Annotated in this window: 52 protein-coding genes and 2 rRNA genes; 23 read left to right on the top strand and 31 right to left on the bottom strand. The window is 64.0% G+C overall.

What is annotated here, in order from left to right:
* Positions 1-112: 112 nt before the first annotated feature.
* Entirely contained in the window at positions 113-562 is a 450-nt protein-coding gene (locus ABWW33_RS04385; protein WP_353399351.1) for a hypothetical protein, read from the bottom strand.
* A gap of 260 nt (positions 563-822) precedes the next feature.
* Here ABWW33_RS04385 and argS point away from each other — a divergent pair, with 260 nt between their 5' ends.
* The 7 genes from argS to ABWW33_RS04350 are packed head-to-tail and all read left to right on the top strand — an operon-like array spanning position 823 to position 7,049.
* Entirely contained in the window at positions 823-2,532 is a 1,710-nt protein-coding gene (argS, locus tag ABWW33_RS04380) for an arginine--tRNA ligase (protein WP_353399349.1), read from the top strand.
* 21 nt (positions 2,533-2,553) lie between these two features.
* Positions 2,554-3,246: an SPOR domain-containing protein gene (locus ABWW33_RS04375; protein ID WP_353399346.1), complete on the top strand. Its 693-nt coding sequence runs from the start codon at positions 2,554-2,556 to the stop codon at positions 3,244-3,246.
* 15 nt (positions 3,247-3,261) lie between these two features.
* Positions 3,262-3,933 (top strand): thiol:disulfide interchange protein DsbA/DsbL, encoded by a 672-nt coding sequence (locus tag ABWW33_RS04370; protein ID WP_353399343.1) that lies wholly within the window; start codon positions 3,262-3,264, stop codon positions 3,931-3,933.
* Positions 3,934-3,935: 2 nt separating this feature from the next.
* The gene (locus ABWW33_RS04365; protein ID WP_353399341.1) at positions 3,936-4,769 is read left to right on the top strand and encodes an SDR family oxidoreductase; all 834 of its coding nucleotides are present in this window, start codon (positions 3,936-3,938) and stop codon (positions 4,767-4,769) included.
* Positions 4,766-5,569 carry a biotin--[acetyl-CoA-carboxylase] ligase gene (locus ABWW33_RS04360; RefSeq protein WP_353399339.1) on the top strand — a complete coding sequence of 268 codons (804 nt, stop codon included), beginning with the start codon at positions 4,766-4,768 and terminating at the stop codon, positions 5,567-5,569. Before ABWW33_RS04365 ends, ABWW33_RS04360 begins: the two co-directional genes overlap by 4 nt.
* Entirely contained in the window at positions 5,566-6,333 is a 768-nt protein-coding gene (locus ABWW33_RS04355; RefSeq protein WP_176654849.1) for a type III pantothenate kinase, read from the top strand. Before ABWW33_RS04360 ends, ABWW33_RS04355 begins: the two co-directional genes overlap by 4 nt.
* Before the next feature lie 17 nt (positions 6,334-6,350).
* Positions 6,351-7,049 (top strand): SPOR domain-containing protein, encoded by a 699-nt coding sequence (locus ABWW33_RS04350; RefSeq protein ID WP_353399337.1) that lies wholly within the window; start codon positions 6,351-6,353, stop codon positions 7,047-7,049.
* 3 nt (positions 7,050-7,052) lie between these two features.
* Here the strand turns inward: ABWW33_RS04350 and ABWW33_RS04345 are convergent, their stop codons facing one another.
* The 8 genes from ABWW33_RS04345 to ABWW33_RS04310 all read right to left on the bottom strand — a co-directional run bounded on the left by ABWW33_RS04345 (position 7,053) and on the right by ABWW33_RS04310 (position 17,380).
* The gene (locus tag ABWW33_RS04345; RefSeq protein WP_353399335.1) at positions 7,053-8,258 is read right to left on the bottom strand and encodes a septal ring lytic transglycosylase RlpA family protein; all 1,206 of its coding nucleotides are present in this window, start codon (positions 8,256-8,258) and stop codon (positions 7,053-7,055) included.
* Positions 8,259-8,268: 10 nt separating this feature from the next.
* On the bottom strand, positions 8,269-10,326 hold the full coding sequence (mrdA, locus tag ABWW33_RS04340) for a penicillin-binding protein 2 (protein WP_353399333.1): 2,058 nt from the start codon (positions 10,324-10,326) through the stop codon (positions 8,269-8,271).
* Positions 10,323-11,468 carry a rod shape-determining protein RodA gene (rodA, locus tag ABWW33_RS04335; RefSeq protein ID WP_353399331.1) on the bottom strand — a complete coding sequence of 382 codons (1,146 nt, stop codon included), beginning with the start codon at positions 11,466-11,468 and terminating at the stop codon, positions 10,323-10,325. The genes mrdA (ABWW33_RS04340) and rodA (ABWW33_RS04335) overlap by 4 nt, the downstream gene beginning before the upstream one ends.
* Positions 11,468-12,580 carry a rod shape-determining protein RodA gene (gene rodA / locus ABWW33_RS04330; RefSeq protein ID WP_176654854.1) on the bottom strand — a complete coding sequence of 371 codons (1,113 nt, stop codon included), beginning with the start codon at positions 12,578-12,580 and terminating at the stop codon, positions 11,468-11,470. The genes rodA (ABWW33_RS04335) and rodA (ABWW33_RS04330) overlap by 1 nt, the downstream gene beginning before the upstream one ends.
* A gap of 9 nt (positions 12,581-12,589) precedes the next feature.
* Positions 12,590-14,572, bottom strand: a complete 1,983-nt coding sequence (gene mrdA, locus ABWW33_RS04325; RefSeq protein WP_176654855.1) for a penicillin-binding protein 2 — start codon at positions 14,570-14,572, stop codon at positions 12,590-12,592.
* A gap of 15 nt (positions 14,573-14,587) precedes the next feature.
* Entirely contained in the window at positions 14,588-15,100 is a 513-nt protein-coding gene (gene mreD, locus ABWW33_RS04320; RefSeq protein ID WP_353399328.1) for a rod shape-determining protein MreD, read from the bottom strand.
* Positions 15,097-16,245, bottom strand: coding sequence for a rod shape-determining protein MreC (mreC, locus tag ABWW33_RS04315; RefSeq protein ID WP_353399327.1), 1,149 nt, complete (start codon positions 16,243-16,245; stop codon positions 15,097-15,099). The genes mreD and mreC overlap by 4 nt, the downstream gene beginning before the upstream one ends.
* Positions 16,246-16,336: 91 nt before the next feature.
* Positions 16,337-17,380, bottom strand: a complete 1,044-nt coding sequence (locus ABWW33_RS04310; RefSeq protein ID WP_008445008.1) for a rod shape-determining protein — start codon at positions 17,378-17,380, stop codon at positions 16,337-16,339.
* A gap of 274 nt (positions 17,381-17,654) precedes the next feature.
* On the opposite strand from ABWW33_RS04310, the gene gatC reads away from it, so the two are divergent.
* The 5 genes from gatC to ABWW33_RS04285 all read left to right on the top strand — a co-directional run bounded on the left by gatC (position 17,655) and on the right by ABWW33_RS04285 (position 22,368).
* Complete coding sequence (gene gatC, locus ABWW33_RS04305; RefSeq protein WP_176654858.1) at positions 17,655-17,957, top strand: Asp-tRNA(Asn)/Glu-tRNA(Gln) amidotransferase subunit GatC; 303 nt, start codon at positions 17,655-17,657, stop codon at positions 17,955-17,957.
* A gap of 106 nt (positions 17,958-18,063) precedes the next feature.
* Positions 18,064-19,536 carry an Asp-tRNA(Asn)/Glu-tRNA(Gln) amidotransferase subunit GatA gene (gatA, locus tag ABWW33_RS04300; protein ID WP_353399324.1) on the top strand — a complete coding sequence of 491 codons (1,473 nt, stop codon included), beginning with the start codon at positions 18,064-18,066 and terminating at the stop codon, positions 19,534-19,536.
* A 26-nt stretch (positions 19,537-19,562) separates the two neighbouring features.
* Positions 19,563-21,023, top strand: coding sequence for an Asp-tRNA(Asn)/Glu-tRNA(Gln) amidotransferase subunit GatB (gene gatB / locus ABWW33_RS04295; RefSeq protein WP_353399321.1), 1,461 nt, complete (start codon positions 19,563-19,565; stop codon positions 21,021-21,023).
* Between the two features lie 128 nt (positions 21,024-21,151).
* The gene (locus tag ABWW33_RS04290; protein ID WP_353399318.1) at positions 21,152-21,319 is read left to right on the top strand and encodes a hypothetical protein; all 168 of its coding nucleotides are present in this window, start codon (positions 21,152-21,154) and stop codon (positions 21,317-21,319) included.
* Between the two features lie 563 nt (positions 21,320-21,882).
* Positions 21,883-22,368 carry a GNAT family N-acetyltransferase gene (locus tag ABWW33_RS04285; RefSeq protein WP_176654862.1) on the top strand — a complete coding sequence of 162 codons (486 nt, stop codon included), beginning with the start codon at positions 21,883-21,885 and terminating at the stop codon, positions 22,366-22,368.
* A gap of 48 nt (positions 22,369-22,416) precedes the next feature.
* Here ABWW33_RS04285 and ABWW33_RS04280 read toward each other — a convergent pair whose 3' ends face one another.
* Genes ABWW33_RS04280 through ABWW33_RS04270 form a run of 3 tightly spaced genes read right to left on the bottom strand, consistent with a single transcriptional unit; the run spans position 22,417 to position 24,455 of the window.
* Complete coding sequence (locus ABWW33_RS04280; RefSeq protein ID WP_353399315.1) at positions 22,417-23,097, bottom strand: hypothetical protein; 681 nt, start codon at positions 23,095-23,097, stop codon at positions 22,417-22,419.
* Between the two features lie 7 nt (positions 23,098-23,104).
* On the bottom strand, positions 23,105-23,869 hold the full coding sequence (locus tag ABWW33_RS04275; RefSeq protein ID WP_353399312.1) for a MipA/OmpV family protein: 765 nt from the start codon (positions 23,867-23,869) through the stop codon (positions 23,105-23,107).
* 7 nt (positions 23,870-23,876) lie between these two features.
* Positions 23,877-24,455, bottom strand: coding sequence for an outer membrane beta-barrel protein (locus tag ABWW33_RS04270; protein WP_353399309.1), 579 nt, complete (start codon positions 24,453-24,455; stop codon positions 23,877-23,879).
* Between the two features lie 194 nt (positions 24,456-24,649).
* On the opposite strand from ABWW33_RS04270, the gene ABWW33_RS04265 reads away from it, so the two are divergent.
* From ABWW33_RS04265 to ABWW33_RS04250, 4 genes are all read left to right on the top strand, one after another.
* Positions 24,650-25,327 carry a response regulator gene (locus ABWW33_RS04265; protein ID WP_176654867.1) on the top strand — a complete coding sequence of 226 codons (678 nt, stop codon included), beginning with the start codon at positions 24,650-24,652 and terminating at the stop codon, positions 25,325-25,327.
* Positions 25,324-26,622, top strand: a complete 1,299-nt coding sequence (locus ABWW33_RS04260) for an ATP-binding protein (RefSeq protein WP_353399306.1) — start codon at positions 25,324-25,326, stop codon at positions 26,620-26,622. Before ABWW33_RS04265 ends, ABWW33_RS04260 begins: the two co-directional genes overlap by 4 nt.
* Before the next feature lie 113 nt (positions 26,623-26,735).
* Positions 26,736-27,107: a BlaI/MecI/CopY family transcriptional regulator gene (locus tag ABWW33_RS04255; RefSeq protein ID WP_176654869.1), complete on the top strand. Its 372-nt coding sequence runs from the start codon at positions 26,736-26,738 to the stop codon at positions 27,105-27,107.
* Entirely contained in the window at positions 27,104-28,369 is a 1,266-nt protein-coding gene (locus ABWW33_RS04250) for a TonB family protein (RefSeq protein ID WP_353399303.1), read from the top strand. The genes ABWW33_RS04255 and ABWW33_RS04250 overlap by 4 nt, the downstream gene beginning before the upstream one ends.
* Positions 28,370-28,399: 30 nt before the next feature.
* Here ABWW33_RS04250 and ABWW33_RS04245 read toward each other — a convergent pair whose 3' ends face one another.
* The 3 genes from ABWW33_RS04245 to pyrE all read right to left on the bottom strand — a co-directional run bounded on the left by ABWW33_RS04245 (position 28,400) and on the right by pyrE (position 30,386).
* A complete protein-coding gene (locus ABWW33_RS04245) occupies positions 28,400-29,260 on the bottom strand; it encodes an alpha/beta fold hydrolase (RefSeq protein ID WP_353399300.1) in 861 nt (286 codons plus the stop codon).
* Positions 29,260-29,631, bottom strand: coding sequence for a DUF4279 domain-containing protein (locus tag ABWW33_RS04240; RefSeq protein ID WP_176654872.1), 372 nt, complete (start codon positions 29,629-29,631; stop codon positions 29,260-29,262). Before ABWW33_RS04240 ends, ABWW33_RS04245 begins: the two co-directional genes overlap by 1 nt.
* Positions 29,632-29,708: 77 nt before the next feature.
* Positions 29,709-30,386, bottom strand: a complete 678-nt coding sequence (gene pyrE, locus ABWW33_RS04235; RefSeq protein WP_176654873.1) for an orotate phosphoribosyltransferase — start codon at positions 30,384-30,386, stop codon at positions 29,709-29,711.
* Between the two features lie 73 nt (positions 30,387-30,459).
* On the opposite strand from pyrE, the gene ABWW33_RS04230 reads away from it, so the two are divergent.
* Both ABWW33_RS04230 and ABWW33_RS04225 read left to right on the top strand, forming a co-directional pair.
* The gene (locus ABWW33_RS04230) at positions 30,460-31,227 is read left to right on the top strand and encodes an exodeoxyribonuclease III (protein ID WP_176654874.1); all 768 of its coding nucleotides are present in this window, start codon (positions 30,460-30,462) and stop codon (positions 31,225-31,227) included.
* A gap of 107 nt (positions 31,228-31,334) precedes the next feature.
* Positions 31,335-34,316: an Ig-like domain-containing protein gene (locus tag ABWW33_RS04225; protein WP_353399297.1), complete on the top strand. Its 2,982-nt coding sequence runs from the start codon at positions 31,335-31,337 to the stop codon at positions 34,314-34,316.
* A gap of 4 nt (positions 34,317-34,320) precedes the next feature.
* Here the strand turns inward: ABWW33_RS04225 and ABWW33_RS04220 are convergent, their stop codons facing one another.
* From ABWW33_RS04220 to ABWW33_RS04160, 13 genes are all read right to left on the bottom strand, one after another.
* Positions 34,321-35,208 (bottom strand): pseudouridine synthase, encoded by an 888-nt coding sequence (locus ABWW33_RS04220; protein WP_353399294.1) that lies wholly within the window; start codon positions 35,206-35,208, stop codon positions 34,321-34,323.
* On the bottom strand, positions 35,208-36,098 hold the full coding sequence (locus tag ABWW33_RS04215; RefSeq protein WP_176654877.1) for a M48 family metallopeptidase: 891 nt from the start codon (positions 36,096-36,098) through the stop codon (positions 35,208-35,210). The genes ABWW33_RS04220 and ABWW33_RS04215 overlap by 1 nt, the downstream gene beginning before the upstream one ends.
* Positions 36,085-37,344, bottom strand: a complete 1,260-nt coding sequence (locus tag ABWW33_RS04210) for an AmpG family muropeptide MFS transporter (protein ID WP_176654878.1) — start codon at positions 37,342-37,344, stop codon at positions 36,085-36,087. The genes ABWW33_RS04215 and ABWW33_RS04210 overlap by 14 nt, the downstream gene beginning before the upstream one ends.
* A complete protein-coding gene (metW, locus tag ABWW33_RS04205; protein ID WP_176654879.1) occupies positions 37,344-37,955 on the bottom strand; it encodes a methionine biosynthesis protein MetW in 612 nt (203 codons plus the stop codon). Before metW ends, ABWW33_RS04210 begins: the two co-directional genes overlap by 1 nt.
* Entirely contained in the window at positions 37,952-39,100 is a 1,149-nt protein-coding gene (metX, locus tag ABWW33_RS04200; protein ID WP_176654880.1) for a homoserine O-succinyltransferase MetX, read from the bottom strand. The genes metW and metX overlap by 4 nt, the downstream gene beginning before the upstream one ends.
* Positions 39,101-39,281: 181 nt before the next feature.
* Positions 39,282-41,024 carry a phosphoenolpyruvate--protein phosphotransferase gene (gene ptsP / locus ABWW33_RS04195; protein WP_353399288.1) on the bottom strand — a complete coding sequence of 581 codons (1,743 nt, stop codon included), beginning with the start codon at positions 41,022-41,024 and terminating at the stop codon, positions 39,282-39,284.
* Between the two features lie 44 nt (positions 41,025-41,068).
* Complete coding sequence (locus tag ABWW33_RS04190; RefSeq protein WP_353399285.1) at positions 41,069-41,338, bottom strand: HPr family phosphocarrier protein; 270 nt, start codon at positions 41,336-41,338, stop codon at positions 41,069-41,071.
* A gap of 50 nt (positions 41,339-41,388) precedes the next feature.
* Positions 41,389-41,796, bottom strand: a complete 408-nt coding sequence (locus ABWW33_RS04185; protein ID WP_176654882.1) for a PTS sugar transporter subunit IIA — start codon at positions 41,794-41,796, stop codon at positions 41,389-41,391.
* 62 nt (positions 41,797-41,858) lie between these two features.
* The gene (gshB, locus tag ABWW33_RS04180; protein ID WP_176654883.1) at positions 41,859-42,806 is read right to left on the bottom strand and encodes a glutathione synthase; all 948 of its coding nucleotides are present in this window, start codon (positions 42,804-42,806) and stop codon (positions 41,859-41,861) included.
* Positions 42,807-42,897: 91 nt separating this feature from the next.
* Complete coding sequence (gene gshA, locus ABWW33_RS04175; protein WP_176654884.1) at positions 42,898-44,199, bottom strand: glutamate--cysteine ligase; 1,302 nt, start codon at positions 44,197-44,199, stop codon at positions 42,898-42,900.
* Between the two features lie 152 nt (positions 44,200-44,351).
* Positions 44,352-45,920, bottom strand: a complete 1,569-nt coding sequence (locus ABWW33_RS04170) for an ammonium transporter (protein WP_353399281.1) — start codon at positions 45,918-45,920, stop codon at positions 44,352-44,354.
* A gap of 11 nt (positions 45,921-45,931) precedes the next feature.
* On the bottom strand, positions 45,932-46,270 hold the full coding sequence (locus ABWW33_RS04165; RefSeq protein ID WP_008444920.1) for a P-II family nitrogen regulator: 339 nt from the start codon (positions 46,268-46,270) through the stop codon (positions 45,932-45,934).
* Positions 46,271-46,281: 11 nt separating this feature from the next.
* A complete protein-coding gene (locus ABWW33_RS04160) occupies positions 46,282-47,055 on the bottom strand; it encodes a TorF family putative porin (RefSeq protein ID WP_176654886.1) in 774 nt (257 codons plus the stop codon).
* Positions 47,056-47,333: 278 nt separating this feature from the next.
* On the opposite strand from ABWW33_RS04160, the gene ABWW33_RS04155 reads away from it, so the two are divergent.
* The 5 genes from ABWW33_RS04155 (at position 47,334) to ABWW33_RS04135 (ending at position 52,055) form a co-directional block, all read left to right on the top strand.
* Positions 47,334-47,576, top strand: a complete 243-nt coding sequence (locus ABWW33_RS04155) for an accessory factor UbiK family protein (protein ID WP_176654887.1) — start codon at positions 47,334-47,336, stop codon at positions 47,574-47,576.
* Positions 47,577-47,694: 118 nt separating this feature from the next.
* Positions 47,695-49,206, top strand: a complete 1,512-nt coding sequence (locus ABWW33_RS04150; RefSeq protein WP_353399276.1) for a YifB family Mg chelatase-like AAA ATPase — start codon at positions 47,695-47,697, stop codon at positions 49,204-49,206.
* Positions 49,207-49,322: 116 nt separating this feature from the next.
* Positions 49,323-51,035 carry a M1 family metallopeptidase gene (locus tag ABWW33_RS04145; protein WP_353399273.1) on the top strand — a complete coding sequence of 571 codons (1,713 nt, stop codon included), beginning with the start codon at positions 49,323-49,325 and terminating at the stop codon, positions 51,033-51,035.
* Complete coding sequence (locus ABWW33_RS04140) at positions 51,032-51,538, top strand: hypothetical protein (protein ID WP_353399270.1); 507 nt, start codon at positions 51,032-51,034, stop codon at positions 51,536-51,538. The genes ABWW33_RS04145 and ABWW33_RS04140 overlap by 4 nt, the downstream gene beginning before the upstream one ends.
* Positions 51,539-51,713: 175 nt before the next feature.
* A complete protein-coding gene (locus ABWW33_RS04135; RefSeq protein ID WP_176654891.1) occupies positions 51,714-52,055 on the top strand; it encodes a DUF1840 domain-containing protein in 342 nt (113 codons plus the stop codon).
* Between the two features lie 13 nt (positions 52,056-52,068).
* Here the strand turns inward: ABWW33_RS04135 and ABWW33_RS04130 are convergent, their stop codons facing one another.
* The 3 genes from ABWW33_RS04130 to ABWW33_RS04120 form a co-directional block, all read right to left on the bottom strand.
* On the bottom strand, positions 52,069-55,932 hold the full coding sequence (locus ABWW33_RS04130; RefSeq protein WP_353399268.1) for a two-component regulator propeller domain-containing protein: 3,864 nt from the start codon (positions 55,930-55,932) through the stop codon (positions 52,069-52,071).
* Positions 55,933-56,085: 153 nt separating this feature from the next.
* A 5S ribosomal RNA gene (gene rrf, locus ABWW33_RS04125) occupies positions 56,086-56,198 on the bottom strand.
* 129 nt (positions 56,199-56,327) lie between these two features.
* Positions 56,328-56,406: ribosomal RNA gene (locus ABWW33_RS04120) — 23S ribosomal RNA — on the bottom strand; the annotation flags it as partial.

Genomic DNA, 56,406 nt, shown 5'->3' with positions numbered 1-56,406 from the left:
AATTCCAGGTATTGCCGGCGGGCGTGATCGCGCAGTATACAGCAGTGCATATGACAAGGGCATGAAGCGAAGTGTAACGGTACATATATGCCGGCCGGGGCCGGCCCCGGCGTCAGTCCGTCGTCACCAGCTCATGGAGGACGCCGTCCCGGAAATAGATGATCTCGCAGCTGGCTTCGCCGAAGCACAGGCCGATCGCCTCGTTGGCGATGGCCTGCGGCGGGCAATCGCCACCGTCGTGGCACACGGGCCGGTAGCTGCCCGGCCGGACCAGGGACAAGCTGGGCGGATTGGCCCGGGCATCGCCGAAGGTCTTGACCACGCCCGCCGCCTTGCCTCCCGCCGCCGAAACCACGGCCAGGCCGTATGCCTCCCCGCCGCCGTGCCGCACCAGCACGGCGACATCGGTGCTGCCCGGCTGCCGGAACGCCCCCGACAGCGTCGCCCCGCCCTGCAACGGCGTCCACCCCGGGGGCAGCGGGCCGGAGACGGCGTCGCCGGCATGCGCCTGGGCCGAGGCCAGCAGGGCGGCCGCCAGTACCACGTGCTTGAATCCAGACATGAGGTGCTCCGTTTGGTGGTGGATGTGCGCAAATCATATTTTCAAATCCGCGCCATGGCAACGAATGCGGCGTTACACTTTTGTAATGCGACGGAAGAAAGGCGCCGTTGACTTCAGCCAGCTTTCTTGCTTCACGCGTCCGGCGTGCCCACGCACCATCTTGGCAAACCAGTATAATTACCGCTGTTTGGCCGGCGCCCGCCGCCGGCCATTTTCGCTTTCGGATACATTTTTAGCGCGGCCCGGCCGCCAGACTGCTCATGCTCGCCCAACAAAAACAAGATATCACCGCCCTGTTCCGGGCCGCCCTCGCACCCATCCTGGCCGGTACCGACGTCACTGCCAACGTCGTTCTGGAGCGGCCGCGCGATCCTTCGCATGGCGACGTGGCCTGCAACATCGCCATGCAACTGGCCAAGCAGCTGAAAATGAACCCGCGCGAACTGGCCACCAAGGTGGTCGACGCGCTGCTGGCCAACCCGGCCGGCAAGGGCCTGGTGGAATCGGCCGACATCGCCGGCCCGGGCTTCATCAACCTGCGCGTCACCGCCGCCTCCAAGCAGGCCGTGGTCAAGGCCGTGCTGGCGCAAGGCGCGTCCTACGGCGCCTCGGCGGCCGGCGCGGGCAAGAAGGTCATCATCGAATTCGTCTCGGCCAACCCGACCGGCCCGCTGCACGTGGGCCACGGCCGCCAGGCCGCGCTGGGCGACGCGCTGTCGTCGCTGTTCGGCTCCCAGGGCTACGATGTGACCCGCGAGTTCTACTACAACGACGCCGGCGTGCAGATCCAGACGCTGGCCAACTCGGTGCAGGCGCGCCTGCGCGGCTACAAGCCGGGCGACGCCCAGTGGCCCGAATCGGCCTACAACGGCGACTACATCGCCGACATCGCCGCCGACTTCATGGCGAAGAAAACCGTGTCGGCCTCGGACGGCTCGCCGGCCACCGCCTCGGGCGACGTCGAGGACATCGAATCGATCCGCCACTTCGCCGTGACCTACCTGCGCAACGAGCAGGACATCGACCTGCAGGCCTTCGGCGTCAAGTTCGACAACTACTACCTCGAATCGTCGCTGTACGCCGACGGCAAGGTCGACGCGGCCGTGGACATGCTCAACAAGTCCGGCAAGACCTACGAGGAAGAAGGCGCGCTGTGGCTCAAGACCGAAGACTACGGCGACGACAAGAACCGCGTGATGCGCAAGAAGGACGGCACCTACACCTACTTCGTGCCGGACGTCGCCTACCACATCGTCAAGTTCCAGCGCGGCTACACCCAGGCCATCAACGTCCAGGGGTCTGACCACCACGGCACCATCGCCCGCGTGCGCGCCGGCCTGCAGGCGGTCAACGTCGGCATCCCGCAAGGCTATCCGGACTACGTGCTGCACAAGATGGTCACCGTGATGAAGGGCGGCGAGGAAGTCAAGATCTCCAAGCGCGCCGGCTCCTACGTGACCGTGCGCGACCTGATTGAATGGTCGGGCGGCGGCGACATCGAAAAAGGCCGCGACGCGGTGCGCTTCTTCCTCATCTCGCGCAAGGCCGACACCGAGTTCGTGTTCGACGTCGACGTCGCGCTGAAGACCTCGGACGAGAATCCGGTGTATTACGTGCAGTACGCCCATGCGCGCATCTGCCGCATGCTGGAGCAGTGGACCGGCGCCGAGGCCGACCTGGCCAACGTCGACCTGTCGCCGCTGACCGCGCCGACCGAGGCGACGCTGCTGGCCACGCTGGCCGCCTACCCGGAAACGCTGGCGCGCGCGCAGGCCGAACTGGGCCCGCACCAGATCGCGTTCTACCTGCGCGACCTGGCCGCCAACCTGCACAGCTTCTACTTCGCCGAACGCGTGCTGGTCGACGACGAGGCGCTCAAGGCGGCCCGTATCGCGCTGATGGTCGCCACCCGCCAGGTGCTGCGCAACGGCCTGGCGCTGATCGGCGTCTCCGCGCCCAATAAAATGTAATTGCGAAGGACATCCCGCACAATGAATTTCCGCTCCAGCTTTAACCCGCGTTCGCGTCAGCAGGGCAACACCATCATCGGCATCGTGATCGGCCTGGTCATCGGCCTGACGATCGCCGTCGTCGTGGCTTTGGTGATCAACAAGGGCTCGACGCCGTTCACCGACAAGGGACGCAGCAGCAAGGCGACGGAACCGACTGCGGGACAGGCCGCCGATCCGAACAAGCCGATGTACGGCAACAAGGACGCGGCGCGCGAAGCGGCAAAGGATTTTGCCAAGGACACGCCGAAGGCGCCGGCGGGCGATCCGCTGCAGGCGGTGGTGGACAAGATCCAGGGCACGCCGGCCGCAGCTCCTGCGCCGGCAGAAAAGCCTAAAGCGGCACCGCCTGCGACGGCAGCCGTGCCGGCAGCCGCCAACGTCGCGCCGGTGCCGGCCAAGGCGGCTCCGGCCGCCGCCGCGGACAGCGGCGACGACAAATTCATCTACTACCTGCAGGCCGGCGCCTTCCGTGAAATCGCCGATGCCGAAAGCGCCCGCGCCAAGCTGGCCCTGCTGGGCTTCGAGGCCAACGTCTCGGACCGCGCCACCGACACCGGTGTACTGCACCGCGTGCGTCTGGGCCCGTTCAACCAGGTCGAGGCGATGAACAAGGTACGCAGCAAGTTGTCCGAAAACGGCGTCGACGTCGCAGTCGTGCGCAATCAAAAATAAGCCAGGAGTCTCAAGATGCGATTGATGAAATTCGTAGTTGGCGCGCTGATGATGAGCGCTGTGGCACTGTCGTCCGCCTCCCCCGCCGATCCAAAAAACGGCGTCGAGTACAAGACGCTGGCGGCGCCGCAGCCGGTCGACACCGGCAAGAAAGTGGAAGTGCTGGAGTTCTTCGACTACGCCTGCCCGCACTGCTTCGCCTTCGATCCGTCGCTGACCACATGGGTCAAGAAACAGGGCGACGCCATCGTCTTCAAGCGCATGCACATCTCGCGCAGCGGCACCGACCTGCCGCAGGAAAAGATGTTCTTCACGCTGAGCGCCATGGGCCTGCTGAACGACGCCATGCACAGCAAGATCTTCAACGAGATGCACGTCAACCGCAACCGCATGAACCGTGACGAGCTGGTATTCGATTTCATCGCCAAGCAGGGCATCGACAAGCAGAAGTTCATCGACACCTATCGCGGCTTCGGCGTGGCCGGCAGCGTGCGCAAGTCGATCTCGATGATGGATGCCTACGGCGTCGACTCGTGGCCGATGATCGCCATCGACGGCAAGTACGTCACCTCGCCGACCATGGCCAACGAGGGCTCCAAGTCCGCCAACACCGAAGCGGAACTGCACGCCGAAGGCCTGCAGGTGATGGACATCCTGGTCGCGAAAGCGAAAGCGGAAAAGAAATAAGCATGCCTGACCACGGCGCCGGCCCACAGCGGGTCTTCATCACCGGCGCCTCGAGCGGCTTGGGCGCGGCCCTCGCCGCCGAATATGCGGCGCAGGGCGCCACGCTCGGCCTGCTGGCCCGCCGCGGCGAGATGCTGGACCAGCTGATCGCCACCCTTCCCAATTCCGAACGCCACCGCGCCTACGCGGCCGACGTGCGCGACCACGCCGCCATCGCGGCCGCCGCGCAAGCCTTCCTCGCCTACGCGGGCGGCGTCGACGTGGTGATCGCCAACGCCGGCATCTCGGTCGGCACGCTGACCGAGTTCGCCGAGGACATCGCCGTGTTCGAAGCGGTGATCGCGACCAACGTGGTCGCCACCGCCGCCACCTTCGCGCCCTTCATCGCCGCGATGCGGACGCAGCGCGCGCCGGCGCGCCTGGTCGGCATCGGCAGCGTGGCGGGCATACGCGGCCTGCCCGGCGCCGAAGCGTACAGCGCCTCCAAGGCGGCGGTGATCAGCTACTGCGAATCGCTGCGGCTGGAGATGAAACCCTACGGCATCAAGGTGGTGACGCTCTGCCCCGGCTACATCGACACGCCGATGACCAGGGTGAATCCCTACCCGATGCCGTTCCTGATGGCGCCGGAAAAATTCGCGGCCCGGGCCGTGCGCGCCATTGCCGCCGGCAGCAGCTACAAGGTGATCCCGTGGCAGATGGGGGTCGTCGCCAAGGTGCTGAGGGCGCTGCCGAATGCGGTCTACGATTTCGCCTTCGGCAAGGCGCCGCACAAGCCGCGCACATCCGCCGCTGTTGAAACTGCCGCCCCGCCCGGGCCGGCCACGCCGCCATGACCATGACCATGTCCGCCGCCGCCATCAACGCAACCTGTGCGACGAGCGCGTCGCACGTGGCGATTGAACTCGTCGAAGAAACCGGCTCCACCAACGCCGACCTGCTGGCCCGCGTCGACGGCTTGCGCGGTCCTACCTTGCGCATCGCCGGCAACCAGACCGCGGGCCGCGGCCGCGCCGGCCGCAGCTGGCTGTCCGCGCCGGGCGCCGCGCTGATGTTCTCGCTGGCCTGGCGCTTCAAGGGCCCGCTGCAAAGGATGTCCGGCCTGCCGATGGCGGTCGGCGTGGCGCTGGCGGAAACCATCGCCTCGCTCGGCGTGCCGGTGCAGATCAAATGGCCGAACGACCTGCTGCGCGATGGTAAAAAACTGGCCGGGATCCTGGTCGAAACCCAGCCGTCCCGCCACGACAGCGGCATCTGGGCGGTGATCGGCGTCGGCATCAACCTGGTCATGCCGGACGAACTGGAAGCCGCCATCGGCCGCGAGGTCGCCGCCGCGCCGTGGCTGGCCAAGATGGACCGCAACCAGCTGATGGCCGCCCTGCTCAGCCGCCTGGCCGCCGTGCTGGACGAATTCGACGACACCGGCTTCGCGCCCTTTGCCGAGCGCTGGAACCAACTACATGCATGGCAAGGCCGGGAAGTCGTCATCCTCGACAACGGCAAGGTGCTGCAACAGGGCCGCGCCGCCGGCGTCGACGCCATCGGCCGCCTGATGCTCGATACGGAACAGGGCCGCGCCGAGGTGCTGTCCGGCGATGTATCGCTACGCTTATCTTCTACTATCGGACTATCATGATTTTACTGATCGACGCCGGCAATACCCGCGTCAAATGGGCGCTGGCCGAACCGGGCACGGAACTGGGCGCATGGGTCGCCCACGGCGCCGTCATGCACGCCGACCTGCTGCACCTTGAACTGCACCTGAGCGAAGCGGTCGGCGATCGCGGCGTGGACCGCATCATCATCGCCAACGTGGCCGGCGGCGCGCTGCGCGTACAGCTGGAATACGTGCTGCAGCGGACCTTCCCCGCCATGCTGCTTCCCGAATACGCGATCGACTGGTTTGCCTCGCTGCCGTCGCTGGCCGGCGTGACCAACGGCTACCGCAATCCAGGACAGCTGGGCTGCGACCGTTTCGCCGCCGCCATCGCCGGCCACGCGCTGGCGCCGGGGCACGATATCGTCGTCGCCAACTGCGGCACCGCCACCACCATCGATGCCGTCACCGGCGACGGCATGTTCCTCGGCGGGATGATCCTGCCGGGCCTGGGCCTGATGGCCAGTTCGCTGGCGCGCAACACCGCGCAGTTGCCGCAAATCGCGCAAGACGGTAAGCTGGCCGACGGATTCGCCGACAATACCGACGACGCCATCCTGAGCGGCTGCCTGGCCGCGCAGAGCGGCGCCATCGAGCACGCGTTCGCGCTGCACGGGGCCAGCGAGTGCATCATCTCCGGTGGCGCCGCGCCGTATATTGCGCCGATGCTGAAAGTGCCGTACCGTGTGGTCGAGAATATCGTGTTAATCGGATTGCATGCTGCCGCCGGCAGCGCCGGGTAAGACACCGAAGGAAGCTTGTGCTGAAATTTATTTTCTGGTCGCTGGTTGCCATCAATGCCGCGCTGTTCGCGTACGGCAGGGGCTATCTCGGCCATTTCAGCGGCAACGAGCGCGAGCCGCAACGCCTGCTCAACCAGCTCAACGCCGGCAAGCTGGCCATCGTCTCGGCGGAAAAGGCCAACAACGCATCCGCCGCGACCGCCGCAGCGGCCAGCGCCGCCGCCAGCGCTGCCGCCAAGGACGCGCCGGAAGCGCAGGCCTGCCTGGAGATCGGCAGCTTCCTGATCGCCGACGCGCGCCGTTTTGAAACCCAGCTGGCGCCGCTGAACCTGGGCGACCGCCAGTCGCGCCACAACCTGCCGGGCACGGAAGTATCGAGCTATATCGTGCATATGCCGCCGCAGGGCAGCAAGGAAGGCGCCGACAAGAAGGCCGCCGAACTGCGCGCGCTGGGCGTCACCAATTACTTCATCATGTCCGACAATTCGCCGCTGCGCTGGGCGATCTCGCTGGGCGTGTTCAAGTCGGAAAGCGCCGCGCAGAACCAGCTGGCGGCGTTGACGAAACAGGGCGTGCGCACCGCGCGCATCACGCCGCGCATGAGCGGCAGCAAGCTGCTGGCCTTCCAGTTCCGCGACGTCGACGGCGCGCTGAAGGCCAAACTGGAACAGATCCGCGGCGGCTTCCCGAACGCCGAAGCACACGCCTGCAAATAAACCCTAGCGCTGGACCACGATCGGTTTCAGGCTCAGTGACGACGGCAGTCCTTGCGCCGCCTGCAGCGCTTCCTGGCGCGTGTTGAACGGCCCGGTGAACAGGCGGTGCACCGGACCGCTCTGCACTACCTCCAATCCATTCAAGCCGCTGCCGGCCAGCTTGTTGCGTATCGCATCGGCGTTCTCGGCGCGCGAATAGGCGCCCAGCTGCAGGTAGAAGCCGCCCTTGGCGCTGCCGCCGCTGCTGGCGGCCAGCACATTTTCGTCCACCGGCGCGCGGTCGGCCAGCATCAATGCTTCGATTGCCGGCGCGGCGGCCGGCTGCCCGCTCGTCGTTGCGGTTGCCGGCACGGCCTTCGGCGTCAACACCAGCGGCTGGGTCAGCGACATCGACGGCGTCAGCATCAGCGGCGAGCCCGAGCCGTTGTTGCCCAAGCCGCCGCCGGATGCCTGCCGCGACGGCGATTGCGATTGCAGGCGCGGCGACACCGTGCCCGATACGCCGGCGCGCGTGGCCAGCATGCGGTCCACCTCATCCGGCAGGATGCGTTCGATCTGCAGTTCGTGGCTGCCCTTGCCCAGCAAGCCCAGTTTCAACGCCGCCGTGTACGACACGTCGATCGCGCGGTTGGCGTGGAACGGGCCGCGATCGTTGATGCGCACGACGACCACGGCGCCGCTCACCAGGTTGGTCAGGCGCGCATAGGATGGAATCGGCAGCGTCGGATGTGCGGCCGTCATCTTGTACATGTCGTAGATTTCTCCGGACGAGGTGCGCTGGCCATGGAATTTCTTGCCGTACCAGCTGCCCACGCCGATCTGCGTGAACGGCTGGTTGTCGGTGATCGGCGTGTAGGTCTTGCCGAAGACGACGTACGGACGATTGGAGCGCGGCAGCAGCGGATCGTTGCGCACGTCGGCGTCCGGCACGTCGGCCAGGTTGGGCGGCGGCGCGTCGCCCGGACCATCGTCCTGGTAATAGCCGCCGCGCCCCGAGTTGGCGGGCGGCAGCTCGGGCAGGCCGGAGGAAGGCTTGGTGGTGGACGGCGACTTGATCACCGGCCCGCCGGTGCGCGGCGCCTTGGAAGCCGGTTCGTTGACGGTCGGCGCGGTGCCGCAGCCGGCCAGCGCCAGCATCGCCAGCGCGGCGAGGCAAAACAGGATACGGCTTCGGTTTATACGCAGGATGTTACGCACGATGTTATGCATAATGTCGTCCTCATGGTTTTTTCCGCACTGGCGCGGCCGGAGCGGCCGGCACCGGTGCGGCGGGAGTCGCGGGCGCCGGCGTAGGCGCAGTAGGCTGCGTCGGCGCCTGCCGCTCGAACTCGGCCGCCGCCGCCTGCTCTTCCAGCGTCTGCCCTTCGACCGGCAGCACCGTCTCCGCGTCTTCCTTCGGCACCTTGGTGGTGTCCTTCTCCGCCGGGCGCTTGCCCAGCAGGTAGTAGTCCAGCGCCTTGCGCGCGATCGGCGCCGCTTCCGCGCCGCCCTTGCCTGCGTTTTCCACCACCAGCGCGATCGCGATCCGCGGCTTGTCGGCCGGCGCGAACGCCGTGAACAGGGCATTGTCGCGCAGGCGCTCGGCCAGCTTCGCGGCGTTGTACTTCTCGCCGGATTTGATGGTGATCACTTGCGCGGTGCCGGTCTTGCCGCCCACGGTGTAGCCTGCGCCGCTGAAGGCGCGGAATCCGGTGCCGCCGGCCTCGGTGGTCACGCCGACCATTGCGTTCTTGATAAAATCGATATTCTCCTGCTTCAGCGGAATGCGATAGCTTTCCTTCGGCACCGTCAGCTGTCGCGCGCGCGTGGCGCTGTCTTCGACGATCTTGACCAGGTGCGGTTTCATCACCACGCCGTCGTTGGCTAGGTTGGCCACCGCGTGCGCGATCTGCAGCGGCGTGTAGGCGTTGTAGCCCGAGCCGTTGCTGACCGAAATGGTATCACCACCCACCCACTTTCCTGCCGCACCCTTGAAACGCTTGCGCTTCCAGTCCTGCGACGGCAGCACGCCGGTCTTCTCGTTTTCCAGGTCGATGCCGGTCTGCTGGCCGAAACCGAAAGGCTTCATGAAATCGTGGATGGCGTCGATGCCCATGTCGTGGCCCAGCGCGTAGTAATAGGTATTGCAGGACACGATGATGGACTTGCGCATGTCGACCGAACCATGGCCGCCGACCACGTCGTCGTTGAACTTGTGGCCGCCGAGGTAGTAGTAGCCGGGATCGGAGGTGACGTCGCCGGGCCGGCGCTTGCCCAGCTCCAGCGCGGCCAGCGCCATGAAGGGCTTGAAGGTGGAACCCGGCGCATAGGTGCCGGACAGCGGACGGTTGACCATCGGCCGGTCCAGCGAGGTATTGAGCTCGTTCCAGCTTTGCGCGTCGATGCCGTCGACGAACAGGTTGGGATCGTAGCCGGGACGCGAAACATAGGCCAGGATATCGCCGGTGGAAGGCTCGATCGCCACCAGCGCGCCGCGCCGCTCGCCGAACGCCTCCTCGACCACCTTCTGCAGTTCGATGTCGATCGACAGGATCAGGTTACTGCCCGCCACCGCCGGCGTGCGCGACAGCGTGCGGATCGCCGCGCCGCCCGCCGTTTTCTCCACTTCCTCGTAGCCGGTTACGCCGTGCAGCTGCTTCTCGTAGCTTTTCTCCAGCCCTTCCTTGCCGATATGATCGGTGCCCCGGTAGTTGGCCGCATCGTCGGTATCTTCGATGGCCTTGGCCTCGGAGCGGCTGACGCGGCCGATGAAGCCGATCACGTGCGACGCGGTTTCGCCCAGCGGATACTGGCGGAACAGGCGCGCCTGCACCTCGACACCGGGGAAGCGGAAGCGCTGCGCAGAGAAGCGCGCCACCTCCTCGTCGGTCAGGCGGGTGCGCAGCGGCACGCTCTCGAAGCCCTTGGAATCTTCCAGCAGCTTCTTGAAGCGCTTGCGGTCCTTGTTCTCTACCGTCACCAGCTCGGACAGGGCGTCGATGGTTTCGTCCAGCGTGTTGGTCAGCTTGGCCGGGGTGATCTCCAGCGTGAAGGCCGAGTAATTGCGCGCCAGGACCACGCCGTTGCGGTCCAAAATCAGGCCTCGGTTCGGCACCACAGGCACGATGGCGATGCGGTTCTCCTCCGCCTTGACGGCGAAGTCGCTGTGCTTGATCACCTGCAGCCAGATGAAGCGCGCCAGCAGCAGGCCGAAACAGACAAACACCAACGCCCCCAGCACGTTGACGCGGGTGCGGAATTCGCTCAGTTCGCGTTCGGTATCCTTAATCTCCATCATGCCGTCGCGCCCCATGCCGGCACGGCGGCGCCACTGCGGATGCCGCGGCTGTGGCGTTGTATGCTCATCAGGATGCCGCCGCCCAGGCCCAGCGTCATCAGCGCGGTGCCGCCGTAGCTCATGAACGGCAGCGGCACGCCGACCACCGGCACGATGCCGCTGACCATGCCCATGTTGACGAAGGCGTAGGTGAAGTAAATCATCGTGATGGCGCCGGCCAGCAGGCGGGTGAAGAAGGTCGGCGCGTTCACCGCGATCTTCAGGCCGCGCGCGATCAGCAGCAGGTACAACACCAGCAGCACCAGGTTGCCGGTCAGGCCGAATTCCTCCGAGAAGACGGCGAAGATGAAGTCGGTGGTGCGCTCGGGGATGAACTCCAAATGCGCCTGCGTGCCATGGGTCCAGCCCTTGCCGCCGACGCCGCCCGAGCCGATGGCGATCATCGACTGGATGATGTGGAAGCCCTTGCCCAGCGGGTCGTGATAGGGATCGATCAGCGTCAGCACGCGGTCGCGCTGGTAGTCATGCATCACGGCCCACAGCAGCGGCAGTCCGGCGCAGACTGCGGCGCCCAGCGCCGCCATCGCCCTCCACGACAGGCCGCCGAGGAAGATCACGCAGGCGCCGGCGGCCACCACCAGCATCGCCGTGCCGAGGTCCGGCTGGCGCGCGATCAGCCCGACGGGGATCGCCAGCAGCAGCGCGGCGACGGCATACGACTGCCAGCGCAGTTGCCCCTGCTGGCCCTGGAAGTACCACGCCAGCATCAGCGGCATGGCGATCTTCATGAATTCGGAAGGCTGGATCTGGAACCCCACGTTCAGCCAGCGCCGCGAACCGCCCTTGACGACGCCGAACAGCGCCACCCCGAGCAGCAGGATCACGCCCAGCGTGTAGGCCGGCACGGCGAGCCGCATCATCGCCTGCGGCGACATGTTCGCCACCGCCCACATCACCAGGAAGGCCATGCAGATATTGCGCAGCTGGTCCGTCACCTTGCCCGGAATGGCGATGCCGGCCGAGTACAGCGTGACCAGCCCGACCGACAGCAGCATCAGCATGATGACGGCCAACTGGGCGTCGAACACCATCACATGGGGCCGCGCGCGCTGCCACAGCGAGCGGCCGTCCTGGATGCGCATCAGGTCTGCACCAGCTTGCGGTGGCGCTGAATGCTCATCAGGATGCCGGCGCCCAGGCCCAGCGTCAGCAGCGCGGTGCCGCCGTAGCTCATGAACGGCAACGGCACGCCAACCACCGGCAGGATCCCGCTGACCATGCCCATGTTGACGAAGGCGTAGGTGAAGTAAATCATCGTGATGGCGCCCGCCAGCAGGCGGGTGAAGAAGGTCGGCGCGTTGCCGGCGATGACCAGGCCGCGGCCGATCAGCAGCAGGTACAGCACCATCAGCACCAGGTTGCCGGTCAGGCCGAATTCTTCAGAGAACACGGCGAAGATGAAGTCGGTGGTGCGCTCGGGGATGAACTCCAGGTGCGCCTGCGTGCCATGGGTCCAGCCCTTGCCGGTGATGCCGCCCGAGCCGACCGCGATGGTCGACTGGATGATGTGGAAGCCTTTGCCCAGCGGGTCCGAGGTGGGGTCGATCAGCGTCATCACGCGTTCGCGCTGGTAATCGTGCATCACCGACCAGATCACCGGCAGGCTGGCGGCGCCGGCGACGAACAGCACCATCAGCGCCTTCCAGGCCAGGCCGGCCAGGAAGATCACGCAGAAGCCGGCGGCCACCACCAGCAGCGCGGTGCCGAGGTCGGGCTGCTTGACGATCAGGCCGACGGGAATCGCCAGCAGCACGGCGGCGATCACATAGTGCTGCCAGCGCAGCTGGCCGGCGCGCTGCTGGAAGAACCACGCCAGCATCAGCGGCATGGCGATCTTCATGAATTCGGACGGCTGGATATCGACGCCGACGTGCAGCCAGCGCCGCGCACCGAGTTTGATGGTGCCGAACAGCGCCACGCCCACCAGCAGCGCCACCGCCACCACATAGGCCGGCACCGCGATCCGCATCATCATCTGCGGCGTGACGTTGGCCACGACCCACATCACGACGAAGGCCAGCACGATATTGCGCAGCTGGTCCTCCACCTTGCCGGGTATGCCGATACCGGCCGAGTACAAGGTGACCAGGCCGACCGACAGCAGAGCCATGATGATCAGCGCGAGCGGTATGTCGAAGACGGCAAAGTACGGTCGAAGGCGGCGCCACAGGGAACGCCTTTCGTTGATGCGCATGCTGATCCTTTATTCCTTGTTGCCCGGCGTTTCGGCGCCCGGCTTCTTGTCGTCGGGGACGCCCTGCTCGGCCTGGATGTCCTGCACCGAACGCAGTTCTGCGTCCTCTTTCGGCACGCGCGTGGTTTCTTTTTCGTTCGGGCGCTTGCCCAGCAGGTAGTAGTCGAGCGCCTTGCGCACGATGGGCGCGGCCACGCCGGCGCCGAAGCCGCCGTTTTCCACCACCACCGCGATCGCGATGCGCGGCTTGTCGGCCGGCGCGAAGGCGGTGTAGAGCGCGTTGTCGCGCAGGCGTTCGGCGATCAGGTTGGCGTTGTACTTCTCGTTCTTCTTGATCGCCACCAGCTGCGCGGTGCCGGTCTTGCCGCCCGAGGTGTAGCCGGCGCCGGCGAACGCGCGCGCCGCCGTACCGCCGGTGGTCACGCCGACCATGGCGTTCTTGATGACGTCGATGTTTTCCTGCTTGAGCGCGATGCGATAGCTTTCCTTGGGCACCGTCAGCTTGCGCGCGCGGGAGACGCTGTCCTCGATGATCTTGACCAGGTGCGGCTTCATCACGATGCCGTTGTTGGCCAGGTTCGACACCGCGTGCGCCATCTGCAGCGGCGTGTAGTTGTTGTAGCCGTTGCCGATGGCGATGGAGATGGTGTCGCCGCCGACCCACTTCTGCGCGGCGGGATTTTTCTTGAAGCGGTTGCGCTTCCATTCCTTCGACGGCAGCACGCCCTGCTTCTCGTGTTCCAGGTCGATGCCGGTGATCTGGCCGAAGCCGAACGGCTTCATGAAATCGCTGATGGCGTCGATGCCCAGCTCGTTGCCGAGGATGTAGTAGTAGGTGTCGCAGGATTCGACGATGGACTTGTACATGTCCACCGTGCCGTGGCCGCCCGGCTTATCGTCGCGGAACTTGTGGCCGCCCAGCGTGAACGAACCCGGATCGAAAATCGTCTGGCCCGGCGTGCGCTTGCCCGACTCCAGCGCTGCCAGCGCCATGAAGGGCTTGAAGGTGGAGCCGGGCGGATAGGTGCCGGACAACGGCCGGTTCACCATCGGCTTGTCCAGCGAGGTATTGAGCTCGTTCCAGCTTTGCGCGTCGATGCCGTCGACGAACAGGTTGGGGTCGTAGCCGGGACGCGAGACGTAGGCCAGGATGTCGCCCGTCTCCGGCTCGATCGCCACCAGTGCGCCGCGCCATTCGCCGAAGGCTTCCTCGATGACCTTCTGCAGCTCGATGTCGATCGACAGTATCAGGTTGTTGCCCGGCGTGGCGGCGGTGCGCGACAGCGTGCGGATGGCGCGCCCGCCGGCCGACTTCTCCACTTCCTCGTAGCCGGTGATGCCGTGCAGTTGCTTCTCGTAGCTCTTTTCCAGGCCTTCCTTGCCGATATGATCGGTGCCGTTGTAGTTGGCGGCGTCCTCGGTGTCGGCGATGGCCTTGGCCTCGCTCTGGTTGATGCGGCCGATGAAGCCGATCACATGCGATGCGATCTCGCCCAGTGGGTACTGGCGGAACAGGCGCGCCTGCACCTCCACGCCGGGAAAGCGGAAGCGTTGCGCGGAAAAGCGCGCCACTTCCTCGTCGGTCAGGCGGGTGCGCAGCGGCACGCTCTCGAAGCCCTTGGATTCCTCCAGCAGCTTCTTGAAGCGCTTGCGGTCCTTGAGCTCGACGGTGATCAGCTTGGACAGCTCGTCGATGGTTTCGTCCAGCGTGGCGCTCAGCTTGGACGGCGTGATCTCCAGCGTGAAGGCCGAGTAGTTGCGCGCCAGGACCACGCCGTTGCGGTCCAGGATCAGGCCCCGGTTCGGCTCGATCGGCACGATGGCGATGCGGTTTTCCTCGGCCTGGGCGACGTAATCGCTATGCTTGTAGACCTGCAGCCAGATGAAGCGCGCCAGCAGCGCGCCGAAACACGCGAACACCACCACGCCCAGCACCGTCAGGCGCAGGCGGAACTGCTGCAGTTCGCGCTGGTTGTCCTTGAGCTCAGTCATACCCCTGCCCCGGCGTCAGATCGGCCGCGTGTGGTCGCGGTCGACCGCGCGCCGCTGCGGGGCAAGCAGCAGCCAGGTGGCCAGCGGCCACAGGGCCACGGCGATGGCGCTTTCGATGAAGTAGAACCAGCCAGGGAATTTGCCGGAGACGAAGAAGCGCACCAGCAGCTGCACCGACTGCGCCATCACCAGCAGCGGGAACACGTGCATCGCCTGCGTCAGCAGCGGGAACCACAGCACGCGACGGTGCAGCATGATCGCGAAGTAGGACAGCAGCGTGTAGGCCAGCGCGTTCTCGCCCAGCAGCGTGGAATCGTGGACGTCCATCAGCAGGCCGAGGAAGAAGGCGGTGCCGATGCCTACCTTGCGCGGCTGGTGCACCCCCCAGAACACCAGCACCAGCGCCACGAAATCCGGCACGCCGATGAAGTTCCCCCAGGGGAGCAGGTTCAGTAAGAATGCGCCGAACAGGCTGAACGCGATGAACAGCGGACTGACCGGCAGCAGGATATAGTGCGGACGATTCATCGTGCCGGCTCCTTCGGTTTGGCGGCTGCGGGCGCGGGCTGGACGTTGGTCGCGGCCGGCGCGGCGGCAGGTGTCGTTGTTGGCGCTGCCGCGGGCGCCGTTGCAGGTGCGGTCGCGTCGGCGGCCGGCGCCGGCTTGGGCGCGGGCGGCGGCATCACCGGCATCAGGCCGGGCGCCGCGTTGTTCGCGGGCGCGGCGGCGGGAGCCGGTGCCGGATCGACGCCCTCTTTCGGCGCCTCCTTGATCGGCGCCATCTTGTTGTTGTGCTTCTTGAGCGCGCGCTGCTCCTCCTCGGGCGGACGCGGAGGCATGTCCGGCGCCGACATCAGTATCAGCAGCTGCGTGTTGTTCGAGATGCCGCCCAGCGGCTGGCAGACCACGCCGCCGAACGAGCCGGCCGCGCTGTTCTCCACCTGCGTCACGCGCGCCACCGCCAGGCCGGCGGGATAGACGCCGTCCAGGCCCGAGGTGACGACGATGTCGCCGACCTGGATGTCCGCGTTCGGCGCCGTGAAGCGCAGCTCCAGCGCGCCGGACTTGCCGCGGCCGAAGGCCACGCTGCGCAAGCCGTTGCGCAGCAACTGCACCGGCACCGCCTGCTCCTTGTCGGTCAGCAGCGTCACTTCGGAGGTGAACGGGAATACCCGCGTGACCTGTCCGACCACGCCCTGGTTGTCGATCACCGGCAGGCCGAGCGAGACGCCCTGCTGGGTGCCGCGGTCGAGGATGATCTTGCGGCTGTTGGCGTCGCGCGCGTCGTACAGGATTTCAGCCAGCATCGACTTGACGGGCAAATGCTCGCGCGCGTCCATCAGCTTGCGCAACTGGCCGTTTTCCGCGGCCTGGAGCTGCGCCTGCTGCAGCACCAGCGCGCCGGCGATCTGCTGGCGTTTGAGCTCGCGCACCTGCTTTTCCAGCGAGGACAGCGTGGAGAAATAATCGCCGACGCCGTAGATGGCGTCGCGCGGCAGCAAGGCTGCCATTTGCAGCGGATACAGCACGGTACCCGCGACCTGGCGCACGGTATTCAAGGTGCGCATGCGTGAATCGACCAGCAGCAGTGCAATCGATATGCACGCGAACACCGTCATCTTGACCCGGGCGGAGGCGCCTTGCTTGAAAAGTGGCGGAGGACTGTATTCCATGACTTCCAATAATCCGGCGCTCGCGCGCCAACGAGTGTCAGCTCAGCACTAAGCATCGGGGCCGCTGATTCGCGGCCCCGTCTTTGTCAGATCATTCGTAGGAGAAGATCGAGCCCAGTTGGTCCATCCGCTCCAGCGCCATGCCGGAGCCGCGCACCACGCATGTGAGCGGATCTTCCGCCACCAGCACCGGCAAGCCGGTTTCCTCCATCAGCAGACGATCCAGGTCGCGCAACAGCGCGCCGCCGCCCGTCAGCATCATGCCTTTTTCCGCAATGTCGGCGCCCAGTTCCGGCGGCGTCTGTTCCAGCGCGTTCTTCACGGCCGAAACGATGTTGTTGAGCGGGTCGGTCAGCGCTTCGAGGATCTCGTTGGACGAAATCGTGAACGAGCGCGGGATGCCTTCGGACAGGTTGCGGCCCTTGACTTCCATTTCCTTCACTTCCGAACCCGGGAAGGCCGAACCGATGGCCTTCTTGATCGCCTCGGCGGTCTGCTCGCCGATCAGCATGCCGTAGTTGCGGCGGATGTAGTTGACGATCGCCTCGTCGAACTTGTCGCCGCCGACGCGCACCGAGCCTTTGTAGACCATGCCGCCCAGCGAGATGATGCCCACCTCGGTGGTGCCGCCGCCGATGTCGACCACCATCGAGCCGGTGGCATCGGAGACCGGCAGGCCGGCGCCGATCGCCGCCGCCATCGGCTCTTCGATCAGGTAGACCTGCGAGGCGCCGGCGCCGAGCGCCGATTCGCGGATCGCGCGGCGCTCGACCTGGGTCGAGCCGCACGGCACGCAGATGATGATGCGCGGCGAAGGACGGAAGAATTTGGAGTCGTGCACCATGCGGATGAACTGCTTGAGCATCTGCTCGGTGACGGTGAAGTCGGCGATCACGCCGTCTTTCATCGGGCGGATCGCCTCGATGTTGCCTGGGACCTTGCCCAGCATCTGTTTCGCTTCTTTACCGACTGCCTGGATCGTCTTCTTGCCGTTAGGGCCGCCTTCCTGGCGGATCGCGACAACCGAAGGTTCGTCAAGAACGATGCCCTGGCCGCGTACGTAAATCAGAGTGTTGGCCGTGCCCAAGTCGATGGCCAGATCGGTGGAAATATACCTGCGTAAAAAACCAAACATGTGTGTCCTGTGGCGCTACTGGTGTGCGCGTAAGCCGTTAGAAAGAAATCCTGTCGTGACGCGGCGGCAGCAATGATTCAGCGCCGTCAACGCATCAACCCGCCATTCTACCTTATAATTTGAATGCGATTTGCCGAAAATCCAGCCAAAAGTGTATCGGTTGAGGTCGCAAGTTAGCCGGAAATCATCAACTTTTGCCAGCGAATAGGCAGAATATCCAGTTTTTTATCATTACAACAACTAAACCTAGCGCGGCCCGTCCGCGCCATCCGCCATGTCCCTGACCCTATCCGACGTAACCCGCATCGCCAAACTGGCCCAACTTGAGATGAGCGAGCAGCAAAGCGCCACGGCGCTGGACCAGCTGAATGGCATTTTTGCGCTGGCCGAACAGATGCAGGCGGTCGACACCGACGGCGTCGCCCCGCTGAGCCATCCGCTGGCGGCGCACATGAACAACATCGCGCTGCGCCTGCGCGAAGACGCGGCCACCGAAGCGAACCGCCGCGAAGACTACCAGGCCGTCGCGCCCAAGACCCAGGACGGCTTGTACCTGGTGCCGAAAGTGATCGAATAAATCGTCATTCCCGCGAAAGCGGGAATCCATGCTGCGCCGATCTGGCCAGCGTTCTATGGGTCCCCGCCTGCGCGGGGACGACGCAACGAATCTGAATTGAAACGCCATGCACACCAAAACCATTAAAGAGCTGTCCGCGCTACTGCAAAGCAAAGCCATCACCGCCACCGAGCTGGCGACGCACTTCCTCGACCGTATCGAAAAGAGCGACCTGAACGCCTTCCTGCACGTGGACCGCGCGCTGACCCTGGCGCAGGCCGCCGAGGCGGACGCCCGCATCGCCGCCGGCACCGCCACGCCGCTGACCGGCGTGCCGATCGCCCACAAGGACATCTTCGTCACCCGCGACTGGCGCTCGACCGCCGGCTCGAAAATGCTGGCCAACTACGTCAGCCCGTTCGACGCCACCGTGGTGGAGAAATTCCGCGCGGCCGGCATGGTCACCTTGGGCAAACTCAATTGTGACGAATTCGCGATGGGCTCGGCCAATGAAAACTCGGCCTTCGGCCCGGTCAGGAATCCATGGGATAAAAGCGCCGTGCCCGGCGGCTCGTCGGGCGGTTCCGCCGCCGCCATCGCCGCTCGCCTGTCGCCGGCCGTCACCGGCACCGACACCGGCGGCTCGATCCGCCAGCCGGCCGCGTTCTGCGGCATCACCGGCATCAAGCCGACCTACGGCCGCGTGTCGCGCTTCGGCATGATCGCCTTCGCCTCGTCGCTGGACCAGGGCGGCCCGATGGCGCAAACCGCCGAAGACTGCGCGCTGCTGCTGAACGCGATGGCCGGCTTCGATGAGCGCGATTCGACTTCGCTGACGCCTGAAATGGGCGGCATCGACGAAGACTACACGCGCGAACTGGGCCAGCCCCTGACGGGCCTGCGCATCGGCGTGCCGAAGGAGTACTTCGGCGAAGGCCTGTCCGCCGATGTCGAGCAAGCCGTGCGCGCCGCGCTGGCCAAGTACGTCGAGATGGGCGCGACCTTGGTGGACATTTCGCTGCCGAACACCGCGCTGTCGATCCCGGCCTACTACATGATCGCGCCGGCCGAAGCCTCGTCCAACCTGTCGCGCTTCGATGGCGTGCGCTACGGCCACCGCGCCGCGGAATACAAGGACCTGTCGGACATGTACCGCAAGACCCGCGCCGAAGGCTTCGGCGCCGAGGTCAAGCGCCGCATCATGGTTGGCACCTATGTGCTGTGCCACGGCTACTACGACGCCTACTACCTGAAGGCGCAAAAGATCCGCCGCCTGATCGCGCAGGATTTCGAAGCGGTGCTGAACGGCCCGAACGCCGTCTGCGACGTCATCATGGGACCGGTCGCGCCGACCGTGGCCTGGGACCTGGGCGACAAGTCCGACGACCCGGTCGCCGCCTACCTGGCCGACATCTACACGCTGTCGACCAGCCTGGCCGGCCTGCCCGGCATGTCGATCCCGGTCGGCTTCGGCAACAAGAATCGTCCGGTGGGCCTGCAGATCATCGGCAAGCACTTTGGTGAAGCCAAGCTGCTCAACGTCGCCCACCAGTACCAGCTGGCGACCGACTGGCACACCCGCGCTCCGGCCGGCATCTAACCCACAGAACAAATAGCGAGAATCATATGGAATGGGAAGTCGTCATCGGTCTTGAGAACCACGTGCAGCTCACGACCGAATCTAAAATTTTCAGCGGATCACCGATCAAGTTCGGCGCCGAACCGAACACCCAGGCCAGCCCTGTGGACCTGGCGCTGCCAGGCGTGCTGCCGGTGATGAACAAGCAGGCGGTGGACCGCGCGATCCGCTTCGGCCTGGCCGTGGGCGCGAAGATAGCGCCGGCCTCCATCTTCGCCCGCAAGAACTACTTCTATCCGGACCTGCCCAAGGGCTACCAGATCAGCCAGTTCGAAGACCCGGTGGTCATCGGCGGCTCGCTGACGTTCGGCTTCGAGAAGGATGGCGAATTCGTCACCAAGACCGTCAACCTGACGCGCGCCCACCTGGAAGAAGACGCCGGCAAATCGCTGCACGAAGACTATGCCGGCATGAGCGGCATCGACTTGAACCGCGCCGGCACGCCGCTGCTGGAGATCGTCTCCGAGCCGGAAATCCGCAGCGCCGCCGAAGCGGTGGCCTACGCCAAGGCGCTGCACTCGCTAGTGATGTGGCTGGGCGTCTGCGACGGCAACATGCAGGAAGGCTCGTTCCGCTGCGACGTCAACGTCTCCGTGCGGCCGAAGGGCCAGAAGGAATTCGGCACCCGCTGCGAGATCAAGAACCTGAACTCGTTCCGCTTCATCGAGGAAGCCGTGCACGTCGAAGTGCGCCGCCAGATCGAACTGATCGAAGACGGCGGCAAGGTGGTGCAGGCCACCCGCCTGTACGATCCGGACCGCAAGGAAACGCGCGAAATGCGCAGCAAGGAAGACGCGCAGGACTACCGCTACTTCCCCGACCCGGACCTGCCGCCGCTGGTCATTTCCGACGAGTGGATCGCGAAGGTCAAAGCCTCGATGCCGGAACTGCCGGCCGCGATGCGCGCACGCTTCGTCAGCGAATACGCGCTGCCGGAATATGACTCGCTGGTGCTGACCGCGTCGAAGGCGATGGCGACCTACTTCGTCGCCGTGGTGGAAAAGGCCGGCAAGGAAAACGCCAAGGCCGCCGCCAACTGGCTGATGGGCGACGTCTCGTCGACCTTGAACCGCGAAGGCGTCGATCTGGATCAGTCGCCGGTATCGGCGGCCCAGCTGGCGGCGCTGCTGAAGCGCATCGCCGACGGCACGATTTCCAACAAGGCGGCGAAAGAAGTCTTCGCCGGCATGTGGGAAGCCAAGTCGAGCGACGAGAACCTGGTGGACACCATCATCGAAGCCAAGGGCCTGAAGCAGATCTCCGACACCGGCGCGCTGGAAGCGATCGTCAACGACGTCATCGCCGCCAACGAGAAATCGGTGGAGCAGTACCGCGCGGGCAAGGAGGCGGCGCTCAACTCGCTGATCGGCCAGGCGATGAAGGCCTCGCGCGGCAAGGCCAACCCGGCGCAGCTGACCGAGCTGCTGAAGGCCAAGCTGGCCGGCTAAGAAAAAAAGGACGCTACGGCGTCCTTTTTTTTCGACGAACCAAACATCTCCCTGACGCCAATGAACCGATATCTCTATGCAACAGCTTCTTGATGTATTGGCCCCTGAATACGGTTCCAGATAGGGGTATGGGCATCACCGAAAACGATACTCTTGATGCCGCCAGAAAGCGGGATATCGATATCGAATGCGCCGCTCAAGCCGGGCCGGGTCAACACCATCACCACCTTTACCTGCATTACGCTTTCGGCTCTATGCAGGTCCACCCGTTCGACCACCATGGCGCTATGAAATAGCAGTCCCTTGATGCTGCAGAATGCACTCCCGTCCTTTTCAATTTGCCCCAGCAAGTACGGCCGGAGTGCTGGCAGGTCCTATCCGATGAGTCAGCCATTCTCCCGTTGCGCAATACCATGCGTCCGCAGCAAAGGCTGAACACGGACGATGAAATGACCAAGCCTGCCGCCCCAGCCTCTTGTACTGGGCGATCTTTTCAAACAAGCGGATTTCCTGTTCGCTCGAGAGATAAGCGACTCTGCATGCAATGGCATCACGCCCAAGCTCCAGATTCTCGAACAGGCCGTTGCCACTGCCGGTGGGAGCATTTCCCCAAGTCCCATATGTGACAGGCATGCCGTCAACTGGACAATACTCTATCCAGCTATGTCCAAGAAATTGGTCAGCGCCTGTATTCGAAAAAATTTTCAGTATCCCAGTCATACTAACAATTTACGTGGCCTGGTCTGCCGGACTTTAAGCGCCATCAATGGGAGTTTTGAGGCCGTGACAAAGCGCGTGTTTTTGTCGCCGGCAAAACTGCTATGCTGCTGGTCCGGCCACCACATGAGACAACACCGCAATGACCGACACGAGAATACGCCTGGCAGTTCCCGAGGATGCAGCCGCCATCGCCGCGATGGCGGTGGCGCTGACGGAGGAAATATCCGGGCGCCTGGGCGTGAAGACCTTTAACCTGGAACCGCAGAAGACCGCCAGCTTGTGCCATATGCTGCTGCGCGAGGAAAAATACCTCGCGCTGGTGGCGATCGCGGAAGACCAGGCGATCGGCTTTGTCGGCATCTCCGAAGGCCGCGCCTTGTACGCCGAGGGCGCGCTGGCGACGATGCAGGAATTCTATGTCGCCCCGCCGTTCCGTGCCAACGGCGTCGGCACCCTGCTGCTCAACGCGGCCGCCGAGCTGGCGCGCAAGCGCCGCTGGAACCGGCTGGAAGTCTGCACGCCGCCGCTGCCGGAGTTCGACCGCAGCTTGACTTTCTACGAACGCCACGGCTTCGAGATCACCGGTGGCCGCAAACTCAAACGCCTGTTCACATCCACCGAGTAGATCGTAGCGGACCTCAACGACGCGCTCCAGTCGCTGCAGTAATATTCTCTACTCCAGCAGCGCCGCGATGGCCAGCGGCGTGCTGCTGGTGACGACCTGCCCGCCATCGGGCTGCATGCTGAATCGATAGGCGAAGATACGGAAGCCGATCACGACGTCGCCTCTGAACGCCGGCCCCTCTTTGGCCGCCAGCGCCACCGCCGCCCCATCTGCGCCCTGGTATCGAACCGTCGCCGCATCGTTCCTCGGATACGAAAACTGCACCCCGGCGCAGCTCTTGCCTGCCGCCTCGCCCGAGTAGCGCAGATACGCCAGCAACTGGTCGCAGGCGGTGTGCAAATCCGCCACGGCATAGACGCCGTCCGGCCGCGTCACGATCGACACCCAAGCGCCGGACTTCAATTGGCCCGCCTTGCGGTTCAGCGTCAGCTCCGCGTTGTCGTCATAGGCGGCCTTGGAGAACGGGAACACGGCACGGCCCAAGGCATCCAGCGTCAAGGCCGTTTGCGTGCTCCTGCCCTTGAGCGTCAGCCGCAATCCCTCCATGGGCACGCTCTTGTCGCGCGGACGAATGCGGAAGTGGTTCTGCAGGAACTGCTTGGGCTTGCCGTACTTCTCAAACCAGATCATCTGCCGGTACGCCGTGCGGTAGTCGATCCAGTCCGACTCCTCCTGTGCGCAGGCGAGCGACGGCAGCAAGGCAAGGCTGAGCAGGAGGAGCCTGAGCATATGGCGCTTAAAACCGGTACGCCAGTCCGCTGGACCAGGTGATGAAGTTGCGGCGCTCGACGATGGGACTTCCGGCAGGCGTCGTGCCCAGGCGCGTGCCCGTCACGGAGCTGTTGATCAGCCACTTGCTGCTCAACTCCCAGTTCCAGTTGACGCCCGCGCTCATCGCCATCACGCCTCCGGAGGGCCGATAATCGCGCACGCCGCCGCTGGCGGTGCTCACTTCATACAGTTCGCGCGCCACCGGGTCGCTGGCCAACGACACCCCGGCCGACAGCGACACCGTATGATGTGGCGCCAGCGACGACCAGCTCTTCTGCATGCCAAGCTGCCCCTTGAAGCCGTGCGCACTGGTGTCGTAGACCGCACTGAAAAGGATGCGCGCGTTATCGCCCAGGTAGTAGTTGTAAAAGCCGCCCACGTCCGGCGATCCCTTGACCGGATGCGTGCCGCGCAGGCGGCGGCTTTCGCCCGGATCGCGCGAATTACTGTCGACCAGCAGAGGACCATATTCGACGCCGGCGGTTTCCGACAGATGCAAGCCCGCCACGCCGGTGGCCGACACGAAGATGCCATTGCTCCACTGGACCTGCAGCAGCGGCCGCAGCGACACCGGCCGGTCCTCGCCTGCAGCCACCGCGGTCCGCGTGGCGACGCCTATCCCCACATACATGTCCCGGCTCCCGTCGGGCATCATCAGCCCGGCGGTGTTCTCGGCCAGCGCCGGTCCGCATGCGGCCAGCAGGAAAAATAACGGGGATAGCTTGTTCATGTATTCCTTAAAAGCCGAAGCGCAGGCCCAGCGCGAATCGATCCATCGTCGAGGTCAAGCCTTCGTGTTTCAGTTTGTCCGTATGTTCCAGTTCCAGCTGCACCGCAACGTCCTTGCCCACCAGGTAGGATGCCCCCACGCTCAGGTAGGCGCCGGTCTTGCGCGTCGTGGTGCCGGCCGGCGCATCCTTGCCGCTGATGTCCAGCACCATGCGCCCCTGCGCCACGCCGACCTTGGCGAACAGCGACCAGTCCTCGTTCAGCTGCCAGGTTCCCCTGGCAGCCAGGTAGGCGGCGCTGTTGCGGGCCTTCAGCTGGTAGCCGGGAGCGAGATCGAAGCTGGTCGAACCGATGCTGCCGCGATAGCCGCCCTCCAGCGCCCAATTCTGCGACAACACATAGCCTGCAAACAGCCCGGCCGGCGTGGCCTTGCTGCCGGCGCCGCGTTCCGTGGTGGCGCCGTTGTCGGTGAACTTGGTATGGCCGTTCGCCGACGGACTCAGATTGGCGCCGATGTAAAAGTCTTCGGCCTGCGCCAGCGGGGTTGCGAAGAGAATGGCGATAGCAGTGCACAAAAATTTGTTCATGTTCAGATTCCGGGTTGAAGTAGGAGCCTCCAATGTAAAGAGCCCCGCCTTCGAAATCCGCCTCGATCTGTCGCTGAATTGTCCTCAATTTGTAGGCGTCATTTGTATAAAAAGTGTACGAATCTGTACCGGATTGTCGAAATTGCCACTTCCACGCCGCAGTCCACTACAATACCGCTCAAATTGGAGGCCCGATGCAGCGTGTGATGCTGGTGGAAGACGATGCGCGGCTCGCCGCGCTGGTCAAGGAATACCTGGACGAATTCGACTACGAGGTCGACGTGGTGACTCGCGGCGACCTCGCGCTGGACCGCTTCCGCGCCACCCGGCCGGACATGGTGATCCTCGACCTGACGCTGCCCGGCGTCGACGGCCTGGTGGTGTGCCGCCAGCTGCGCCAGCTCAGCGCCGTGCCCATCCTGATCCTGACGGCGCGCGAAGACAGCTTCGACGAAGTCTCCGGCCTCGAACAGGGCGCGGACGACTACGTCAACAAACCGATCCAGCCACGCGTGCTGCTGGCCCGCCTGCGCGCGCTGCAACGGCGCGGCGCGGCTGCGGCAGGCAGCGACATCGTCATCGGCCAGTTGCGCATCTCGCGCGAGAACCGCGCCGTCTTCTGGCGCGGGCAGGAGGTGGCGATGAACAGCACGGAATTCAAACTGTTCCTGATCCTGGCCGACGCCTCGGGCAAGGTCATGTCGCGCAACGATATCCTGGTGCGGATGCGCGGCATCGAATTCGACGGCCTCGATCGCAGCATCGACAACTGCATCTCGCGCCTGCGCCGCAAATTCAACGACGGTGGCCCGGAGCGCATCAAGACCGTATGGGGCGAAGGCTACCTGTTCAGTCCTTCGGCCTGGGAATGAACCGGCTTTTCCGGCATTTCGCGGTACTGGTGCTGCTGGCCATCACGCTGGCCAGCGGCGTCATTTACTTCACCTTCAGCCGCTTGTTCGGCGATCCGCTGGAGCAGATCGCGCGCCGCCAGTCCGCCGGCCAGATCTTCCTGCTGGAGCAGTACATCGACAAGGCGACCGCCGACGAATGGCTGCCGCGCCTGAACAAGGTGCGTGAAGTGTCCGAGGCCACGCTGGAGCTGCAGCCCTTGCAGGCCACGCTGTCCGCGCTGCCTGCCGACAAACGCGCCCCGCTGCTGCAGGGCGCGGTGGTGATGGACGTCGGCGGCAAGGCGTTCTACCGCCGGGTCGACACCAACGGCGCGCGCTACATCGGCAGCGACGGCGATGTGATCCACGCGCAGAATCTGCCCATTGATATCGGCCAGGCGCTGGGCATGGAGGCGATACGCTTCGGCGTGATCGCGCTGTTCCTGCTGGTGCCGATAGGATGGTGGACGCGCGCGCATGGACGCGGCCTGGCGGCGCTGTCGCGCGTGGCCGATGATTTCGGCCAGGGCAACCTGGCGGCGCGGGCGCAGGTCAGGCCGGCATCGAGCATCGCACCGCTGGCGGGCCGCATCAACGAAATGGCCGAGCGCATAGGCTTGCTGCTGGAGGCGCGCAAGCATCTGCTGCATTCGGTATCGCACGAGCTACGCACGCCGATAGCGCGACTGGAGTTCGGCATGGAGCTGCTGCGCGACCGGCACGCGATCGACAACCCGGATATGCGGCGCCGCATCGACGCGATGGGCGCGGATATCGACGAGCTCAAGTCGCTGGTCAACGAGCTGCTCGGCCTGACGCAGCTCGATCATGCGCAGGCGATGCCGCGCCAGCCGTTCGCGCTGGCGCCGCTGCTGCAAGCCTGCATGCCGGCGCCGGAATCCGCTGCGCAATTCAGCGCCAGCATCCCCGGCGACCTGGGCGAGCTGCATGGCGACGCCCGGCTGCTGGCGCGCGCCATCAACAACCTGCTTGGCAACGCCGCCAAGTACGCCGTTTGCAGTATCGCCCTATCCGCCGCCCGCGATGAAGAGCGTATCCACATCAGCATCGAAGACGACGGCCCCGGCGTCCCTGCCGCTGAGCGCGAGCGCGTGTTCGAGCCCTTCTACCGCCTGGCCCGCGAACAGGATCATGCCGCCGCCGGCCATGGCCTGGGCCTGGCGATCGCCGCCAGGGCCATCGCGCTGCACGGCGGCTCCATCGCCATCGACGACTCGCCACTGGGCGGCGCCCGCTTCACCATCACAATCTAGACATAGATGTCTACATTGCACAACGCCTTACAGCAGGCTTGAAAATTAAAGTATACATTTTTGTCTAGACAGACTAATCTACAAATACTTTAGCAAGCCGACAAGAGAACGCCATGACCATTCCGAAACCGACCGCCGCCGAACTCGATCTGCTGCAAGCCCTGTGGCCGCTCGGCTCGGCCACCGCCAAGCAGGTGCACGAAGCCATGCTGGAAGAGAAGCCGGACCTGGCCTACGGCACCGTGCTGCGGCTGATGCAGATCATGCACACCAAGGGCATCCTGATCCGCGACGAGAGCCAGCGCTCGCACATCTATGCGCCGGCGCAGGCGCAGGACGCGCTGCAGACCAACCTGCTGAAGGACCTGATGCAGAAGGCCTTCGCCGGATCGGCCAAGGCGCTGGTGCTGGCGGCGCTGCGCTCGGGCATCTCCAAAAAGGAGCGCGAGGAGATCGAGAAGATACTCAAGGAAGAAAAGAAATGAGCGCCTTCATCTTCGCCCTCGGGCTGACGCTGGTGCACTTCCTGTGGCAAGGCTTGCTGCTGGGCTGCGCCACCGCCGTCGCGCTGACGCTGCTGCGTAACAGCCGCGCCGAATACCGCTACCTGGCCGCCTGCTCGGCGCTGCTGGCCTGCCTGTGCTGGCCGGCCATCGAACTGTATCGGCGCCTGAACGGCGACGCCGCCGGCGGCATCATCGATATCAACGTGATCCATCTCGCCGCGCAAACCATCGTCGGCGACGGCACGCCGTTCGACCTGCGCGACTCGGTGCGTGACATCGTCAGCCTGTGGGCGCTGTGCGCCGCCGTGCTGGCGCTGCGCATGATCCTCGGCCTGCTGTGGATAAACCGCGCCGCGGAGCAATGCGACTGCCGGCACCGCGACCAGCAACTGCGCTGGGAAGCCAGCCTGCGGCGCCTGGCCGCGCGCTTCGGCGTGACACGCGCCGTACGGCTGCGCGTCGTCGACAGCATCGCCAGCCCGATCACCGCCGGCTGGTGGCGCCCGGTGGTGCTGCTGCCGGCGGCTCTGGTGGCCGGCATGCCGCCCGATTTGCTGGAGGCGCTGCTGGCGCACGAAATGGCGCACATCCAGCGCCACGATTACCTGGTCAACCTGCTGCAGAACGTGATCGAAACGCTGCTGTTCTACCACCCGGCCGTCTGGTGGATCTCGAACCGCATCCGCATCGAACGCGAACTGATTGCAGACGATTTCGCAGCAAGGCAGCTCGGCGAACCGCGGCGTCTGGCGCTTGCACTCTCAGAACTGGAGCGACTCCAGTTCTCCACTCACCACCTGGCCCAAGCGGCCAATGGAGGAAATTTGATGGACCGTATTCAACGACTGTGCCGCCCTGCCCCGCAGGCCCTGAACTGGAAGGCCGCGATTCCGATGCTGGGATTGGCGCTGGCCTGCATGTCGATCTACGCCGAGGCCACGGCCGCCGACAAGGCCTCGGCGAAGAGGGTGCAAGCCATGGCCGACTTCGAGCACTGCGCCAAGCCGACCTGGCCTGAAGGGGCGATCGCCAGGCAGGAAGCCGGTACCGTGACGCTGGGCTTCCTGGTCGGCGCCGACGGCACGCTGAAAGACTCGAAGGTCAAAAAATCCAGCGGCCACGCCGATCTGGACGAGGCGGCGCGCAGCGGCATCTTCAAATGCAAATTCAAGCCGGCCACTCAGGCCGGCAAGCCGGTCCAGTCATGGATGCAGATGCAGTACGTCTGGGTGCTGGAGTAAGCAGGAAAGGCGCCCGGCCGGCGGCGCATGTCACGCCGGGCGCAACGCCATCCAGTCCAGGATGTCGGCAAAGATCTGCTCGCGATTGAGCTCGTTGAAATTCTCGTGATAGTTTTGCGGATGCCGCTGATACGTCAGCAGCGCCGCCGGCACCGACTTCAGCATCGCCTGCGCCGCGTCGGCGTCGGCCAGCTTGTCGTCGCCGGCAACCACGGCGAACAGCCGATGCTTCCAGGCCGGCATACGCGCCGCCAGTCCCTGCTGGGCCGCCGTCAGCGCGTTGCCGAAGCGGACCGTGATTTCGGTGGCGCGGATGCCGTCGCGTTCATCGTCATGATGGCGGGCGGTGATGGCGCTGTCGTGCGTCAGCATATCGGTCAGCGGCGCCAGCGGCACCTTCATGCGCGGCGCCAGAGCGCCCAGCACGCCGGCCAGCGCCAGCAGCACCGGCGACACCTTGATCGCGTTGACGTAGTACGGCGACGACAGGATGAAGCCCTTGATGGCGGCGTCGCCGGCAAAGTGCCCCAGGCCCAGGTGGGTGGCGATCAGCGCGCCCATCGAATGGCCCATGACATAGATCGGGACGCCGGGATACTGCTGCTTGACCCAAGCCAGGAAAGCCACGCTGTCGTCGAGGAAGACGTGGAAGCCGGGGACGTCGACCCGGCGCGCGTCCTGGTGGCCGCACAGGTCGTAGGCCACGGTGGCGATGCCGTGGCGGCGGAAATACAGCGCCGGCGTGACGTAGTCGCCCGCATGCGCCATGCCGCCGTGGATCGCCAGGATCACCGCGCGCGGGGCTGCGCCCTGCGGTTCCCAGATGTGGACGCGGCGCTCGGCCTGTGGGCCGGCGCGGAAGCTGGCCAGACGGTCTTCGGAAAAGCGCATCAGGCGGTGATGCTGAGCGTGATGCCCATGCCGGTCAGCAGCGTCAGGTCGGCCAGCGTGAAGTCCAGGCTGGGCGTGGCCTCGCCGCGCTCGGTGGTGAACGAGATGCGCAGCTCGGCGGCCACGTCGGAACGCTCGAAATGGATGCCGCGCGCCTGGCATTCGGCCAGGTAGTGACGGATCTGCTTGAGCAGCGCATCCGGATCCATGTCGGTGCCGACGGCCACGTAAAAGCCGGAATCGATGCGCACGCGCCCGTCCGGCTTCACGTCGCCCTTTTTCCAATCGCTGTCCGGCTCGGTCGGCAGACCGTCGCGTATATCGTCCAGTCCCTCGTCGTCGCCGTGCACCTTCAGTGTTGCGATGTTCATGGATTAGCCTTTTTTGTCTCCGGGTACCTCAAAGAAGGTTACACCATAGAAATATCAAAGTCTAGCAATATAGCTTTTTATGCAATGCCGTAGCGGGTGCGATACGCGGCCACCGCGTCCTTGTACTGTAGCAGCTGCGGATCGGCGCCGGCGCCGTTCAGATAGCTGAACAGGTCGTCCAGGTTGCCGATCGAAATCACCGGAATGTTGTAGGTCTTGGCCACTTCCTGCACCGCCGAACTGGGCGACAGCGCGCCGTCCTTGCCGGAGCGTTCCATGCGGTCCAGCGCGATCAGCACGGCGCACGGTTCGGCGCCCGCGGCGCGTATCATATCCACCGATTCGCGCACCGAGGTGCCGGCCGAGATCACGTCGTCGATGATGACCACCTTGCCCTGCAGCTTGGCGCCGACGATGGTGCCGCCTTCGCCGTGGTCCTTGGCTTCCTTGCGGTTGAAGGCGAACGAGGTGTTGCGGCCCTTGCCGGCCAGCGCCACTGCCGTGGCCGACGCCAGCGTGATGCCCTTGTAAGCCGGGCCGAACAGCATGTCGAACTCGACGCCGGAATCGAGCAGCGTTTGCGCGTAAAACTGCGCCAGCTGCGCCAGCGTGGCGCCGTCATGGAACAAGCCGGCGTTGAAGAAGTACGGCGACTGGCGGCCGGCCTTGGTGGTGAACTCGCCGAAGCGCAAGACACCGGTCTGGACCGAAAACGCGATAAATTCCTGGCGCAGGTTATTCACTGAATTAGTCATGTTGGCTCATTTCTTTAAAGTGCCGGTATTTTAACGCTACACTAACGCATTCCAAAATTTACGCCGCTCCCTTATGCCAAAAATCATCTCCGCCAACCTGAACGGCATCCGCTCCGCCTCGACCAAGGGCTTTTTCAAATGGATGGCCACGCAGGACGCCGATTTCGTCTGCGTCCAGGAATTGAAGGCGCAAGCGCCGGACATGACGCCGGAATTCCTCAACCCGGGCGGCTACCACGGCCACTTCCACTATGCCGAGAAAAAAGGCTATTCCGGCACCGGCGTCTATAGCAAGATCGAACCGGACCGCGTGGTCATCGGCTTCGGCGCGCCGGAGTTCGACGCCGAGGGCCGCTATGTGCGTTGCGATTTCGGCAACCTGACGGTGATCTCGGTGTACTGCCCGTCCGGTTCGTCCGGCCCGGAGCGCCAGGAAGCCAAGTTCCGCTTCATGGACCTGTTCCTGCCGCACCTGCAGCAGCTGCACGCCGAGGGCCGCGAAGTGGTCATCTGCGGCGACTGGAACATCGCCCACAAGGAAATCGACCTGAAGAACTGGAAGGGCAACAAGAAGAATTCCGGCTTCCTGCCCGAGGAACGCGAGTGGATGACCCGCGTCTTCGACGAAGTCGGCTTTGTCGACGTGCACCGCGGCCTCGACCCGCGCGAAGAGCAGTATACCTGGTGGAGCAACCGCGGCCAGGCCTATGCCAAGAACGTGGGCTGGCGCATCGATTACCACGTCGCCACCCCGGGCATCGCCGCCAAGGCCACCAGCGTGGCCATCTACAAGGACGAAAAATTCTCCGATCACGCGCCGCTGACCATCATCTACGGCTGATTTGTTGTAGGCAAACAAAAAAACTGCGGCGATAGGAATTTCCTAAAGGTAAATAGGCATGTTTCCTTGTTATCATACAGGTTGCGCCTATTTACCAAAGAAATGCCATGCCCTCTTCCCCTACGCCGACCCTGCTTTCCGTCACCGCCACCGGTAACAACACGATCACCTTGCATTTCAGCGAGGCGATGGCGGCCGGCGAAGGCAATCTCATCATCAGCGGCGGCCACAGCCAGACGTACATGACCAAGGATGGGCTGGCCACCCGCATCGTCGGCGCCCACGATACGCGGCCGGTGTCGGCCAGCGACAGCCAGGTCAACTACAGCGGCACCGACGTGGTCATCACCTTGACCACGCCACTGGAAGCCGGCCTGACCTACAGCGTCACGATGGGGAATAACGTGCTGCGCACGGTAGCCAGCGACATCGGCTTCCACAGCATCAGTTCCACCAGCCAGTTCTTCTTCACCACCACCGCCACGGCGCACAGCGCGCCGAGCGCGACGGTGGATGCGGCGATGCATTTCATCGACAGCGGCGCCAGCAGCACCGATTTCGTCACCAGTTGGGACGCGCAGGTCGTCACCGGCACCTATACCGGCACGCTGGGCACCAACGATTTCGTCCAGGTTTCGCTGGACAACGGCGCCAGCTGGCACAAGGCCAGCGCCAGCGGCAACACCTGGAGCTACAGCGGCAGCATCGACACCGCCAACCTCGGCAGCGGCCAGGATTCGACCTTCACCAGCAAGATTCTGGCGCGCGTCGGCAATACCTACACGCTCAACAGCGGCACCGTCAGCCAGACATATACCTACGACCACCAGGTGCCGAGCGCGCCGTCGAGCAGCTTTGCGCTGTCGAACGACAGCGGCACCAGCAGCAGCGACTACATTACCAACGTCGCCAGCCAGACCATTTCCGGCACCATTGCCGGCCTGTCGGGCAGCGGACTGGCCGTTCAGATTTCGATGAGCAACGGCGATACCTGGGACAACGCCACCGTCAGCGGCAATAACTGGAACGCCGCCGTGACGCTGAACCAGATCGGCAAGGTGCTGGTGCGCGTGGTCGACCTGGCCGGCAACGCGTCGTCGTCAGTCTCGAAGGTATACGACTACGACACCGGCGTGTCGCTGAGCGGCCACGCGCTGACGCTGCTCAGCGACTTCGACACCGGCACCCTCCATAACGACCACATCACCAGATCCTTCTCCTATGTCACGCTGGCGGTCGACGGCATGACCGGCCTGAACATCGGCGACCGGATCGAGCTGATCGACACCAGCCACGGCTCGGCCGTGGTCGGTCATTACACGATACAGAGCACCGACCTGGATGGTTATGGGGTGCTGGGGACCACCACCGGCAAAATGCACCACCCCGGCAGCGACATCTCATTCCAGAACATCACGCTGGAGAGCCTGGCCGACGGCGCTTACGTGCTGGCCGCGCGCGTAACGGATGTGGCTGGCAACGTCAGCACGGCGCTCAGCGACACGCTGAGCTTGACCATCGACAACACCGCGCCAACGCTGACCAGCAGCACGCCAGCCGAAAGCGCCGGGTCGGTGACGGTAGTAGCCCACAATACCCTGAGCTTTACGTTTAATGAAGACATCTACGTCGCCGACGGCACGGTCGTCACCATTACCGACGACGACGATCCGAACAGCTTCCAACAGGTGACGCTGTCGAACAGCGACATCAGCGGCAATACGCTGAGCTTCACGCTGAACTATGCGCTCACCGCCGGCACCCACTACACGGTGCAGGGTGCGACGATCACCGACGCCGCCGGCAACGCCGGCATCACCGGCGACACGGTGATGCTGCACTTCACCACGGCCGGCAGCTACCCGGCGCCGGCGACGCCGGCGCTCTCCATCGCCGATACCGCGCCCGCATCGGACACCAATTCGTCCTCCACGTTCCATACCGACCATATCACCAAGGCCGTCACGGTGCAGGTCGCGGAGCTGAACGAAACGGGCACATGGTATTACCGGCTGCACCCGACGGACGCATGGACGGAGGGCTCCGGCAGCAGCTTCGTGCTCGATGAAGGCACTTATGCCGCCAACCAGATCGAGGTCAAGCAGACGGTTCATGGCGTCGACAGCGCCGTCACCAGCAACAGCGATCCTGTTACCGTGGATACCCATGCCGCCGGCGCCGACGTGACCGGCTCCACCTCCTTCTCCTCCGGAGATAACACGATCGGCGGCAACCTCACCCACAGCACCGACTTGCCCAACGAAATTGTGGAGGTGACCCTGGACCACGGCGCGACCTGGCTGCAAGCGACGACCAGCGCCGGCTCGACAGGCAACGCCTCGTGGACACTGAGCGGCATCTCGGCCCAGTTGACAGACAACTTCGGTGTGCGCGTGTCCGACCAGGCCGGCAACATTACTGAATTTGCGGACCGGGCGGGCACCTATGTGACCTACTATCTGAGCGATGGCGCGGTCATCACCTACAACCATGCCGGCGATGATCACGTCACCGTGGTAAGCAATGGCTCCAACAGCACCATTACACTCGGCAATCATTCACTGGTTTACACCGGGAACTATGGCAATGTGACCATGGGCGACGATGCGTTCGTCTCGGGCCTGGACAACCTTACCGTCACCACCGGCAACGGCAACAACACCGTGTATGCCCACGCATCAGCCAACATCACCACCGGCAGCGGTTCGGACATGATAGGCCTCACCGCAGCCGACAACGCCACGGTGCATGCCGGTGCCGGAGACGATACGTTGTTTTTGCTGGCCAACGCCAGCTTGAACCTGGATAGCTTGACCGGCATTACCGGCGTCGAAAACATCAGCTTCGTCGGCACCGGTCCCAACGATCTGACCATCGCCAGCACCGCCGGCGTGCAGCACTTCGTGACTGGCAGTACGCTGACCATCACCAATAACAACAACGCCACCGGTACAACCGTGCATTTGAATGATCTGGTGTGGGCTGATGCTGGAACTCAATCGGGATACCACGCCTACCACGACCTCGGCAATACAATGGTGATCCTGGTCGCCACCACCATCGCGGTGGACTTGAACCACACCCTCTGACCGCTTACAGGCTGCGGCGGCTGCTGAATTCGCGGCGTTCGCCGCTGAGGGGGTCGGTGAAGGCGATGCGGCGCGCCAGCAGCTTGAGCGGCTGCGACACGTCGTCTTGCTTGCACGGCAGCGCCACCGGATAGAATGCATCGTTGACGATGGGGATGCCCAGCGACGCCAGGTGCAGCCGCAGCTGGTGCTTGCGGCCGGTGTGCGGCTGCAGCCGGTACAAGGTGCAGTCGGCGCGGTGCTCGATGACGTCGATCAGGGTTTCGGAATTGGGCTCGCCCGGCTCTTCCTTCATGATGAAGAACTTGTCGCCATCGACCATGCGGCTGCGGTAGGTGAATGGAAAGTCGCGGCCGTGCAGGCGCGGCGCCAGCGCCTCGTACTCCTTCTCGATCACGCGCTTCTGGAACATCGACTGATAGGCGCCGCGGCTGTCCTGGCGGCGTGAAAAGATCACCACGCCGGCCGTCTCGCGGTCCAGCCGGTGGATGGGCGTCAGCTCTTCCTCGCCCAGCTTTTTCTTCAGCCGCACCAGCAGCGTCTCGTGCAGGAAGCGGCCGGTAGGTATCATCGGCAGGAAGTGCGGTTTGTCGACCACCACCAGATGCTCGTCCATGAACAGCACCTCCTCCTCGAACGGGATCGGCGTCTCCGCATCGAGCTCGCGGTAGTAGAAGATGCGCATGCCGCGCTTGTAGGCGCTGTGCGGCGCCAGCGGATTGCCGTCGCCATCCACCACGTCGCTGCGGGCCATGCGCTCGCGCCACGACGCTTCCGTCACATCGGGATAGTAAGCGACCAGGAAGGTCAACAGGTCCGGCCACTGCCCTTCCGGCAGCCACAGGTAGCTGGGCGCGACACCGTCGCGCATGGGCAGCGGCGCCTTGGCCATTATGAGCGCGGCAGCGCCAGCGAGTGGTACGGCGGCAGATTGTTCGGATCCAGTCCCTTGACGCGGGCAAACACCGGCAGCACCAGATGCATGTTCGCGTTCATGTCGTCGATGCGCTTGCTGCCGCTGGGGTGGGTCGACAGGAAGGGCAGCGGCTGGCTCTTGTTCACCGCGCTCATCTTCTGCCACAGCGCCACGCCGGCGCGCGGATCGAAGCCGGCCCGCGCCGCCAGGTCCAGGCCGACCAGGTCGGCCTCGCTTTCGTCGCTGCGCGAATAGCTCAGCGCGGCGGTCTTGGCGGCGCCGCCGGCCACTGCGTCGCCCAGGCGCGGATCGACGCCGAAATAGGCCGAGCCCAGCGCGCCGACAATGCGCGCGCCGATCGACGTGAGGGCGTTCTTGCCGGCCTGCTCGCGCGCGTGCTCGCGCAAGGCGTGGGCGATCTCGTGGCCCATGACCATCGCCACTTCGTCGTCGGTCAGATTGAGCTTGGTCAGGATGCCGTTGAAAAAGGCGATGCGGCCGCCCGGCATGCAGAAGGCGTTCACCGTCGGCGAGTTGAGCAGGTTGACTTCCCACTTCCAGTTGGCCGCGTCCGGATTCCAGCGCGCGGTGAACGGGATCAGCCGCTTGGCGATGGCGCGCAGGCGTATCAGTTGCGGATTGCGCTCGGTGGCGACGGCGTCCTTCTGGTGCGCCTGGGCCAGCATCTGGTCGTACTGCAGCTTGGACTGCTGGTCGAACTGGCGGGCGTCGCCGCCGATGCCGCGCAGGCGCGACATGCTGGTGACCGGGATGCCGTCGTTCTGCGCATGGACAGACAACCCGGGCACCGCGCCGGCCAGGCACGCCAGCGCCAGCAAGGCGCTCTTCAATTTAAGCTTTTTCATTTCCACTGTTCCATGGTGCGATTTTCGGCAGCATCATCATCGCAGGAAAAGCGAGGATGAAGCACACGATAAAGAACCAGAACCACCCGGTTTCGGCCACAATATAACCCACCGAGGAGTTGATGAATGTGCGCGGGACCGCCGCCAGGCTGGAAAACAATGCATATTGCGTGGCCGTGTAGCGCGGGTCGGTGGCGCGCGACATGAAGGCCACCAGCGCCGCCGCGCCCAGCCCCAGGCTGGCAAAGGCTTCGAAGCCGAACACGGCGCTCAGCAGCAGCGGATCCGGCCCGGTACTGGCCAGCCACGCGAAACCGAGGATGGCGATCGCCTGCAGCACGCCGAACACCCACAGCGCGCGGTTGATGCCCAGCTTGATCATCCAGATGCCGCCCACGGCGCCCCCCGCCAGCGCTGCCCACCAGCCGGTGGCGTTGGCGGCCAGGCCGATCTGCTTGGTGGTGAAGCCGATATCGAGGAAGAACTTGGTCGACAGCGCTGTGGCCATGCTGTCGCCGATTTTGTAGAGCAGCACGAAGCCGATGATCAGCAAGGCCTGGTTCCAGCCATCGCGCAGCACGAACTCGCGGAACGGCAGCACCACGGCCTCCTGCAGGTTCTTGGGCGGCGCGCCATACACGGCGGGTTCCTTCGACAGCAAGGTGCAGATGAAACCCGGCAGCATGAAGGCGGCGACGATCCAGAACACCGCCTGCCACGGCATGCTGTCCGCCAGTACCAGCCCCAGCGCGCTGGGGATCAGGCTGGCGGCCTTGTAGGCGTTGACGACGATGGCTGCGCCCAGGCCCTGCTCGTTCTCGACCAGGATCTCGCGGCGGTAGGCGTCGATCACCACGTCCTGGCTGGCCGACAGGAATGCGATCAGGAACACGAAGCCGGCGATCAGGCTCAGTTCGAGTTTCGGGTCCAGCATGCCGAGGCCGCCGATGACGAGGAACAGCGCCAGCTGCGTCAGCGCCATCCAGCCGCGCCGCCGGCCCAGCGGGCCGATGCTGTAGCGGTCCATGAACGGCGCCCACAGGAACTTGAAGGTGTAGGGGAAGGTCACCAGCGCGAACAGGCCCAGCGCCTTGACGTCCAGTCCGGACTTGGCCAGCCATGCCTGCATCAGGTAGATCAGCGTGTACAGCGGCAGCCCGGAGCTGAAGCCCAGGAACAGGATCGATATCGTGCGGCCGTTGACATAGGTGCGCCAGCCGCGCGCCGTGGCCTCCACGCCGGCCATCAGTGGTCCGCCTTTTTGCGCAGGCGGAACACGGCCAGGTCGCCGCGCAGGTTGGGCAGGAACGATACGCGGTGGCCTTCGGCCAGCGCCACGCATTCGATCACGTCCAGCCCGCATTCGACGGCCAGGTCGCGGAAGTCGGTGATGGTGGCGCAGCGCACGTTGGGCGTGTCGTACCATTCGTACGGCAGCGATTCCGACACCGGCATGCGGCCCTTCAGCAGGGCCACGCGGTGCGGCCAGTAGGCGAAGTTGGGGAAGGAGACGATGGCTTCCTTGCCGACGCGGACGATGTCGCGCAGCAGCGGCTCGACGTGCTTCATCATCTGCAGCGACGACAGGCACAGCACCGTGTCGAAGCTGTCGTCGCCGAAGATGGCCAGGCCTTTTTCCATGTCCTGCTGGATCACGCGCACGCCGCGCCTGGTGGAGTCCAGCACCTTGTCGTCGGCGATTTCGATGCCGTAGCCGCTGCACCGCTTGTCGCTCTGCAGGTAGTCCATCATCACGCCGTCGCCGCAGCCGACGTCCAGCACATGCGCATTCTCCGGCACCCAGTGGGCGATGAAGGCCAGGTCCGGCCGGGCGGTGCTTAATTCATTGAAGTTCATGCGACATCCTTTATTTCATTCCACACCTGGCCGTAGTAGGCGCGCACCATGTTCATGTAGCGCTCATCCTCCAGCAGGAAAGCGTCGTGGCCGTGCGGCGCGTCGATCTCGGCATAGGTCACCTGGCGGCGGTTGCTGATCAGCGCCTGCACGATCTCCTGGCTGCGCTCCGGCGAGAAGCGCCAGTCCGTCGTGAAGGAGGCCAGGAAGAACTTGGCCCTGGTGCCGGCCAGCGTCTTGGCCAGGTCGCCGCCGTGCTTGCGCGCCGGGTCGAAATAGTCGAGCGCCTTGGTGATCAGCAGGTAGGTGTTGGCGTCGAAGTATTCGCTGAACTTGTCGCCCTGGTAGCGCAGGTAGGATTCGATCTCGAAGTCCACGCCGAAGCCGAACTTGTAGTCGCCCGCCTCGGCCGCATCGCGCAGCTTGCGGCCGAATTTCTCGGCCATGTCGTCGTCGGACAGATAGGTGATGTGGCCGACCATGCGTGCCACGCGCAGGCCGTTTTTCGGCACCACGCCGTGCTCGTAGAAGTCGCCGCCGTGGTAATCCGGATCGGACAGGATGGCCTGGCGCGCGACGTCGTTGAAGGCGATGTTCTGCGCCGACAGCTTGGGCGTCGAGGCGATCACCACGCAGTGGCGCAAACGGTCGGGGTACATGATGGACCAGGCCAGCGCCTGCATGCCGCCCAGCGAACCGCCCATGACGGCGGCGAACTGGCTGATGCCCAGTTGATCGGCCAGGCGTGCCTGCGCCGCCACCCAGTCTTCCACCGTGACGACCGGGAAGGCCGCGCCGTAAGGCTTGCCGGTCGCCGGATTGACGTGCATCGGGCCGGTCGAGCCGAAGCACGAGCCGAGGTTGTTGACGCCGATGACGAAGAACTTGTCGGTGTCCAGCGGCTTGCCGGGACCGACCATATTGTCCCACCAGCCCAGGCTTTTCGGCTTGCCCTCATATTCTCCGGCCACGTGGTGCGAGGCGTTGAGCGCGTGGCACACCAGCACCGCGTTCGATTTGTCGGCGTTGAGCGTGCCGTAGGTCTCGTACATCAACATGTAGTTGTGCAGCGAAGCGCCGCTCTGCAGCGGCAGCGGCTGCGCAAAATGCATGGTTTGCGGGGTAACGTATCCTAAGGATGACATGTGGTTTATTGGTTTTTTAGGTCGGCCCCACGGGCCATCTATCAAGGCGGGACCGCGAGGATGGGTCCCACCGACTAGGAGGGTGCTACAAAATGCTCACAGCTAGGCATGGCGACGAAGACAGTACGCTAGTACGGCGAGGAGCCATAACGACGCTGTGGGCATTTTGTAGCACCCTCCGTTACATCAACTGCAATTGTTCGACCGCGTCTGCAATAACATTGGGTTCCATCGAGCGCATGATCTTGCGGGTTTGCGGCATGATGCGCGCAAGGTCGCTGTTCAGGATTTCCTGCTTGACCGACAGCAGCTGCGCCGGGTGCATCGAAAATTCGCGCAACCCCATGCCGAGCAGCAGGCGGGTGAGCTTGACATCGCCCGCCATTTCGCCGCACACAGCCACGTCGATGCCGGCTTTATGCCCGGCCGCAATCGTCATCGAGATCAATTGCAGCACAGCCGGATGCAGCGGATTGTAAAGGTGTGCGACCTCATAATCAACCCGGTCGATCGCCAGCGTGTACTGGATCAGATCGTTGGTGCCGATGGACAGGAAGTCCATCCGCTTGACGAACATCGGCAGCGCCAGCGCGGCGGCCGGAATCTCAATCATGGCGCCGACGTCGACGTTCTCGTCGAACTTGACGTTCTGCTCGCGCAGCTCGGCCTTGGCCTGGGCGATCATCGCCAGCGACTGGTCGATCTCGAAGGCGTGCGCCAGCATCGGGATCAGGATGCGCACCTTGCCGAACGCCGACGCGCGCAGGATGGCGCGCAGCTGCGTCAGGAAGATCTGCGGCTCGGCCAGGCAGTAGCGGATCGCCCGCAAGCCCAGCGCCGGATTGAGCGCCGTGTGCTCGCTCTGGTCGAGCGGCTTGTCGGCACCGATGTCGAGCGTGCGTATCGTCACCGGGCGGCCCTTCATCGCCACCACGGCCTTCTTGTACTGTTCGAACTGCTCGTCCTCGGACGGGATCTTGCTGTTGCGGCCCATGAACAGGAACTCGGAGCGGAACAGGCCGACGCCGTTGGCGCCCGCCTCCATCGCGGCCGGGCAATCGTCCGGCAGTTCGATGTTGGCCAGCAGCGTGATCTCGGTGCCGTCCTTGGTGATGGCCGGCGTCTTCTTCAGCTTTTGCAGCTTCTTGCGCGCGCGGGCGGCGGCGCCCTGGCGCTCGCGGTACTGCTCCAGCACCAGCGCGCTCGGATTGGCGATGACCACGCCGGCGTCGCCGTCGATGATCAGCCAGTCGTCCTGCTCGATCAGGGTCGAGGCGCCGGACATGCCGACGGCCGCCGGGATATCCAGGCTGCGCGCGACGATGGCCGTGTGCGAGTTCTGCCCGCCGACGTCGGTGACGAAACCGATGAAGGAACGGTCGCGGAACTGCAGCATGTCGGCCGGCGAGATGTCGTGGGCGACGATGATCATCTGCGCCTGGAATTCGTCCTCGCCGCCGGCGGCCGGCAGGATCTGCTCGGTGCCCATCAACACCTTCAGCACGCGCTCGGCGACCTGCTGGATGTCGGCCTTGCGCTCGCGCAGGTAGGGGTCCTCGATCTCGTCGAATTGCGCGGACAGCTCGTCGATCTGCGTCAGCAGCGCCCATTCGGCGTTGTAGTGGCGGGTGCGGATGATGTCGAGCGGCGCCTCCGAGATCATCGGGTCCGACAGGATCAGCGCGTGGACGTCGATGAAGGCGCCCAGTTCGGTCGGCGCGTCCTTCGGCAACTCGTTCCACAGCGTCTGCAGTTCCTTGTGCACCTGGGCCAGCGCCTGCTGCAGGCGCGCGACTTCGCCCTCGACCTGCTCTTCGGCCACCAGGTAGTGCTTGACGTCCAGCGCCGCCGGCGCCAGCTTGTGCGCGCGACCGATGGCGATCCCCCGCGAAACGGGAATGCCATGCAAGGTGAAGGAGGCCATAGGCGGACCTGTCGGGGTACGGGGGCGGCTGCGTTCCGCGGGCATTACTCGCCTTCGCCGAACTTGTCGTTGACCAGCGCCATCAGCGCGGCGATGCAATCGCCTTCATCGGCGCCGTCCGCTTCCAGCGTGACCTTGGCGCCCTTGCCGGCGGCCAGCATCATCACGCCCATGATGGACTTGGCGTTGATGCGGCGCGCGTTGCGGGTCAGCCAGACGTCGCTCTGAAATTTTGCTGCCAGTTGGGTGAATTTTGCGGAGGCACGCGCATGCAAACCAAGCTTGTTGATAATCTCAAGTTCTTGTTGAATCATTTTTCTTTTGTCTCAATCAGAAATGCGCACTGCAAGAAATAATTCCAAAGTCAGGATTGCCCGACCCGGATTCGGTTATCGACACGCACCGCCCCACTTTGCGCGCCGGCCAGGGCCATCTCCACCACCACGTCCAGCGTGTCGCGGCGGTAGGTGATGGCACGCAGCAGCATCGGCAAACTGATGCCCGCGATCACCTCCACCCGCCCGGCATCCGCCAGACGGTCACAGCAATTGGCGGGCGTACCGCCTTTGACGTCGGTAATCACCAACACGCCATCGCCGGCGTCGAGACGTTTGATCGCCGCCGCCGCCAGCGCCTGGACTTCGCCGAGGTCCTGGTCGGCGACCACGTCGATCGCCTCCAGCCGCTCGGTCGGACCACGGAACACATGGGCGCAGGCGGCAATGAAGGCCTGTCCCAGTGGTGCGTGCGTCATAAGCAGTATGCCAACCATATTCTTAAACCGCCAGTGAGCGCGGACGTTTTTTCACGGCGTCCGGCGCTATTGTTAATTTTTTAGTCGTGCGCCACAGCCGCTTCGACCGCGTCGATGAACATCGCGGCCACCGGGAAGCCCGTTTGCTGGGTGATTTCCTGGAAACAGGTTGGGCTGGTGACGTTCACTTCCGTTAGGAAATCACCAATAACATCTAATCCTACCAGCAACAAGCCACGGGCCGCCAGTACCGGGCCCAGGGCATTGGCAATTTCATAGTCGCGCTCGGTCAGCGGTTGTGCCACGCCGATGCCGCCGGCCGCCAGGTTGCCGCGCACCTCGCCGTTTTGCGGGATGCGCGCCAGCGAGAACGGTACCGGCTTGCCGCCGATGACCAGGATGCGCTTGTCGCCCTTGGCAATCTCCGGGATAAACCGCTGCACCATGATGGTGCGGGCGCCATTGTCGGTCAGCGTTTCAATGATGGCGCCGAGGTTCATGCCGTCGATCGTCACGCGGAAGATGCCGGTGCCGCCCATGCCGTCGAGCGGCTTGAGGATGACGTCGCCGTGATGCTGCTGGAAGGCGCGGATGCGCGCCTCGTCGGAGGTCACCAAGGTCGGCGAGGTGAATTGGCTGAACTGGCCGATGGTCAGCTTTTCATTGTGGTCGCGGATCGCGGACGGCTTGTTGAACACTTTCGCGCCCTGCTTCTCGGCCATCTCCAGCAGGTAGGTGCCGTAGATGTACTCCATGTCGAACGGCGGATCCTTGCGCTGGATGATGGCGTCGAACTCGCCCAGGTTGGTTTCGTGCGCCGGCGCGGCGCGGTACCAGTCGTGGGAATCGCCGGTCAGCGTGATCTGGGCGGCATTGGCGGTGACCACGCCGTTTTCCAGCGCCATGTCCTTTTGCTCGAAGGCATACACGGTGTGGCCGCGCTTGGCCGCCTCCACCATCATGGCGTAGGTCGAATCCTTGTAGGTCTTGAAACTGGCCAAGGGGTCGGCGAGGAAAGCTATTTTCATGGGCGCATCCATTCTGGGTAATGCCTGATTTTAGCCGAGTTTCGCCTGCGGCACCGGCGGGCGGACCAGTCGGCCTGCCCGGCGCGGAGGCTTAGTAGACTTCCGGATTCGGATCGGTGCGTTCCATTTCCAGCGACGCCGCCAGCAGCGCCAGCCGCGCCACCACGCCGTACACATAGAAACGGTTGGGCGCCGCCGTGCCCGGCTTGGCCTTCAGGTCCGGCACCGCGTGCTGCTGGGCGAACGCCAGCGGCACGTATTGCGAACCGGGCGCGTTCAGGTTCTGGTCGATGCCCTTTTCCGCGTGCACGCGGTAGAAGCCGCCGACCACATAGCGGTCTATCATGTAGACCACCGGCTCGGCCACCGCGTCCTTGATGCTCTCGAACGTAGGCACGCCCTCCTGGATGATGAAGTCGGTCACTTCCCTGCCATCCTTGATGACGATCATCTTGTCGCGCTGGGCCTGGCTCAAGTCCTTGATTTCGCTGGAATCCTTGATGGTCAGGATGCTGGTGCCGTAGGTCCCGGCGTCCGGCTTGACGATGACGAACGGCTTCTGGTCCTTGATGCCGTATTCCTTGTACTTTTTCTTGATCTTCGACAGCAGCGCGTCGACGTTGGCGGCCAGGCAGTCGTAGCCCTCGCCGGTGCGGAAGTTGACGGCGTCGCACTTGGCGTGGAACGGGTTGAGCATCCACGGATCGACGCCGATCAGCTTGCCGAACTTCTTGACCACCTCGTCGTAGGCGTTCATGTGGTTGCTCTTGCGGCGGATCGCCCAGCCGGCATGCAGCGGCGGCAGCAGGCTCTGCTCATGGATGTTCTGCAGAATGTCGGGGATGCCGGCCGACAGGTCGTTGTTCAACAGGATCGTGCACGGATCGAAATCCTTCAGCCCCACGCGGCGGCCGTTGGCCGACCGCACCAGTGGCTCGACCACCAGCATGTTGCCATCAGGCAAAGCCAGCGGCGTCGGCTGGGTGACTTCCGGCGACAGCGAACCGAGGCGCACGTGCAGCCCGGTCTGGCGGAAGATCTGCATCAGCCGCGCGACGTTTTGCAGGTAGGACGGATGGCGCTCGTGGATTTCCGGGATCAGCAGCAGGTTGCGCGCGTCCGGGCAATACTTGTCGATGGCAGCCATGGCCGCCTGTACCGACAATGGCAGCATTTCCGTCGCCAGATGGTTGAAGCCGCCCGGGAACAGGTTGGTGTCGACCGGCGCCAGCTTGTAGCCGGCGTTGCGCATATCGACCGAGCAATAGAATGGCGGCGTGTGCTCCTGCCACTCCAGCCTGAACCAGCGCTCGATGGCCGGCGTGGCGGCCAGGATTTTCTCTTCAAGATCGAGCAGCGGTCCGGTCAGGGCCGTGACGAGATGGGGAACCATGTTTACTTCCTTAGCTATTACCGTGCAGATAGCCCAAATCGGGGCGAAAACCGTATTTTAAAGGCAGGAAATGAAAAAAGCGCCTCTTTTGGAGGCGCTTTTCGTTGACCCGCCGAAACGGGTCGATGCAACATTATTAATTAAGCACAGGATTAAGCGTGATACGCGGACTCGCCATGGCTGGTGATGTCCAGGCCTTCGCGCTCTTCTTCTTCCGGAACGCGCAGGCCGATGACGATGTCAACCAGCTTGTAGGCGATCAGCGACACGATGCCCGACCACAGGATCGTGGTGCCGATCGCGGTGGCTTGCGTGGTCACCTGGCTGGCGATCGAGTAAGGATCGGCCGACATTTTGTTGGTGACATAGTCGAAGATGCCTTGACCGCCCAGCGATGGCGAAGCGAACACGCCGGTCAGCAACGCACCCAGGATACCGCCCACGCCGTGCACGCCGAACACGTCCAGCGAGTCGTCGGCGCCCAGCAGGCGTTTCAGGCCGTTCACACCCCACAGGCAGATCACGCCAGCCAGCAGGCCGATGATCAGCGCGCCCATCGGACCGACGAAACCGCAAGCCGGGGTAATCGCGACCAGGCCGGCAACGGCGCCCGAAGCGGCACCCAGCATCGATGGCTTGCCTTTGAAGATCCACTCGCCCAGCAGCCAGGACATGGTGGCGGCGGCGGTGGCCAGCAGCGTGTTGACGAAGGCCAGGGCAGCGATGTCGCCAGCTTCCAGCGCCGAACCGGCGTTGAAACCGAACCAGCCGACCCACAGCAGCGAAGCGCCGATCATGGTCATGGTCAGCGAGTGCGGAGCCATCGATTCACGGCCGTAGCCGACGCGTTTGCCCATCATGTATGCGCCAACCAGGCCGGCGACTGCGGCGTTGATGTGAACCACGGTACCGCCGGCGAAGTCCAGCGCACCTTTTTGGAACAGGAAGCCGGCTTTCGCGCCTTCGGTGGCGGCGGTGGCGGCATCCTTGATCGCGTCAGGACCGGTCCAGAACCAGACCATGTGGGCGACTGGCAGGTAAGCGAAGGTGAACCACAGTACGACGAAGGCCAGTACGGCGGTGAACTTGGCGCGTTCGGCGAAGGAACCGACGATCAGGCCGCAGGTGATGGCGGCGAACGTGGCCTGGAACACGACGTAGACGAATTCAGGAATCACGACGCCTTTGCTGAAGGTGGCGGCGGTCGAGAACGTGGCCTTGGCCGGATCCCAGATGCCGTTCAGGAAGGCACGGTCGAATTTACCGATGAAGGCATTGCCTTCGGTGAACGCCAGCGAGTAGCCGTAGACGCACCACAGCACGATGATCAGCGCGAAGATGGTGAACACTTGCAGCAGGATCGACAGCATGTTCTTGGAACGGACCAGGCCGCCGTAGAACAGCGCCAGGCCGGGAATCGACATCATGATGACGAGAATGGTCGACACCATCATCCACGAGGTGTCGCCCTTGTTCGGGACAGGTGCGGGTGCGGCGGCGGCTTCGGCCGGAGCGGCCGGAGCGGCGGCGGCCGGCGCCGGAGCGGCGGCAGCTGGCGCGGCGGCCGGTGCCGAAGCTTCAGGCGCCGACGCGGCAGCGGCGGCTGGTGCGGACGCGGCCGGTGCCGACGCTGCCGGCTTGGCATCCTCGGCATGGACCGGAGCAGCCAGCGCAAACAGGATGGAAACCCCAGCTAGCAACGTTGTTATAGTTTTCTTCATCAATCTTCCCCTTAAAGAGCTTCGTTGCCGGTTTCACCGGTACGAATGCGGATCACTTGTTCCAGGTTGTACACGAAGATCTTGCCGTCACCGATTTTGCCGGTGCGGGCAGCGCCTTCGATCGCTTCGATAGCCTGTTCGACGATGGAATCGTCCACCGCCGCTTCGATCTTGGTCTTCGGCAGGAAGTCCACCACATACTCCGCACCGCGATACAGCTCGGTGTGGCCTTTTTGGCGACCGAAGCCTTTTACCTCGGTGACCGTAATGCCTTGCACGTTGATCGCCGACAGGGCCTCGCGGACCTCGTCGAGCTTGAACGGCTTGATAATGGCGGTAATCATTTTCATGCTGGCCTCGCTTAGAAGGTTTTGGAAATGGACAGGACAGCACCCGTTTTTGCCAGGTTCTTCCCATCCGGTCCGACGTAGGCTTTCGTGTCGGCATAGACCGCCGCCAATGCCACCGTCACTACGCCGAAATCTTTGGTCACGCCCAGCTTGTAGTCGGTATAGCTGGAGGCGCCGTTGTGTTTTACGTTCTGGTGACCCGCGTGCACGTTCAGGATGTAGCCGTCGGTCAACTCGAAGTTGCCGGAAGCGTCGACGTAGCCGCTGTTCTTGCTGTCGGCAAAGCCGAACAGGTTGGTCGTCGATTGCGAGTATTTGAGCGAGACCGGACCATAGGAGATCTGGCCGTACAATTCGAAAGTATTGGCGCTAGGGTGCAGGCCGTTCGATGGGTAGTAGTAGTACAGGCCACCGACGTCGTACGAGACGTCCTTGACGATCTCGCCGCGCTTGCCGGCGTACAGATCCCATTCGACATCGCCGTCGCCGCCTGCGTCCTTGGTCCACTTGATGGTGGACAACCAGGTACCGGCATACAGGCCGGTCGGATTATTGGTATAGTCCGCGCCGCCCTGCAGAGCAGGTTTCAGACGGGTTTGCGATACGCCGCGATAGCGGTAGTCGCTGACAATGGCCGCGTTAAAGCTGACTTCATTGTCGGGTTTCGCTTCCGGCGCGGGTGTCGCGTCTTCGGCGTGCGCCATGCCGGCGCTCAGGGATGCGAATGCTAACGTCAACGCTGCAAGGGTTACGTTCAGGGTAAAGTTCTTAGTCAAGCTTTTCATTGTATTTTTCCTTGTGTAGTGTGAACTTAGTTAGCAGTTGCGGTTTAAAATCCTTGTAAAGCGAAGCGGTGAACAGCATCATTAGCTTCTTTAGCAGAATGCGTGCCAGCTAATGTTGCCGAGGTGATAGCGGCTGCATCAGCAACTACAACGGGGCGTTTCCGACAAAAGTGGGAGTTGGGCGGCCTGCGGCGGCAAAAATCACGAATTTCGCACCACTTTAACGCCGACATGCACCGCAATGGTGCGACGCATGGGCGACTAGATCAAGGAATATTATGGATATGAACACTTTTTTTAACGACTTGCAGACCAAGATCAGTCAAGCCATCGAAAACTCACCAGCAAAGGACATCGAGAAAAACGTGAAGTCCATGATGACGCAGGGTTTTTCCAAGCTGGACCTGGTCACGCGCGAGGAATTCGACGTCCAGACGCAAGTGCTGGCCAAGACCCGCGCCAAGCTGGAAGCGCTGGAAACCCGTTTGGCCGAGCTGGAAGCCAAGGCGGCAGGTCAATAAAATAGCGGAATAAGTAAGCGAAATGCGGCCGGCGCCCGCCCGTTTGGGCTAGCGCAAGGCGGGACGGCGGGCTTGGGCTACGCTGGCGGCTGGTTATCACTGGTCGGTCTGCCATCCCATGAGCCTAGCCGTACTCAAGAGCCGCGCCCTGGCGGGCATGGAGGCGCAGGAAGTCAGCGTCGAAGTGCACCTGGCCAACGGGCTGCCAGCCTTCACCATCGTCGGGCTCGCCGACACCGAGGTCAAGGAAGCCAAGGACCGCGTCCGCGCCGCCATCCAGAACGGCGGCTTTGAATTTCCCGCACAACGCATCACCGTCAACCTGGCCCCGGCCGATTTGCCGAAGGAATCGGGGCGCTTCGATTTGCCGATCGCGCTCGGCATCCTGGCCGCGTCCAGGCAGATTCCGTCCGCCCGCCTGCACCAATATGAATTCGCCGGAGAGCTGTCGCTGTCGGGCGAGCTGCGGCCGATACGCGGCGCGCTGGCGATGTCGCTGGCAACCCGGCGCAACGGCGGCCGGCTGGCCTTCATCCTGCCGATGGCCAACGCCGACGAGGCCGCGCTGGTGGCCGATGCCGCCATCTACCCGGCGCAATCGCTGCTGCAAGTGTGCGGCCACTTCGGCGCCAAGTCCGCCGACGCCATGCTGTCGCGGCATGAACCGGTGCAACTGGTGACGCAGCCGGACTATCCGGACTTTGCCGACGTCAAGGGTCAGCTGATGGTCAAGCGGGCGCTGGAGGTGGCCGCGGCCGGCAATCACAGCATCTTGCTGGTCGGGCCGCCGGGCGCCGGCAAGACCATGCTGGCCGCCCGCTTCGTCGGCCTGCTGCCGGCCATGACCGACGAGGAAGCGCTGGAGGCTGCCGCCGTGCAGTCGCTGACGGGCAGCTTCCGCATCGAGCACTGGAAGCGCCGGCCGTTCAGGTCGCCTCACCACACCAGTTCCGGTGTCGCCCTGGTTGGCGGCGGCAGCGTGCCGCGCCCCGGCGAGATTTCGCTGGCGCACCGCGGCGTGCTGTTCCTCGACGAACTGCCGGAATTTGACCGTCGGGTGCTGGACGTGCTGCGCCAGCCGATGGAATCCGGCCGCATCACGATTTCGCGCGCCGCCCGGCAGGCCGAGTTCCCCGCGCACTTCCAGCTGATCGCCGCCATGAATCCCTGCCCTTGTGGCTATTCGGGCCATATCAGCGGCGTCTGCAACTGCTCGCCGGACCTGATCCGGCGCTATCAAAGCCGCGTGTCCGGCCCGCTGCTGGACCGCATCGACATGCAGATGGAAGTGGCCGCCGTCAATCCGGAGGTGCTCAGCGCCGACGCCGATGGTGAACCGACCACCGTCATCGCCGCGCGCGTGCAGGCAGCCGCCGATATCCAACTCGAACGCCAAGGCAAGCGCAACCAGTACCTGACCACGCGCGAGATCGATCATTTCTGCAAGCCCGACAAGGCCGGCAAGGCACACCTGAAACAGGCGATGGAACACTTCCAATGGTCGGGCCGCGCCTACCACCGCATCCTGCGCGTGGCGCGCACGATCGCCGACCTCAAGCAGGCCGAACGCATCTCCCAACCGCATGTCGCCGAAGCGATCCAGTACCGCCGGGCGCTGCGCGACCGCTGAAGTATCCCCGTGCTGGCTGCCCGTGCTTAATTCTGCCGATGAGGCCGCTTATCGTCACCTCTTCGTTAGCCTTGCTGATATATTGCTCGCTGCTCATTTAATCAGCCGGGAATTCAATGACACGCCTGCCCCTCTACCTCGCCGCCAGCGCCCTGCTGGCCGGCTGCGCCACCAGCCAGGTGCCGCTGACCGATTTCACCGCCAACTCCGGCAGCCCGCGCGCGCCCGAGCAACTGGCGGTCACCTTCGACAAGGCCGACCTGGCGCTGCGCGTCGATCCCGCCACCCAAAGCATCAGCGGCGACGCCGCGCTGACCTTCACCGCCACCGCGCCGCTGACCCGCATCGCCGTCGAACTGGACCGCAACCTGCCGATCGATTTCGCCAGCGTGGATGGCGTCGCGCTGGCACCGTCGGCGATCAGCAATCCGGACGGCCGCCTGTACCTGACCCTGCCCACGCCGCTGGCGGCCGGCGCCGTCACCACAGTGCGCATCCGCTATCACGGCATCCCGCATGTGGCCAGCCACGCGCCGTGGGACGGCGCCTTCATGTGGAGCAAGACCGAAGACGGCCAGCCATGGATCACCACCACCGTCGAAGGCGAGGGCTGCGACCTGTTCTGGCCCTGCATCGACCATCCGCAAGGCAAGCCCAAGCTGATCGACCTGCACATCAGCGTGCCGACGCCGCTGGTGGTGGCCGGCAACGGCGTCGCGCTCGGCATGGATGAAAAAGACGGCTGGCGCACCTACAACTGGCGCGCGAAAAATCCCAGCACCTACGGCGTCGCGCTGAACATCGGCCCGTACGAAATGCTGTCCGGCGAGTACGACAGCCGCTACGGCAACAAGATTCCGCTGCGCATGTGGTACCTGAAAGGCCACGATAAAAAAGCCCAGGGCCTGTTCGCCGAGTTCGCGCCGATGCTGACCTTCTTCGAAAGCCGCATCGGTCCCTACCCGTTCGGCGACGAAAAGATGGGCGTGGTCGAGACCCCGCACCTGGGCATGGAACACCAGACCATCAACGCCTACGGCAACGGCTACGTCAAATCGCCCTACGGCTACGACTGGCTGCTGCATCACGAGCTGTCGCACGAGTGGTTCGGCAACCAGATGACCAACGCCGACTGGGACGACATGTGGCTGCACGAAGGCTTCGGCAGCTACATGCAGCCGCTGTACCTGGAATACCTGCGCGGCGAGATGGACTTCCAGGCAGAGCTGTTCAACCAGCGCAAGTCCCTGCGCAACAAGGTGCCCGTGGTCAGCGGCAAATCGATGCGCATCGAGGACGTCTACGAGGACGAGCGCGGCGGTCCGGGCAACGACATCTATACTAAAGGTTCGCTGATCCTGCACACGCTGCGCAACCTGATCGGCGACGACGCCTTCTTCCGCGCCACGCGCCGCATGGTGTACGGCACCGACACGCCGGCGCCGGGCAACTTCCAGCCGCGCTACAGCAGCACCAGGGAATTCATCGCCATCGCCAACGAGGTCAGCGGCCGCGACCTGGGCTGGTTTTTCGACGCCTACCTGTACCACGCGGCCTTGCCGGAACTAGTGGAAGAACGCAGCGGCAACCAGCTCAAGCTGAGCTGGAAACTGAAGGATGGCGGCGCCTTCCCGATGCCGCTCGAAGTGCGCGTCAACAACCGCATCGAGAAGCTGGCGATGACCGACGGCAAAGGCGAACTGACGCTGCCGCCGCAGGCACTGGTCACCATCGACCCGAATTCGCGCGTGCTGCGCCAGCTGGCCCATATCGACGAATGGAAACTGCAGGAAGAAGCCCGCAAGAAAAAAGAAAAGGCCGGGAAATGAAGAAAATATCCCTATCGCTGATGCTGGCGGCCGCGCTGTGCGCCTGCAGCCCGCAATACGACTGGCGCGACTACCGCAGCAACGACGCGCCCTACGCGGTGCTGTTCCCCGGCAAGCCGGCCAGCCAGACCCGCGCCATCCAGCTGGACGGCATGGACGTCAGCATGACGATGACGGCCGCCGAAGTGAACGGCGTCGTGTTCGCGGTCGGCAGCGCGCAGCTGGCGGATGCGGCCAAGGGACCGGCCGCCATCGAGGCCATGAAAACCGCGCTGGTCAACAATATCGGCGCCACCGTCACCAGCAACAAGTCCTCTGTTAACGGCAAGCAATCCACGCTCGAAGTTGAGGCAAAGGGCAGCCAGAATGGTGAAGCGATGCGCCTGATTGGACGTTTTATTGCAAAGGACAAAAGGATTTACCAGGTCATCGTCATGGGCCGCGATAAAAACATCGTGCAGGACGAGGTGGAAACTTACCTGAGTTCATTCAAATTGAACTGAAACGGTGGCGCTGGCTTAAAAGATGCTTAATCTGACGTGCGCTAGCGCTCATACAGATGAGCGGCTCTATTGTAAAGTTGTACCCATGGCCTAATGTCTAAGCTAACGGCCTGCCGCTCAGGCAAGAAGCGGTGCACCGTGGTATCGTTCAACTACAAGACTAAGAAAGCACTCTATGTTAATTGCGTTCAAATCCCCATCCAGTCCGGAAGTCCTGATGTACCAGGAACATGCGCAACGCATCCTGGACCTGCTCCACAAAAATCCGACGCGCGGTGTGATCACGGCGGCGGAAGCGGCCCAGGCTTTGTCGGTGCTCGAACACGAGGTTGCCGAGAGCAAGCTGCATCCGGAAAATGACGTCGAACACGACGCGCATGCCCACGAAAAGGAAGAAGGCGAAACGGTGGAGCACGCCGTATTGCAACGCGTCGGCTTTGCCGCCCGTGCCTATCCGCTGCTGGAGATGTTGCGCGCCGCGAAACAGGAAAACGAAAGCATCATCTGGGGCGTTTGACCCCGCCTTCCCGTCAATCTCCCGCCAGCGACGCCTTGAGCGGGAGATCTATCGTAAAGCGCGTGCCCACGCCCACCGCGCTGTCCACGCGAATGCTGCCATCGAGCAGCGAGGTCACGATGTTGTACGTGATGCTCAGCCCCAGTCCGTTGCCCCCCTGTCCCAGCTTGGTCGTGAAGAAGGGATCGAAAATGCGCGCCTGGTGTTCGATCTCGATGCCCTTGCCGTCGTCCTGGAACACAATCCGCACCTGATCCGTGCCCAGCCGCACCGCCCACATCTTGATCGTGCCGCCGCTGCGGCCGTCAAACGCATGCAGCAGTGCATTGTTGATCAGGTTGATGATGACCTGGCCGTACGGTCCCGGGAAACTGTCCATCTGTATATCGTCCGGCATCTCCAGCTCGACCTGATGCCCGGCCTTGCGGATCTGGTTCTTCATCGTCGTGACGATTTCCTGGCTGGCCTGGTGCAGGTCGAAATGGCGCCGCTTGGCGCTGGCCTGGTCCACCGCCACCTGCTTGAAACTGTTGACCAGCTCGGCCGCGTTGCGCAGGCTGCGCATCAGCAGCGTCGACGCCTCGCGCGCCGCGTCGATGAAAGCCTGCAGGTCCGAGCGCCGCAGCTGGTTGCTGCTGTTGCGATTGTCGATCTCTATCGTCTTGTCCTCCAGCGTGCTGGCGATCACCAGGCTGTTGCCGATCGGCGTGTTCAACTCGTGCGCCACGCCGGCCACCAGCGAACCGAGCGCGGCCAGCTTCTCGCGCTCCACCAGTTGCTGCTGGGCGTCCCGCAGCTGCCGGTACGAATCGGCGTTGGCAAACGCCACCGCCACGTACGAGGCCAGCGTGGTCAGCATGTCCAGGTCGATGCGCTGATAGGCGTGCGTACGATAGCTGTGCACGGTGATCACGCCGCGCACCTGGCCGGTGACCGAGATCGGCACATAGATCAGCGAGCGCGGCTCGGTCGGCAGCGAGCCGTCCTCCAGCGTGCCCATGTCGTCGGCGCCGGACACCAGGTCCAGGCTCTCGATGTAGCGCGCATACTCTTGCTCCAGATCGTTGATGAACACTTCCTGCGCATTGGTGATGCACCACACGGCCAGCTGGTTGGGTTCGCGCATGCTGCGCGTGTATGGCGTATAGCGCTTGCCCTGCTCCATCGCGAACGGATATTCGATCAGCTCCTGCTCGGGCCGGTAAATGCCGATGCCGAACACGCTGGCGTCCATCAGCGCATGCACCTGCTGGTACAGCATCGACATGATGGCTTCGCTGTCGAGGTTGGCGGTGATGCGCCGGCCGATGTCGGACAGCAGCGAGATATTGCGATGCGCCAGCTCCACGCTTTCCTTCTGCCGCTCGACCTCCTGCTTCTGCCGTTCTATCGATTCCTTTTGCTGCACCAGCTCCCGCGTGCGGCTGCCGACCTCCGCTTCCAGCACGTGCTTTTGCCGCACCAGCATGTTGATGCGGAAGCGTATCAGCAGATAGGCGCCGCCCATCGCCAGGCTCAGCCCGAGCATGCGGAACCACCAGGATTTCCAGAACGGCGGCGCGATGATGACCTCCATCGCCACCGCATCGGAACTCCAGACGCCATCCTTGTTGGCGGCGCGCACGCGGAACACATAGCGGCCCGGGTCGAGATTGGTGTAGGTGGCGAAACGCTTGCCGGCGTCGGCCGTTACCCATTGCGGATCGAAGCCTTCGAGCTGATAGGCAAAACGGTTGCGCTGCGGGTCGGCGTAATGCAGGCCGGCGAATTCAAACGAAAACACCGCGTCGAGATAACTCAGGTGCAGCGACTTGGCCTCGTAAATCGGTCCCTTGGCCAGCACGTCGGTACGCAGCGCATCGCTGAGGATGGACTGGTTGAAGATGGAAAAATCCGTGATCGATACCGGCGGCGCGTGGGGGTTGTCGTGGATGTGCGACGGCTGGAACGCGGTCACGCCGGCCAGTCCGCCGAAGTACAGCGTGCCGTCCGCCGCCCTGTAGCCGGAGCCGATGAAATAGGAACCGTCGATCAGGCCGTCGCGCGAGGTGTATTCCTTGAACACGCCGGTATCCGGATTGAACATGGACAAGCCCGCCGTGCTGCTGATCCACAAACGTCCCTGCCGGTCGGGGAGGATGGCGCCGACCGGATCGGGTGCGCGGCCGTTGCGGCTGGGATAAAAGCGGAAGCGCAATTCGCCGTCGGCGCCGCGTTCGCCCATGCACAAGCCGGCCGCCGTGCCTATCCACAGGCGGCCCTTGTCGTCTTCGTACAGGTAGTGCACGCGCTTGTGGCTCAGGCTGTCCGCCCGGCGCGGATCGTGGCGGTAATGGCGGAACTTGCCGGTGGTGGCGTCAAAGCGGTCCAGGCCGTTCTCGGTGCCCAGCCACAGCACACCGGCGTGGTCTTCCAGCAAGGCGTAGATACGGCCGTCCAGGCTGTCGGCATTGTTCGTCTCGTGGCGCCAGGTGGTGATCGCGCCGGAGTGTTGATCGATGTGGTGCAGGCCGGCGCGCGACGCCACCCAGATCTCGCCGGCATGATCGACCAGCACGCGCTGAATCGACAGCGACGCCGGATCGGCATCGAGCGCGGTCCGCGTGAACTTGCCGCTGGATGGATCGCGCCATCCCAGTCCGGTGGTGCTGCCGACCCACAGCCGGCCCTGCCGGTCTGTGTCGAGCGCCAATATCTGGTCGCCGGGCAGGCTGGCTGGATCGCCCTCGTCATGATGCCAGGTCTTGCTTTCAGCTTTGTCCAGATCCAGCAGCGTCAGGCCGTCGCCGGTGCCCAGCCACAGCTTGTTGCCGCCGGCGCCGCCGATAATGCGCACCTTGTTATTGCTGATGCTGGGCAGCACACCCGGATATTCGGTGTAGCGTTCGAAACCGCCGCTGGCCAGGTCCACCCAGTCGACGCCGCTGTACCAGTTGCCGACCCATAAGGTGCCGGTGCGATCCTGGTACAGGGCGCTGATCTGGTTGTCGCCAATGCCGTGGCGGTCCTGGCTGTTGCGGCGGTAGTGGTAAAAATGCCTGGAGACGGGATCGCGCCGCTTCAAGCCGTCGGCGAAGGTGCCGGCCCACAACACGCCATCGCTATCATGCAGCAGCACGACGACGCGCTGGCCTGACAAGTCTTCATCCGGCGCCAGCGCGATGCGCTCCGCCTCGGCGCCGTTCAGGCGCCATGCCTGCAAACCGCTCTGGGTGCCGGCCCACAACACGCCGTCCGCGCCTATCGACAGCGACAGGATGCTGTTGGAAAGTACCGCGCCGGCCTGCGGCGACAGATGCCTGAATTTCGAACTGCCGGCCGCCAGCACTTCCAGCCCGCTGGCGGTGCCGATCCACAGATTGCCGGGTTTGTCGCGCACCAGCGCCGTCACGCGATCGTCCCCGATGCTGTCGGCGTCGGCCTCCGCATGTCGCAACGTTTGCACTTGCCCGGTGGGGATGTCGAAGCGCTGCAGGCCCTCGCTGGTCACCAGCCACAAGCCCTGCTTGCCGTCGCCGACGATGCCGGTCACCGTCAGGCCTCCGTTCTTGTTGATCTGGTGCACGAAGGATTGGGTGGCGGGATCATAGCGGTCCAGGCCGCCTTTACTGCCGACCCACAGCGTGCCGCCGGCGTCCTCGTACAGCGCGTGCACGTAATTGTCGAGCAGGCTGCGGGGATTGGACGGATCGTTCTTGAACACCGTCATCCGGTAACCGTCGTAACGGTTCAAGCCGGCCTGGGTGGCCAGCCACATGTAGCCGTGGCGGTCCTGCAGAACAAAGGTGACGGATTCCTGCGTCAGTCCCTGTTCGACGCCGAGATGCTCAAATCGCAGGCTGAGCGGCGCGGCCCGTACAACGGAAAAAAGCCCCAACAGGAGCAGGAAAAAGAGGCGAACGGAGCGTGTTGCAATACCTGGCATAAGGTTGCTTCCGGGATATCGCCCCATTCTCGCACAACCTCAAAAATCCGAACGAAAAAAAACCCCAACAGCATTCAATCTGTTGGGGTTTTTTCATAATAACTAGCCTGACGATAACCTACTTTCACACTGGTTGCAGCACTATCATCGGCGCAGAGTTGTTTCACGGTCCTGTTCGGGATGGGAAGGGGTGGGACCAACTTGCTATGGTCATCAGGCATTGACTTGTACGAGCCGCGTTCTTGTGAACGTTGCCCAGAATCTGGAATCGGTAAGTAATTGGGTAATGAAGTTGTATCAACGAACGTTCAACGCACTTCTCATTCACCATAACCTGCCAAGGTTATAGGGACAAGCCGTACGGGCAATTAGTATCAGTTAGCTTAATGCATTACTGCACTTCCACACCTGACCTATCAACGTCCT

This window comes from Duganella hordei (assembly GCF_040369125.1).
Lineage (GTDB): Bacteria > Pseudomonadota > Gammaproteobacteria > Burkholderiales > Burkholderiaceae_D > Rugamonas > Rugamonas hordei.
The sequence above is the reverse complement of the archived record's forward strand: the minus strand, read 5'-3'. Positions and strand labels throughout refer to the sequence as shown.

Bases quoted from the DNA above. Each gene is read 5' to 3' on its own strand.
- ABWW33_RS04385 (WP_353399351.1), bottom strand. From the start codon at position 562: ATGTCTGGATTCAAGCACGTGGTACTGGCGGCCGCCCTGCTGGCCTCG.
- argS (WP_353399349.1), top strand. From the start codon at position 823: ATGCTCGCCCAACAAAAACAAGATATCACCGCCCTGTTCCGGGCCGCC.
- ABWW33_RS04375 (WP_353399346.1), top strand. From the start codon at position 2,554: ATGAATTTCCGCTCCAGCTTTAACCCGCGTTCGCGTCAGCAGGGCAAC.
- ABWW33_RS04370 (WP_353399343.1), top strand. From the start codon at position 3,262: ATGCGATTGATGAAATTCGTAGTTGGCGCGCTGATGATGAGCGCTGTG.
- ABWW33_RS04365 (WP_353399341.1), top strand. From the start codon at position 3,936: ATGCCTGACCACGGCGCCGGCCCACAGCGGGTCTTCATCACCGGCGCC.
- ABWW33_RS04360 (WP_353399339.1), top strand. From the start codon at position 4,766: ATGACCATGACCATGTCCGCCGCCGCCATCAACGCAACCTGTGCGACG.
- ABWW33_RS04355 (WP_176654849.1), top strand. From the start codon at position 5,566: ATGATTTTACTGATCGACGCCGGCAATACCCGCGTCAAATGGGCGCTG.
- ABWW33_RS04345 (WP_353399335.1), bottom strand. From the start codon at position 8,258: ATGCATAACATCGTGCGTAACATCCTGCGTATAAACCGAAGCCGTATC.
- mrdA (WP_353399333.1), bottom strand. From the start codon at position 10,326: ATGATGGAGATTAAGGATACCGAACGCGAACTGAGCGAATTCCGCACC.
- rodA (WP_353399331.1), bottom strand. From the start codon at position 11,468: ATGCGCATCCAGGACGGCCGCTCGCTGTGGCAGCGCGCGCGGCCCCAT.
- rodA (WP_176654854.1), bottom strand. From the start codon at position 12,580: ATGCGCATCAACGAAAGGCGTTCCCTGTGGCGCCGCCTTCGACCGTAC.
- mrdA (WP_176654855.1), bottom strand. From the start codon at position 14,572: ATGACTGAGCTCAAGGACAACCAGCGCGAACTGCAGCAGTTCCGCCTG.
- mreD (WP_353399328.1), bottom strand. From the start codon at position 15,100: ATGAATCGTCCGCACTATATCCTGCTGCCGGTCAGTCCGCTGTTCATC.
- mreC (WP_353399327.1), bottom strand. From the start codon at position 16,245: ATGGAATACAGTCCTCCGCCACTTTTCAAGCAAGGCGCCTCCGCCCGG.
- ABWW33_RS04310 (WP_008445008.1), bottom strand. From the start codon at position 17,380: ATGTTTGGTTTTTTACGCAGGTATATTTCCACCGATCTGGCCATCGAC.
- gatC (WP_176654858.1), top strand. From the start codon at position 17,655: ATGTCCCTGACCCTATCCGACGTAACCCGCATCGCCAAACTGGCCCAA.
- gatA (WP_353399324.1), top strand. From the start codon at position 18,064: ATGCACACCAAAACCATTAAAGAGCTGTCCGCGCTACTGCAAAGCAAA.
- gatB (WP_353399321.1), top strand. From the start codon at position 19,563: ATGGAATGGGAAGTCGTCATCGGTCTTGAGAACCACGTGCAGCTCACG.
- ABWW33_RS04290 (WP_353399318.1), top strand. From the start codon at position 21,152: ATGGGCATCACCGAAAACGATACTCTTGATGCCGCCAGAAAGCGGGAT.
- ABWW33_RS04285 (WP_176654862.1), top strand. From the start codon at position 21,883: ATGACCGACACGAGAATACGCCTGGCAGTTCCCGAGGATGCAGCCGCC.
- ABWW33_RS04280 (WP_353399315.1), bottom strand. From the start codon at position 23,097: ATGCTCAGGCTCCTCCTGCTCAGCCTTGCCTTGCTGCCGTCGCTCGCC.
- ABWW33_RS04275 (WP_353399312.1), bottom strand. From the start codon at position 23,869: ATGAACAAGCTATCCCCGTTATTTTTCCTGCTGGCCGCATGCGGACCG.
- ABWW33_RS04270 (WP_353399309.1), bottom strand. From the start codon at position 24,455: ATGAACAAATTTTTGTGCACTGCTATCGCCATTCTCTTCGCAACCCCG.
- ABWW33_RS04265 (WP_176654867.1), top strand. From the start codon at position 24,650: ATGCAGCGTGTGATGCTGGTGGAAGACGATGCGCGGCTCGCCGCGCTG.
- ABWW33_RS04260 (WP_353399306.1), top strand. From the start codon at position 25,324: ATGAACCGGCTTTTCCGGCATTTCGCGGTACTGGTGCTGCTGGCCATC.
- ABWW33_RS04255 (WP_176654869.1), top strand. From the start codon at position 26,736: ATGACCATTCCGAAACCGACCGCCGCCGAACTCGATCTGCTGCAAGCC.
- ABWW33_RS04250 (WP_353399303.1), top strand. From the start codon at position 27,104: ATGAGCGCCTTCATCTTCGCCCTCGGGCTGACGCTGGTGCACTTCCTG.
- ABWW33_RS04245 (WP_353399300.1), bottom strand. From the start codon at position 29,260: ATGCGCTTTTCCGAAGACCGTCTGGCCAGCTTCCGCGCCGGCCCACAG.
- ABWW33_RS04240 (WP_176654872.1), bottom strand. From the start codon at position 29,631: ATGAACATCGCAACACTGAAGGTGCACGGCGACGACGAGGGACTGGAC.
- pyrE (WP_176654873.1), bottom strand. From the start codon at position 30,386: ATGACTAATTCAGTGAATAACCTGCGCCAGGAATTTATCGCGTTTTCG.
- ABWW33_RS04230 (WP_176654874.1), top strand. From the start codon at position 30,460: ATGCCAAAAATCATCTCCGCCAACCTGAACGGCATCCGCTCCGCCTCG.
- ABWW33_RS04225 (WP_353399297.1), top strand. From the start codon at position 31,335: ATGCCCTCTTCCCCTACGCCGACCCTGCTTTCCGTCACCGCCACCGGT.
- ABWW33_RS04220 (WP_353399294.1), bottom strand. From the start codon at position 35,208: ATGGCCAAGGCGCCGCTGCCCATGCGCGACGGTGTCGCGCCCAGCTAC.
- ABWW33_RS04215 (WP_176654877.1), bottom strand. From the start codon at position 36,098: ATGAAAAAGCTTAAATTGAAGAGCGCCTTGCTGGCGCTGGCGTGCCTG.
- ABWW33_RS04210 (WP_176654878.1), bottom strand. From the start codon at position 37,344: ATGGCCGGCGTGGAGGCCACGGCGCGCGGCTGGCGCACCTATGTCAAC.
- metW (WP_176654879.1), bottom strand. From the start codon at position 37,955: ATGAACTTCAATGAATTAAGCACCGCCCGGCCGGACCTGGCCTTCATC.
- metX (WP_176654880.1), bottom strand. From the start codon at position 39,100: ATGTCATCCTTAGGATACGTTACCCCGCAAACCATGCATTTTGCGCAG.
- ptsP (WP_353399288.1), bottom strand. From the start codon at position 41,024: ATGGCCTCCTTCACCTTGCATGGCATTCCCGTTTCGCGGGGGATCGCC.
- ABWW33_RS04190 (WP_353399285.1), bottom strand. From the start codon at position 41,338: ATGATTCAACAAGAACTTGAGATTATCAACAAGCTTGGTTTGCATGCG.
- ABWW33_RS04185 (WP_176654882.1), bottom strand. From the start codon at position 41,796: ATGGTTGGCATACTGCTTATGACGCACGCACCACTGGGACAGGCCTTC.
- gshB (WP_176654883.1), bottom strand. From the start codon at position 42,806: ATGAAAATAGCTTTCCTCGCCGACCCCTTGGCCAGTTTCAAGACCTAC.
- gshA (WP_176654884.1), bottom strand. From the start codon at position 44,199: ATGGTTCCCCATCTCGTCACGGCCCTGACCGGACCGCTGCTCGATCTT.
- ABWW33_RS04170 (WP_353399281.1), bottom strand. From the start codon at position 45,920: ATGAAGAAAACTATAACAACGTTGCTAGCTGGGGTTTCCATCCTGTTT.
- ABWW33_RS04165 (WP_008444920.1), bottom strand. From the start codon at position 46,270: ATGAAAATGATTACCGCCATTATCAAGCCGTTCAAGCTCGACGAGGTC.
- ABWW33_RS04160 (WP_176654886.1), bottom strand. From the start codon at position 47,055: ATGAAAAGCTTGACTAAGAACTTTACCCTGAACGTAACCCTTGCAGCG.
- ABWW33_RS04155 (WP_176654887.1), top strand. From the start codon at position 47,334: ATGGATATGAACACTTTTTTTAACGACTTGCAGACCAAGATCAGTCAA.
- ABWW33_RS04150 (WP_353399276.1), top strand. From the start codon at position 47,695: ATGAGCCTAGCCGTACTCAAGAGCCGCGCCCTGGCGGGCATGGAGGCG.
- ABWW33_RS04145 (WP_353399273.1), top strand. From the start codon at position 49,323: ATGACACGCCTGCCCCTCTACCTCGCCGCCAGCGCCCTGCTGGCCGGC.
- ABWW33_RS04140 (WP_353399270.1), top strand. From the start codon at position 51,032: ATGAAGAAAATATCCCTATCGCTGATGCTGGCGGCCGCGCTGTGCGCC.
- ABWW33_RS04135 (WP_176654891.1), top strand. From the start codon at position 51,714: ATGTTAATTGCGTTCAAATCCCCATCCAGTCCGGAAGTCCTGATGTAC.